A 46,039-nucleotide genomic window follows, 5' to 3' on the forward strand; every position below is an offset into this window, starting at 1 on the left:
CTTCTAGCACTAAAGATTCGTGCCAGCTTGACTGAAAGTAGATATCAGCATAATCAATTTGGCGGGTAGCAATACTCGCCAATGTATCTGCGATATTTTGCTCCGTAAGCCCTGTCGGGTTCAGTAGCGCTTCTTCAATTTGATTAATGCTCATAGATGGCTCTTGTTTGTAATTAAAATTGATTGGTAAATCGAGAGTGTTGCGCGATGGGCATATTTTGCCTAATGGACTCGCAACTGGATGTGTCTATCTCAACCACCATACTTTTAGGATCTTGGTCTAACTGTGCGACCACTCGTCCCCATGGATCAACCACCATTGAGTGTCCCCATGTTTCTCTTTGGCAAGGGTGTTTTCCGCCTTGACCTACCGCGACAATCCACGACTGTGTTTCAACCGCGCGGCATCTTAATAGTACTTCCCAGTGCGCTTGACCCGTTACCGCTGTAAAAGCCGCAGGCACCACAATGATTTGTGCCCCTTGCTTACGTAACTCTGAATACAAGTGTGGAAAGCGCACATCATAACAAATACTCAAACCTAAGCGACCAAAAGGCGTTTCCGCTGTCACAACTTGGTTGCCCGGAGTGAAAATATCCGACTCTCGATAGCACTTATGGGCGTCAGCGACATCCACATCAAACATGTGTAGCTTGTCGTAATGAGCAACGAGGCAACCAAAATCATCAATCACCAAGGTGGTGGTCGTCACTCCGTTAGTTGTGCTTATCGGCATACTGCCAATGACGATCCAAATTCTGTGAAGCTTTGCTAGCTCAGAGATTTTCTTTTGCAGTGGGCCATCATTAAAAGGCTCAGCACACTGGTGATAGTCGGCTTTACTGCCAAAAACTAACGCGTTTTCAGGGCAAACAACCCACTTAGCCCCCAACTCTTTGCACTTTGCAACTTCTTGAGCAAGGTACTCAAAGTTCAATTCAGGGCTGGGGCCAGATGTCATTTGAATCAACCCAACACAATCCATGTGTATCGCTCCTCCATTCATTATGATTCAGAAATCAGCATTTCACCGTATATTCGCTGACTCGGGCATAAGGTCTTTTCGGCTAATTTAAGGCCTATTCGGCTAATTTTCTCAGCTTCTCTGGCAGTTGAAACTCGCCAGAGCTACGAGAAAGTTCGCTCACCGTTGGTGAATCCAATGGTCCTTTCACCGAATAATTTACTTGGGTAAAGACTTCCACAACTGGCGAGATAACCGTGGTCACCGCCAATACGTACAGCGCCGTTTGAGGGGTTACCGCAAAGGCCGTTAATACGGGAATACCCGAGGTAATATCTGGGGTAAAGTTCACCTCAGCATCAACCTGACGCGTGTTGAGGTTAGCGATACCTTTGATTTTCATCTCACCTGCGACCGCATCCATGTTCAGATCATTGGTCAGGAAGATACCATTTTGAATCTCGCCCGTTCCGGTGATGCTGTTGAAGGCCATACCTTTATCAAACACATCTGAGAAATCGAGCTGCATCTTACGGATGATCGAATCTAGGCTAAACAGGCCAAGTAATCGAGCTGCGCCGCTCACATCCGAGATAATGCCTTTACCAAACTTGGTTTTAACGTTGCCATCAAGGGTATCCATTTTGATTCCCCAAGGCGAACCATCCCAATTTAGTTGACCTTCCAACGCGAATGGCGCTTTTTGAATCCCGGAAGTAATACCAAAGCGCTCCATGAGCTCGCTGTTGTTTTCACCTTCAACATCAACGGTTAACGATGAATGACTCTTGTCACCTTGCAGTTCCCACCAGCCACTCACATCCGCTTTGTTACCGCCGCTTCGCACCTGGATTTTGTTCCACTCGATACGATCTTCGTTCCTCGTCATTTCAACATCGACCTTACCCACCTTGTAGCCTTGCAGCCAAAAGTCGTTCAGCGTCAGGGTCAGGTTTGGCATCGCATCGTGGATCTCTCTATCCAATTTGGATATCAATGGCGCAGCTTGTTCTTTACGTTGCAGCAGTTGCTGATCTTGGTTGTTCTTATCACTCCACTCAGGAACAAACAGATGCAGACGATCCAGTGAAACTGTCAAATCATAAGGAGGCAGGTAGTTAATATCCCCTTCTAGCTCTTGGCTAGACACTTCCATTTGCCACGCCTGTTTGTTCTTACTAGCACTAAAATCGACGTCATTCCAAGAGATACCACCCAAGATCAGCTCTTTACTCTCAAAGGTAATACGGCTTGGCGCAGGTATGGTTGGCGTGTTCATTTGACTAAGTACAGCCGTTGAAGGCTTTACCGGTTCCATTACAACCGATAACCAATCATCGGCATTGAATTTGTCTGTACGAATCAGGGCGTGATGGCCCACCACCGGGCTAATTTTGTAGCCACCGCGACCAAGCACTAAGTTGGTCGCCGTTAACTCAGGCACGTCGCCTGTGATATCAATCTCAGCTTGGTACTTGGTGTTTGGCAATTGCAGGCGCGCGGTAATCGTCTCTTGGTTACCCGATGCCTGTAGCCTTGCAGAGCCACTTTCTAGTGATTTTTTCGCCAATGGATATGGGTAATCACTCGCCAAGTATTTTAGGTCTGACTGTAAGTCTAGTTGGTAGGTAAAGCCGATATCATTCAGCTGGATATCAATCTGGCTTTGCCATTGCGCATGACCTGATAAGCGGCTTAACCATTGCTCACCGATGTAAGGTTCTAGAGGCTTGACGTCCCAATCACCTAACACATCAATATCAACTGCATAGCCAGGACCATCATTAAGGCCCTTAAAATCAAGCGAGATACCTTGGTTAAGCAGATCCGCAGCGAGGCCATTTGCCGTCACTACGTCATTATCAAATTCAATTCGACCCGTGGTGTTCTCGAGCACCATTGGCGGCGCTTCAATCTCAACATGGTTGCCACTTAAGTCGGCGTAACCCCATGCTCTTGCTTCTTTTTCAGAATCAAACGGAATATTCAGCTGGAACTCAGAAGAGACATCACCACTCACTTGAAGTGCGGTTAAGGCTGCGCCTACCGAGCCCACCAGTGGCGAAGACGTCATGTAATCGCGTACTGCGTTGCCAGACGCCGTCGCTTTAGCTTCAATTTCAATATGGCCGCCTTCCCCTAAATAAGGAATGCGTCCTGTGATTCGATCTGCCGTCACATCCATCAGTTGAGCTGAGCGAGAATCCAGATGCATCGCATCATTTTCAAACAACAGATCAAGCTGAAGATCAGTAATCAGTGGCCACGCGGTATCAAAGCTGAATTTCGCATCTTCTAAGCCAACCCAAACCTGGAAAATACCATCGTGGTTAGTGTATGGATATTGAGACAAATCACCATGCCACAACAGTTTTACGGTATCCGCTTTACCGGCTTGAATCGCAGTTGAAAGGTAGTCTGTTAGATCTTGCCCAAGAGCCAGTGTAGGTAAGTAGCGCCATGTTTCACCGACATTGTAAGCGTCCGCTTCGCCGTAGAAGGATAAAAACGGGCTCGCATCTTTTGGGAAGTCTAAGCGGAATGCGCCTAGTACTTGTAAATCGGGGGTGGCAGCTGTGATTTTGTCTGACCACAGCTTCCAGCCGTTTTCATCTTGCTGCCAAACAATATCAACCTGACCCTGTTTGATATTCAAAGGAGCTTGGAATACGTCACCATAAGGGAACACATCGTCAATAACATGCAGGCTAGCTTTCGCTTCCGAGGCCGAACCAAACACACTACCAGACACTTGGCTAAAGCCTGGGACTAGTTCCCACTGCTCGATAGCAAGATCAGAAAAACTGGCTGAATAACGTAAACTGTCAATTCCCGAACCCATGGAAACACGGATATCAGAAACAGAGCCGCCCGGCGCCAATACGTTAATCATTTTGGTTGATTGTTCAGAGTCAGGCAGCAGCTTAATCAACGGAGTAATAGTCGCAATATCCAGCTCAGAAATGTTGAGTTGCCATGGACCTTGATTCCACTTGAACGCTACGTCGAGTTCCGGCCAAGGTGTGTCATCCGTTCTAAGGTTTAGTGAGTGACCATTTACTTGCCAACCATCATCAGTCGGCGACAACTTAAAGACACCGGACTCAAGCATGAGGTCATGCTCGCCACCTTCGTTCCACGCCAGTTCTGAGGGTAAAACCTCAACATAAGCGCTCACTGGCTTGCTATTTCGCAGCGTAAGCCAGCTATTCAAGCTCACAGTACCCGTTTCAATGCCGGATTCCGCCTGCATATAATGCGTAAGCCATGGCTTAACAGAAATGCTGTCGGCACTGACATAAAACTCACCAGTCACATCAGTCAGTGACCCACCATCAATAAAGTTAGCACTCACTGACAGAGAGTTTAGATTGGCATCTTTGATACTCACCACACCTTCAGCAAGGTGATGTTTGTCTGAATTTTGCCATTTTAAGGTTTCTATATCGAGCTGACGTTCTTCACCCGAAACAGAGTGATAAAGAATAGAAGAATCTTTTGCAGTTACATCGACGAGTGTTTTTAGCAGTAAATTATCGAGCTCTTGTATCACTCGCTTGGAAGACTCGGGATCTGTAGGTTCGTCTTTGCCATTTTGTCCGGCAAACAGATCAATTGAGCGGATATCAAGATACATTTGATTCATGACTAGATCGGCCACAACCGGGCGCATCTGCACGAGCGATTGAATCAAGTCAAACTCGACTTCAACACGCTCAACAGAGAAGGTCACATCTTCTGCATTGGGGAGGCTAGCTTTAACGCCTTGCAGAGCAATAGAGGGGTGAGTGTTACGCCAAAAACCGCCCACATCTTGAATCGAAAAATCAAAACCGGAGTGTTGGTTTACCCAAAGCTCAATTTCAGATTGATACTTGTTTAAATTGGGCAAGGCTACACGCAGTGTAGTAACGGCAATGGCTAGCGTTACTAAGAGAGTAACCACTAACCATAAACATGCACGTAGAATCAGAGTAACGCTTGAGCTCACAAAATTTCCATTACATCATAACAACATCAAACTGCTCTTGTATGTACAGAGGCTCAGCCTGGATTTTAACTTGCTTACCAATAAAGACTTCAAGCTCCGCAAGCGCATGAGATTCATCGCCCTCTAACGCCTCAGCTACGGCAGCTGCCGCATAGACCACAAATTTATCGGCGTCGTACGCACGATTCACTCGCGTGATCTCTCGAAGAATTTCATAACAAACGGTTTCAACTGTCTTCACACTGCCGCGGCCTTCACAAGCAGGACAGCTCGAACATAGGATATGCTCAATACTTTCACGAGTACGTTTACGAGTCATCTCAACCAACCCAAGCTGCGTGAAGCCATTAATATTGGTTTTCACACGGTCTTTGTCGAGCGCAGCCTCTAAAGAAGTTAGTACTCGCTTACGATGTTCCTCAGACAACATATCAATAAAGTCGATAATGATGATGCCACCTAAGTTACGTAGACGCAGCTGACGAGCAATCGCTTGAGTCGCTTCTACATTGGTGTTGAAAATCGTCTCTTCTAGATTACGACGACCAACAAACGCGCCAGTGTTGATATCAACCGTGGTCATCGCTTCAGTTTGGTCGATAATCAGATATCCACCAGACTTTAATTCGACTTTACGATCCAATGAACGCTGAATTTCGTTCTCGGTATCGTACATATCAAAGATAGGCTTATCACCTTCATACAGCTCAAGCTTGTCTGTCAGCTCAGGCACGTATTCAGAGGTAAACTCTTTTAGGTTTTCATATTCTAGACGAGAATCGACCTGAATCTTGCTCAGCTCAGTACCGACGAAGTCACGTAAGATACGTTGGCTTAAGCAAAGCTCACCATACAAACGAGTACGCGCCTTGTGCTTACCACGACGCTCTAATACTTTTAGCCATAATCGCTTCAAGAATGCGGCATCTTGTGCCAACTCATTTGAATCTGCACCTTCTGCTGCTGTGCGGATGATGAAGCCACCGTGTTCGTCACAGTAACGAGACACGACTTTTTTAAGACGGTTACGTTCAGACTCGCTGTCGATACGTTGAGATACACCAACATGACTTGCGCCCGGCATAAATACCAGATAACGAGACGGTAGAGTGATATCAGTGGTTAAGCGAGCACCTTTAGTACCAAGAGGGTCTTTGACCACTTGCACCACAATGTCTTGCCCTTGACGGACAAGCTCTGAAATATCACGAACCTGAAATTGTTTCTTTTCGTTTTCAGCGACACATTCAGTGTGTGGGACAATATCAGAGGCGTGTAAAAAAGCTGCTTTCTCAAGGCCTATATCCACAAAAGCCGCCTGCATTCCCGGAAGAACACGGCTTACACGTCCTTTATAGATATTTCCTACGATACCGCGTCGAGCATCTCGTTCGACATGGATCTCTTGAAGAGCCCCCCCTTCAATCATGGCCACACGAGTTTCACTCGGGGTCACGTTCAGCAACAATTCAGCACTCATGGTGCACCTCAGGTTAGTAATTATAAGAATTCTTGCAGTAGCTGGTCCGTTTCAAATAAAGGTAAGCCGACAACGGCGTAATAACTACCTTCAATTCGGGTAACAAAGCGTCCGCCCAAACCTTGGATCCCATAGCTACCGGCTTTATCGCATGGCTCCCCTGTTTGCCAGTATTGTTCTATTTCTTTTTCACTGAGGGGTTTAAACCATACGTCGGTAATAATGATTTCTGTTCTTTGTTTTTCTTCTGAAACCACAGAAACCGCCGTCATCACTTGGTGACGTTCATTCGCTAACTGAGTAAGCATACGCTTAGAGTCAGCAAAATCGCAGGGCTTCTCAAGTACTTGCCCTTGACTAACAACGACGGTATCAGAACCAAGAACGACTATATCAGAGCCATTATCTACAGTATCAGAACTAGGAACGACATGCTGCCTTTCAGAAGGGTTATCTTTCAATAAAGACAACGCAGCTAAAGCTTTATCTAAAGATAGTCGCTTAACATATTCTTCGGCGGTTTCTTGAGCGTGTTTACACTCTTCAACATCGGTTACGAGGACAGAAAACTCATAACCGAGTTGAGATAGCAATTCTTTGCGGCGTGGAGAGCCGGATGCCAAAACTAAATGTTTCTTTTCCATCGTCACGCTACCTCACATGCCAATGGCGACGCACGCGTCTCATTAATAAAAACATCCAAGGCCAAAGTATACAGTTTATCAATGCGCTCCATAACGATAACGGATTGAAAACAACATCTTGGATCAAATATTCACCAAAGAAGATCAACACCTCAAACAAGACCGTTAACGCGGCAATTATCATCGCTTGCTGCCATAACGCCATGTTACGAATGACGAGGAAGTTCATCGCAATAATGTACATCACTATTGCCATCATCATGCCTCGAATACCCAGAGTAGAGCCGATCAAAAGGTCCCACAATAAGCCTAAAATCAAAGCACTACCCACGTTAACACGATGCGGTAGAGCCAAAACCCAGTAACACGTAACCAGCAGTAACCAAGATGGTCTAAATAAATCTAAGCTACCAGGCCAAGGGATCGTCTGCAGAATCAGTGCTATTAAAAATGAGCAGAAAATTACTACCTTGCTTCTCAAAACGCTATTGGCCATCTTCGCCCTCTAACAATGCTTGTTCTATGCTCGATTGATCCGCTTGCATCTGTTTGTTTTCATCAGGCCATACAAGCAGCAGGTATCTGAGCTTATCGAACTCAACCACAGGCTCTGCTTTAATCACAGCGAACTCACGTTTCGGGTCGTAATCAACGGCCGTAACATAGGCGACTGGATAACCTTCTGGATATACCCCACCAAGACCTGATGTCACCAACAGATCTTCTTCTTGTATATCGGTACTGGTTGGAATGTGCTCTAGCTGGATCTCATCAATCATGCCATTGCCCGAAGCAATCACACGGATGTCATTACGAATAACCTGAACAGGAATCGCATTGTTTGCATCAGTGAGTAGTAATACACGACTATTATGAGCAGCAACGAAAGTGACTTGGCCGACAATGCCTTTTTCGTTGATCACCGGCTGACCTTCATACACCCCATCAATCTGACCTTTGTCGATCACGACTTGATGGCGATATGGTGAAGTGTCTACCGCCATAACTTCTGTGACGACTTTCTTCTCATCACGGATAAACGGCGAGCCTAACAGCTTACGAAGGCGCTTGTTTTCTTCTTGATATTGCTCAAGCAGAATCAGCTCGCTCTTCAGACGCAAGACTTCTCGTTTAATATTATGGTTAGATTCAATTAACCCTTTGCGAGTGCTAAAACGGTCGTAAACACCATCGAACATAGTGCGAGGCAAGTTGGCTGCATATTGAATAGGCGCAACCATGCTGTTTAATAGATAGCGAACATTTGAGAAAGCATCTAAACGACTATCAGCCAGCATAAGGCTGGCTGATAAAATTACAGCAAAAAACAGGCGCAATTGTAGAGAGGGACCTCTACCAAAAATTGGCTTCATTCTATATTTGGTCCTAGAGCTACATTTGATCCTATAGACAAGGTCCTAGGCTCTTTACATAAAACTAGATAAGAAAAGAGCCTAACACTAGATATTATTCTTCGCTGAACAGATCGCCGCCGTGCATGTCGATCATCTCTAGAGCTTTACCGCCACCTAGAGCAACACACGTTAATGGCTCTTCTGCAACAACAACAGGGATACCTGTTTCTTCTGTTAACAGGCGATCAAGGTCTTTAAGCAGTGCACCACCACCTGTTAGTACCATACCGTTTTCTGAGATATCAGAAGCCAGCTCTGGTGGACACTGTTCAAGTGCAACCATGACTGCAGATACGATGCCAGATAGAGGTTCTTGAAGTGCTTCAAGGATTTCGTTTGAGTTTAGGCTAAAGCTACGAGGCACACCTTCAGCAAGGTTACGACCACGAACTTCGATCTCTTCGACTTCATCGCCAGGGTAAGCTGAACCGATTTCGTGTTTGATCTTCTCTGCTGTCGCTTCACCGATCAAGCTGCCGTAGTTACGACGAACGTAGTTGATGATCGCTTCATCAAAACGGTCACCACCAATGCGAACAGAAGACGAGTAAACCACACCGTTCAGTGAGATAACCGCAACTTCAGTAGTACCACCACCGATATCAACAACCATTGAACCTGTTGGCTCAGAGACACGTAGGCCAGCACCAATCGCAGCAGCCATAGGCTCATCGATTAGGTAAACCTCACGAGCACCAGCACCTAACGCTGATTCACGGATAGCACGACGCTCAACCTGTGTTGAACCACAAGGTACACAAACCAAAACACGAGGACTTGGTTTAAGCACACTGTTGTCATGCACTTGTTTAATGAAGTGCTGAAGCATTTTTTCCGTTACGTAGAAATCAGCAATTACGCCATCTTTCATTGGACGGATCGCTGAAATGTTACCAGGCGTACGACCAAGCATTTGCTTAGCAGCGTGGCCAACAGCAGCGACACTCTTTGCAGAACCCGCACGATCTTGGCGAATAGCTACAACTGAAGGCTCATCAAGAACAATGCCTTGGCCTTTTACATAAATAAGGGTATTGGCTGTACCTAAATCAATCGATAGGTCGTTTGAAAACATGCCACGAAGTTTTTTAAACATATTCTTCGCTCATCCTGCAAGAATTAGAAGACAAAAATTGCACTAAATGTACCAATGCCTTGCTGTTACGGCAAGGCATTGAAGTACAAACATGGACTGAAACCCGCAATTTCTTACAGATTCCTAACTTAAGGGGCAAAAATTATATTATTACTGACCTGTTAAGCCACTTTCACCTCGGTAGATCACACGATCGTTACCACGGTAGATACCAAATGTGACGACGGTGGAGGGATCTTCATCACCCAGTTGGCGCCAGTTGTAACGTAGCCATGGTTGATCTTGATCACTGCCACTACATGAGATGTTATTTCCGCCATCGCTATCAGGCTCAGAGTCATCCATTCTTAACCACAGACGAACTTGCTCACGTGGCGCGTCTGTTCCTGCTGGCGTATTTTGATTTGCTGTGACCTCTTCTTCTCCATCATCCACATTTCCACTACCGTTAAGTGAAACTAAAGTGGTTGCCGCCTCTTCACTGTGCCAAATAACTTGTTTGCAAGTATTAGCCCCATTGAAGGTACTGCGGTCATCATCCTCGTTAACAATAAACTCGCTGCCATCCCAGAACTCAGCGCGCAATGGAATAGTTAGAGTAGTATCAGAATTACCACCAATATCATCGAGCGCCATTCGACCATATCGGGCAGGAGGTTGAACTGGGAATGCAGCTGAATCGGTAACAGGGTCTGAATCCGTAAATGACACAGGATCAACTCCTGTCACTGTTAAACCAAAATTAGTGGCTATTGAGCTAGCATCACTGGTATTGAAAGGACCATCTCTGCGGCTAACGTCATCTGAATCCGTAACTCTTTGCAGCTCAGCTGCATTGTCATTCAGTAACCAATGTTTACGATCAACAGACCAAGACCCAGCGTCCGTATCTAGCAAGAAATCATTATCTATACTGGTGTCATCCAGAATACCAAAACTAGCTTGCAGGTCTGAACTGAAGAACCTGTAGTTATTGAGCGCATTATCCGTATCGCTCTCACCTGATGCCATTGGATACACTTGGTGAACTGTAGAATCATAAGGTTGACTTAGGTACGCAATATTATTTTGATTTGTAACATTCCACTCAGGGTCACCTTGCATGAAGTATTTGGGGTAAAAACGGCCGATAGTTTTAGACCCAGTGACACCTGAATCACCATTTGGAGGGGCAATGGTGCTATAAAAGTTACCCGTTTCAATTGCAACCAATTCAAAACTTCCTACCTCTGAGTAGGTTAACCCATCAAGTTGGTACCCACCATTTGACTGATCACTAATTGAAATACTCGGAGATATCGTGTCGGGCATCAAATAGCCAAGTACACCCTCACTTGGTGTGTCTAAATAATGGGAAACACTGATCGAAGCTTGAGACACAAAATAATTCGAAGGAACACCTACATTATTTGAACATACGGAATTTACATTAGCTCCGGTAATCATGGGTTTCACGTCCACATCAAAGCTCTCCCCCGCTGCAACAAAGCCACTACTACTGGATTCTGTACTCGTTCCACTTGAATCGCTATCAGTACATACAGCAAACTCATAAGGTTTAGATTTGACAACAAAGCTACCAACCAACCCCGAACTTGCGGAATCAGGCTGTTCATAAATAGGACACCCTTCAATTTCAGAACAATCAAAGCTAGGATCATTGATAACTACATTAACTTGCCCAACATTGCTCCAATTTACTTCAGTTGTAGCACCACCATTATCAAAATTTAGATCTGTAACTGAGAAGTCATCAAGTGATCCATCTTCAGGGGTAGGCATTTCAAGAAAGTAATCTTTAGAAGCATCAAATGATAAGTTTTTAGTATAGCCATTTACTGGGCTAACAACGCCTTGATCACAAGCTTGAGCCGTCACCTCTACCACTAACTCTTGAGAGTCTTGAGCTGCATTCATATGTATTTGGCTTGGGCTTGTATCAAACTTATAGGGCACATAAAAAACTTGTGTCGATGTTGCGGGCTCTGAATCGTAGACTCCCCCAACACTGAAACTACCAACCGTATCAGAGTCTAAATACAAGGTTCGAATGCCACCATCAAACGTATAATCCGGAGTTTCACACGCATTGTTAGCTTCACCCGTACACCATCGCGTTCCCGTTGGGGTTACCGTCGCTTCAAACTGCTCATTAGAGTCGACCAATTCGCCATTCTCTTCTAGGCGAAACTCAACCGGAATTCGCTCACAGGTTAGGCTATATAATTGTTGAGGTTCTACAACCAATAATCCTTGCTGTACTGGGGGTTCACAAGAATAATCAGGTTTGATTATCGTTACACCATTATCAAGCACGGCGACTCTCGCTGTCACGGCACCATGAATAGCTGTCTGATTTAAATCTACAGTATCTGCGAGAATAAATCCTTTGAAAGTAGAGTTCCCAACGTCAAATATGACCTCACCTTTAGGAGCGTATATAATGGGATAAGCGAAGTCAGATTGTATATCAACTGCCAAGTTAAACTTCATACGTGTTATCACATTTATTTGAGAGTTGCCCTCAAAGGCATATACCAAATCTCCTGCATCATGCTCATAATTATCAAAGGTCACCGTGGAATTATCAGGAAAAACCAGTTCTACACCCGCCCCTCCACTAACTTTAACATCTGAGATATAACTGTCTTCATCTAAGACGACTCGAACTAGATTATAATCATTCCCCTGCTTGTTGATAACGAGCTTAGACAAGTTACTCTCAATGAAAACATCTATTGTTTCACCGTTAATTTGGTAAGAACATATATCTGAGTCCGCTCCGCAGCTCTGCAAAATATCCGAAGCCTTGCCCGTAATGGTTAAACTTTCTGATGGATTTTTTTCTGCAATAGAGGTTACGTAACTGCCTTTAATCTTTCTTAATTCAAGTTGGCTATCATTATTACCAACATCACATTGATGTTCATCACACACTGGAAAATTATAAATATGATAAAACTCACTCGCATCATCAAAACCCAATAATAAAAAGTCATCTTTAGTTGTCCATTTATCATTAAAGAGCTCATAGCCTTCAGAGACCTTTTTTAAAGATTGATTAATATAGTTATTAGACCAGCCGCTAAATTTTGTTTGCTGGCTGGTAACCGTCAATGAGCTATTCACACCAGTCCAACTCTGAATGGGCTCGGGAAACAAGTTACACACGTTGGCAACAGGAACCACCTCAGGTAACTCAAACGCAAAGTAACCCACTTCTTCCGGAATATGCGTGCGGTCTCTAAAGTCCTCATCTACAACAAAGCTAACTTGGTTCGTGTTAATGTTACATCGACGTAGCCAGCCTCCGTGTCCACCAGCCCTCTCTTGTTTATTAGCTATGATCCCGTCAATATTCGTTAGAGAGGTGGTAGCATACTTATCCTCACAGCCATCCAACATTGGGTCATTACCGCTTTGACTTGGCGTATCATACCCTCTTGCAAATTGAACCTTAAAACCATCAACATCAAGGTTAGTATTGGTGGCTAACGTCGCTAAAAACGCGATCTTCTCATCGTCATAATCATCGTTACTGCGGTGAGAAGCACTTAGCTCCAAAAACAAATCAATGTATGACGTTTCATCGGTTCGCCTAACCTTGCCAGAGGTCATCCATTTATCATTGTTATTTCGAGTTTGAATTTGATGCAATACCACCGGATTAGAAGAAAAGCCAGCTCCGCCAAAATCGCTATAAAGGACTCTATCATTACTATTTGAGCCTGATTTAGCACTGGCTGCATCGGTGTTCAAATAACCCGCTATGACTTCATGGCCATTAAAATCGGCCACACCGGGCTCAATCGCAAGGTAACTGACTTCTGTTATCGGTTGGCTATCTAAATCTGAACCACCGCCATTCTTTGGCGCCTTAATCTGCTTGATGGTCGCTTCGGTTTTGCTTACCTCGGTAACCATTAACGTTGCAGGAGCATCCGCGTCAGGGGCACTTGAATCAATGGTTGGCATCACAAACACCAGTGGCGTGTTGGTATAAGACTGAGTCAGTGGGATCTTACATTCTCCACCAGAGCACTGAACGATACCAAATTCATACTGAGCATCGTTTGAATAAACCGGCGGTGGCTCGATATCCGAGCTGTCACATTCTAGTTCAGTACTGTCCCCACTATTAATATCGACGCTTTGCGGGTGAATACCTTTAAAGTCTGCGGGGTAATTGCCTAAAAAAGTAAAACCCTGCCCATCGTCAACGTAGTAGTCTGCGGTTCCGGCATCATTTCCCGCTCCCGGCTGATAAATCAGTTGAACACTATAGTCTCCCCCACCAACCATGTAACGAGGATCGCGAATAAAGGGCGTATCTCCCACCGTAGGCTCATTAATATCATTGGTCCAGATGGTGTATTCCGGGCGGTTATTTCCGGGCTCTTGCTCTGCAAACACAGATTCAACAAGCTGGGCGGAATTGATATTAAATGATATTTTAAATTCACCGCTCGGATCTACGTTACAAGTCGACGCTGTCGCGATCAAAGGGAATAGGCAGAAACAGGCAACTAAAATATATCTACATGCTTTCATCGTATTGACTCCTTCACCCACACTTCTTGATTACGTTGCACTTGGTTAAGACCTGAACCACAAATGGCTGTTGATTCAATTTTGAAAAAGCCAACACCATCTAAAGTACCAATTTGACGGCAGGTTAATTGGTCAACAGTACAGATGGTCGACATACCACTACTCACTTGATTTGAGTTCAAGTTACTACACACGGTGCTCACACTGGTTGAGACCGCAGGCGAAACCGTTAATGGATAAACTTGAGTAAGTGCCCACTCATTTGCAGAATGCGCTAAAAGCCAAGCCTGAGTTCCCAGTTGTTTACGTGTCAATGTATCGTGATTTGACCACTGAACTTGCACTAAAGAAGTCGCGAGGAAGCCCATCACCACAATAACAAATACTGCGACGACCAAAACACTGCCTTTTTGAGATGATTTACTATGGCGCATTAAGTACCTGCACATCTTGTTGGTAAACACTTACTTCGTTGTTTTGCTCAAGTACAAGATCGATGTGAATCACGCCACCTTTTTGTAAACTTGGCTCTTCGTAACGAAAATTACTGTCGGCATAATTGATGCTATCCGCAACGGTCACTCCATTGCGCTGAATTAGACCTTGATTCTGAATAGTATCGTTTACTAAACAGTAACTCACAGAGGCACTTTCATCGTAGATATAGTGGCGCTGAGCGATTGAGTGGCTACTAATACTTATAGAAGGAGCCGTAAATACATTACCGGTTGAAACCAAGCCCGAAACTGGAATTCGCTTAGTTGAACCAGCCACCAACTCAGAGTACGCGGTTGGGTTGATAATAAGGAAATCATCTGCATCGAGTATTGGGGAGTCTTGGCCGATAATAAAATTCAGTTCATCTGTCGCTTCATCAAGGTGATAAAAGCCTGAGTACTTAATAGCGTAAAAGGTAAGACATTTTTGAGCAAAAACCGAAGCCGGAGTAATACTCGAATCAAAACTATTAGGGACCGCATGACTGATTTCTCGCGACATTTTCTCAACAACAAACTGCCCTTTTACTTGCACCTTTTGTCTATCGATAGTGTCGACATAACCTTTCATGCCGTATTCAACAAAGCCTGCGATCGCTAAACCAATCACACCTACGACGACAATCGTTACAATCATCTCAATTAAGGTAAAACCACGTTGCTTCATCAGTAGTTCCCCTTATAAGCAACGACGTTATAACGATTATTACCACCGAAGATCTGTATCTCAACACGCTTCATCGGGCCAATTGTGTTGTCATCAATTCCGTCCATGTTGCCATCGTAAAACACAGATACTTCCACCCGAAAATTGGCATAGCTATCATCTATCTGTTCATCAAGTATATTGGCTAATTCATTCGTAGTACTCGACAGGCAGGCGGATTCAGTCGCAGCCGTATACCAGCAACCAATATAGTCGTCCACGTCATTAAACGTTGCTGGCTTACCTTCTTGTTCACCATCATCAATATCAACCCCAAGCTTGTCGGGATCAGTGCAACCACTATATTCAAAATCACCACAACGCATTACCCCTCCGTCAAAGTCACTATTATGGTCAAAGCCACGTGCCAATATTTGATTCATTAAGCTCTGCCCTAAAGCTACTGAGCGGTTTTGATATTGAGGGTCAGCGGAGCCCGCCACTTGAGGAGCTAAAAAACTAGTAATCGTGACCATAGCAACGCCCAGTACGATAATCACCACAATACTTTCAATAAGAGTGAAGCCACGGGAGCGCATCATAAACATGCTCCCTCACGCACGTAACCTTGAGAATTAATACAAACTTGGGCGCTATTATTTGAAGAAGTAGAGTTAATAGTAATATTCACTCCAGCACTTACTGAAGGGTTCCCCAATAAATCAAAGTCGATAACAGTATTCGCTGGAGAAAACGTTATGTCTGATATACGTACATAATCACTACGCGCATCGGCTTGTGACTTTTGAGCGCTGTTCGATAGATTTAAACTGCAAGCGGTGACAGAACCTAGACAGTTACTATTTATAGCAAGGCGAAAACTGTCATTAGCCGCTGAAACGTTCGATTGCATTCGATTGACTTGGATTTGGCGAATTACGGAAATGGTTTGCTCTTGCGCAGTAAAAGTAGAAAAGCTAGATGTACCGACGAAGCGACTTGCGGCAAAGGTGGAAACAATACCGAGGATAATGATAACGATGATCAGCTCTACCAGAGTAAAGCCTTTGGGTGGGGGGCTGTTATCCATAATAAGTCTCTAACTGCCTAGCGAATACTGATTATACAAGATAACGAAACTAACGATCTTATGTATATGAATAGTTTTGATATTTATGTGCATTGGATAGAAAAAAGGCCAGCAGGAGCTGGCCTAACAAAATTACAAGTGTCTGGAAACTTTACTGACAAGTGCCATTTGCGCCAGAAACAACACGAGCTGTTGCTTGAGCGCTAGATGTAGCAGCCGTGTAACGTACACAGAAGTCAGAATAACCAGCAAAACCATAAGCAACTGTTTCACCTTCGCCGGCTGCACCAGGATCAACGATATCAAAACCATCCATATCTGTCGCATTGCCGATACCAGCAGAAGACGCTTCTGGGTAACCTAGTACTGTATTTATTGTTACATTGTTTTCTGTAATTGAAGCTGCAGCACTAGTCTCTAAGCCAGCAATAGCAGCTTTACCAAATACAATTCCTGAAGCACCGTTCATAGCACCAGCTAAACCTTGAAGTGCAGACTCTTTCGCATCATCTTGCAGATTTAAGAAACGTGGTGCCGCAGTTACAGCAAGAATACCCAGAATAACAATTACAACCACTAGTTCGATTAGGGTGAAACCGCCTTGTCTTTTCATAGTTAAGCTCTCTCTATGTTTAATTTTACGCAGACTTACTGCAAAGTTACGGTCACACGACCAGTTTTAATTTCGTAAACAAATTGGTGCTCGGTATTACCTTCTAACTGAATGTAAGTACACGTTGCATCACCTGAATTCGCTTGCGCTGAATATTTGTAATTTGAGTCGCTAGCAACATCTGAAACCGCACCGACTTTAGGGGGATTTTGCAGTAAGTTTTCCATCAACTCAGAACAGGTTTCATCTGAAATATCTTGTGGTGCAGTGCTCGAATCGTTGTTCAGAGTCCATGGGTAGCCATCTCTAAAATCGGTATCGACATTGTTACTGTTCTTTGATCTTGTTAACCAAAAATCAACACCATCATAATTTACAGTATTGTATGTTTCAACACCAATCTTCTCAGATGGTCTTGCTTCGGCTTCCCACTGTGCTCTTGCTGATAATACTGCGGTTGCAAAACCACCAGCGACACCTTCAATACTTGATTTCTTGGCTGCATCCGTCACATCTAAGAAACGAGGTAAAGCAGCAACCGCCAATAAACCAACGACAACAATCACTATAACCAACTCGACTAGGGAGAAACCCTTTTGATTTTTAAGCATTTTCTACCTACTCATCTAATTGCTAACGCGCATTATACATTCGCGCTCGTATAAAACCATAAAAAAACTGTCAATATTTTCACAAAGCCAAAATATTGGCTTTTACACTAAACCTTTCTCTTTCAAGTAATATATCTACCTGATATTTATCAGTATAATGATAACTACAGTGAAAGTGTCTGTTGTCACTTTTATCTTCAACTCTTGGAGAGCTTAGCCCTAAAATGCTCCCTTGAGGATATAATTGATCCAGCCAATAATTACAGTCTCGCTCCGTACCTTGGATAGGCATTACCCACCCAGTTCTGCTGTAGATCTTTGGGAGTTCCGAGCCTTCTTCTTGCCCAGCACCCGATAACAAATACTGCTGTTTGAACAAATTGGCTTGTTCAAGAATCCGCTTGCTCGCGACGATAAATGCTGTGTTAGTCGCTTCCTCTTCTACCGTTTTGAATGCAGAAAGCACACCGACAATAAGAAAAAGAATAACCACAGTCCAAATAACAAAACGTGAGCGTTGTAGGTTATTTAGCATTCCCTAACCTTTGATTGCATCCAACATTCCCCACATCGGCAAGAAAATACCCAGAGCTAAAATCAACACCATGCCTGCAACGATGGTTAACAAAATGGGTTCAATTCTGGCGGTTAAGGTTTTCAGATCGTAATCGACTTCGCGGTCATAAAAATCAGCCACTTCAAGTAATAGCTCATCAATACGACCCGTCTCTTCACCGACGGAGATCATTTGTATCACGAGCGGTGTGAAAATTTCGCTGTTAATCGCGGTCGACGAAACCGTACTACCGGCTTCAATGGCCGATTTCATGGCTTGAACTCGCAACTCTAGAAAACGGTTATCTAAAGCTTCCGCCGAAAGCGCTAGCGACTGGTTCAGTGGAACACCCGCTTTAAGCATCAAAGCAAAAGTACGCGAGAAGCGTGACAACAGTGCTCGATTCACTACCCCGCCAATGACCGGCATTTTTAAGCGTAATCGATCCCACTTTTCCAAGCCTTTGTCTGTCTTCACCCAAGCTTTAAAAGCGAAGATAAGACCAAAGATCACTCCAAGCATTAAGCCCCAGTAATTCACAAAGAACTCAGACATACCAATCAAGATACGAGTAGGCAGCGGCAAGTCGACACCAAAGCGCGCAAACATGCTTGAGAACTGTGGAATAACCTTGATGTTAAGAATGAACATTGCAATCAAGATAAAACTGATCACGAATGTTGGGTAACGCATCGCAGTCTTAATTCGTTTGCTAGTCTCAACTTCTTGTTCGTAATATCCAGCTAATTGCAGTAAAGCCTGATCTAGACGGCCTGTGTTTTCACCAACGCCAATCATCGAGACAAACAACGGACTGAATACCTTTGGGTGCATCTGCATTGACGCCGCTAAGCCGCGACCATTGGTTAGCTCAGCAACCACCTCTTCCAAGGCGGCTTTCAGCTGCTTATTTTCGCAGTTTTGAGTGAGGCCTTTCATCGATCTTAATAGTGGTACACCCGCTTTGGTTAGGCTGTATAACTGTCGACAAAACAGAACCAACACCTCTAACGGTACACTCGGAAAGAACAGACTCGATACATCCATATCTAAGACTGAACCACCACTTTTGCCCAGTTTGATAGAGGTTGGAATGATCCCTTTACTCATCAAGCTTTCAGCAGCAAGATCTTCGTTATTCGCGTCTAATTGCCCACTTACTTGACTACCATCAGAGCTGCGACCTACATAACGATACGTTGGCATATCATTCTACCCCTACAGATAAATTGGGTCAGTGGCACCGGACGCATCACCTTCGCCAAGATGCATTATCTCATCAAGGCTCACGACACCTTGCAGAGCCAATTCCATCGCAGAAGCCAATAACGGTTTATAGTTTTCAGACTGTCTCGCCTTTTGAGCAAAACCTACCGCATCATTAGCTCTCAGTGCATCCATCATGTTTTGCTCTAGCTCCAACATTTCAAATACACCAATTCGCCCGCGGTAACCCGTTAAGTTACAGTTCTGGCAACCACGGCCTTTCATAAACGGCACACCTACTTGGTTAGGGAAACGGACGCTCAGCCATTGCTTGCGAGGTTCATCTAACTCATCCTCAACCTTACAATCTGTACACACTTTACGAACTAATCGCTGTGCGACTACTGCTCGAACAGCGCTCGCGACCAAGTAACCCGGAGCACCCATATCCATCATACGCAACGCGCTGTCTACCGCATCATTGGTATGTAACGTACTTAATACTAAGTGGCCGGTCAGTGCAGCTCTCAAGCCTATCTCAACGGTTTCGTGGTCACGCATCTCACCGATAAGAATAATATCGGGATCCTGACGTAGAAAGGTTCTCAAGATAGTAGAGAAATCGAGATTGATCTTAGGGTTTACCTGAACTTGATTCACACGAGGTAGGCGGTATTCCACCGGGTCTTCCGCAGTAATGATCTTTTTACCCGGTTCGTTTAATTCACTTAACGCGCCGTATAAGGTTGTTGTTTTACCTGAGCCGGTTGGGCCGGTAACCAAAATCATGCCATGTGGACGGCGCAATTGTTGACGCAGACGAACCAACAGATCACTCGGTATGCCCGACTCTTCTAGTTTACGTAGGCCCGCTGATTGGTTAAGAAGACGCATAACCACTGATTCACCGTGCTGTACCGGCATGGTCGACATACGAATATCAACCGACTGACCTTTAGCTCGGATATTAAATCGGCCGTCTTGAGGAAGACGTTTCTCTGAAATATCGAGGTTTGCCATCAGCTTCAAGCGCAGTACAAGTGCTGAAGCAATATTCACTTCATTCAGCAATGTTTCATGCAGCACACCATCAATACGCTGACGAAGACGCAATACGTTTGAATCTGGCTCGATATGGATATCCGAAGCACCAACCTGAATAGCATCTTCAAATAGTGAGTTGATCAGCTTAACGACGGTAACTTCATCACTGTCTTCTTCAGCGATATCGAAATCAAAAGCATCATTAACTTGGTGTTCAGCGTGAAGTTGCTCAGCAAACGAGGCAATCTCTTTGGTTCTTCGATAATAGCGATCGAAGCCATCAACCAATTGCCTTTCTTGAGCAACAACGAATTCAAGCGCGTAATCGCCGAGCTGACCAAGCAAAGACTCTTGGGCAAACAGATCCGCAGGGTCACTCATTGCAACACGCAAAGTGTCACCTTGGCGCCCAATCACTAAGGCACGAAGGCGACGAGCATGTACTTCGGGTAAAAGCTGTACTGCTTCAACATCGACAACGGCTCGGCTTAAATCAATAAGAGGAATCGCTAACTGCTGCGACAAAAAGCTCAGCATTTGCTGTTCTGACAAGAAGCCAAGCTCAATTAGCGCATCACCCAGCTTACGCCCAGTACTTTTCTGAGCGGCCAGTGCTTGTTCAACTTGAGCCTCAGTGATAATGCCTTCTTCGACAAGCAAATCACCAAGTCTTTTTCTTAATCTAATTTGCATCGCCGCTCTCCTCTAAAGCATTGAGTATTTTTAACCGGTCACGCACAAAGCTTTGTGATTGAGATGAGATACCGACTCTGGTTAACGCACCTTGGTATGACGCTTTAGCAGCTGTGAAATCGAGTTGACGTTCTTGCTGAATCGCTAAGCCTAACCACCAGCGAGCATTATCTGAATCGACCTCAACCAACTTTTGGTAACTTTCCAATGCCACTTCTTCTTGCTGACTCTTTTGACTCAAGGCCGCACGCATCGCCAAATAATTTTGGGTAGGGTTCGGTGGTAAATGTATTAACGGACTTAAAGCCGCTTCTGATTGATTCGCTTTTACCAGCAGTTTTGATAACCCTAAACGCAGTTTTTCACTGTTGATGTTGAGCTTGATACCAGACTGATAAAGCTCATAGGCTTTGCGAGTATCGCCTTTACCAAAATAGAGAATCGCAAGTTTCTGACGGACATCTTCATTTCTTGGGGTATAACGCAGCGCCTCGGTATAACCTTTCAACGCACCAGTAAGATCGTTCGCATCAAGCGCTTTCTGAGCTCGACCTTGTGCATTCACAGATAGCTGTTCCGGAGTTAACTCAACCTGCTCGATCAACATTCCGCTATTTTCTGAACCACCAGAGGTTATAGGCTCATTAGAGATAGACGCAGGATCTTTTTTGGCCACACTAGCAACGTAAACTGGTTGGAGGATGTCAGTCCTAATCGTTTTAGGCGTGCTTAGAGGTTTAGCCGGTGTTTGTTGTTTTGTCGCTTTTGGGGCAGACATAACAACTGATTCGGAAACACTAGGCTTAGATTGAGCGCTTTTTGCCATCGCAGTGTTTTCTGTTGAAAGGATCGCAGAGTCTAGTGTCACCAATTTCTTAGTTGGCGATGAGATAGGTTGAGCGGCTTCCTGGATGCCATTTGAATCATCAACGACAGAGACTTGAACCTGTAAATCTCGAGTTGAGATTGACTGCTCAACAATAGACTGATCAATCACAGGGCCTTGCGATATCGCCCAACCGCCCATCGCTAAGCTCAACGTAAAACCTGCAACAACCCAAACTAGGGGGGAACGCGTTTTTACTTTAGGTACGACTGCCGCTTCAATCGAAGTCGCTGACTTTTTCTTTGCCAATTCAGACAAGGCGTTGTTAATGACGCTCATAATTAATTCCAACCCCACAGTATTGGCGTTTTAAATTTAGGCTTACACACATCGTACGTTTCATGCATAGCTGAAAAAAGATGTTGGTTGTCGATACTTTTCTTATCTTCACTGAACGAAAGCAATAGAGCCTTATGGCAAAGTTGGTTTATCAATCTAGGGATACCTAACGACGAACGACAGATCGCCTTTTTTTGATTCAAGCTGAATAACTCAGGGCTGCCACCAGATTTAGCGATTCGATTATCAATATAAGCCACCGTTTCATCGAGATTCAGCGGTCTCAGTGTCGAACTAAATGTGATTCTTTGGCGAAACTGCCTTAGGTGGTAAGCCTCTAATCGAGCATCCAATTCTGGCTGACCTAATAGAACAATCTGCAGCAGTTTTTTATCTTCCGTTTCAAGGTTACCAAACAACCTTAATGTTTCGAGCGCTTCATCCGATAGAGCCTGAGCTTCATCAAGAATAGCCACCACTCTTAAACCAGAATTGTGCAATTCAATGAGCTTATGCTGAATGTTATCAACCAAGGTTGCTTCATTATCGACAGCTAAACCAAGCTCTGTTGCAACCGCCTGGCGCAAGTCTGCCCCTGATAACACAGGGTTTGGTAAGTAGATCAGAGCTGTACAGTCATGTAGGTGATTGACCAACATCCGGCAAACCATGGTTTTTCCAGTGCCTACCTCTCCGGTCACCTTAATCACGCCCTCGCCCATTTCCAACGCCGAGATTACCGTCTGAATCGCTTCGAAATGAGGCGCTAAACCATAGAAGAAATCGGTATTCGGCGTTAAGGTAAATGGCAGTTGTTCAAAACCAAAGTGAGCTTGATACATACGACGACCTAGCTTAGTGAGACACTGCCACTCTATATTGAGAAAGTAAGCAATTACTCTTCATCAGGGAACCACTGCTGAAGAAGATCACGTGAACGCTCCAACTCATTTTGCCAAGTATTCACACCCACGATCGTTGGCTTAAGCAAGATCACGAGTTCAGTTTTTTGCGTTAACTGATTGGTGTTACGGAACAAATGACCTAAGGCTGGAATATCACCGAGGAATGGAACTTTAGAGGTCACATCACTGGTATTTGATTTCATTAACCCACCAATAACCACAACATCTCCATCTTTGGCGCGAATCACTGAATCAGACTCACGAATAGAGCTTTTCGCCAAAGGAAGTTGCACCAAGCCCGTCGTGGAACCTAGGTTGAGCTCTTTCACTTCTTCCTCTACCTCAATAACGGCTGGGTGTACATGTAAGAACACGCTACCTTTATCGTCTATCTGAGGGGTAACATCTAAAGAGATACCAGAGAAGAACGGAGTTAATTCAACTTCAGGTGCGACATTCGCGTCATCACCACTACCGACCGAACTTGATAAATCTGTTACGTAGTATTCGTCGGTACCCACTTTGATAACCGCTTTCTGGTTATTTGCCGCCGTGACTCGCGGGCTCGATAGAACATTAAGGTCACCTTGAGTGTCCATAAAGCTCAAAACTGCTTCAAAGCTGCCATCTGAAATCGTTACGTTAGTTTGTCCGCCTAACAAAGAGCTGATTGCATCTAACGGCGGTAAAGTACTTGCCGGACGATCAATTACAACGCCACCGCTGCCAATCGACTTAGACAAATTCGACCAGCTAATTCCCTGTTGGTAGCCGTCACTCAAGGTCACTTCCATGATTTTGGCTTCCAAGATAACTTGGCGCTGCAAACGCTTCTGAGAAATACCTAAGAACTCTCGAACCTCACGAATTTCGTCAGGGTAAGCACGAACCGTAATCACACTGGCTTGCGGGGTTACCACTACGCTTTGCCCATCACCAGAACCAATGAGGTGAGCAACTGCCGCTTCAAGCTGTGGCCAGAAATCACTTTCAGAGGTCGTTTCAATCTCTGTTCCGCCATTCGATGTCGAATTCGATGAGTTAGAAGAGTTGGATGAATTTGACGAGTTTGAGTTCGAGCTTGAAGAGCTCGATGAATTCGAATCTGAGTTAGAGATCGTGCCGGTGGTGATCGTCGTTAGTGAGCGACCAGAACGCTTAACTTGTAAGTAATCGACAGGGATCGTTACGGTGCGAAGACCGGCAGGATAAACTTGAATCACTTTGCCACGCTTTTCAATATCGTAGCCATACATATCTTGAGCAACAGCCAGTACCTCATCTAACGTCACGTCCGTTAGATTAAGCGTAAGGTTTCCAGACACACTTGGGTGAATAGCCGCACTATATTCCGTACCTTTCACTAAGCTGGCAAAAAAAGTTCTCGCTTCAACGCCTTTTGCCTGAATACGAAAACGCTTAACCGTTTCCATCCCCGGAGACATCGAGTCAGAATTAAGCTGAGGCATAAGGTCATCTTGAACCGACGAAGGCAGCTCATGAAGCGCTCTGCTATTGGCTTCATTAATTGATTCGTTTAAAGACTCTTTAATCTCAACAGGATCTCTATGCCCCATCGAACAGCCGACTAAAGATGACACTAGGATTGCTACTACAAGTTTACGCATGTCTTCACTCTAACCTTAATTATTCTTAACATCTAAAGAGAACATCTCTAATTTCCACTGCTTAGAGCTTCTCTGCAGAGTGACGTATTCTGGATCTATGTTCTTAACTCGGTACCCTCTGATCGTTTCCCCTTGTCCGAGAATCTGACCATTCATAATCGCATAGCAAGGCGTATCTCCCTTACACACGATGCTTTCTAAAGAAGGCAAGCGATAACGAGTTGGTGCTTTCTTAGCAGGCGCCGTTTTCTGTTGAGGTGAAAGCCAGCCTAATGGCGCCGTGGGATCTTGCTCAGCCCACACAAAAGAGCTACTAAATAGCAAGGACAACAAAAGAGTTCTAACCACCGATAAACTCCTGTCTAGTACCTAATGTGTAAACCTCGAACACCAGTCGAGCTTTAGGATATTCTTCTACTGAGTATTCAAATGTGCGCCAGTAGTAACTCACAGGTAGAGACTCAAGTGCTTGAAGGTAAGCTGAGATATCAAAGTAACTGCCGGTTAGCTCCATTCTTACAGGGTGAAGAAAGTAGCCTGAATATTCGCTGGTCTCTTTATTGTTCGAAATCGCTTCTGGTTTTAATGACTCTAGCGATTCAAGCTTTAGTCCATTACCGGCGTTAAGAACGCTCTCCAGTAACTGCGACATTTGAGAAGGTGTGATTAATCCATCAACAATCTGAGAAAGCTGAAGAGAGAGATCTTGGCTCTCCACCAGCAGCTTTTTGTACTCTCGATTAATTTCTTTGTCTGGGTCTTTGTTTAACTGAGCTTGCAGAACAAGTAACTCACCTTGCTGCCTTTGATTCGATTGAGTCAGGCTGCTCGCCTTGGCATTTTTAGCTTGTAGATCGAGATACGCAGGCTCAACCAATAAGGTGAACAACAACATCGATAGGCCAACAAAACCACACACAAAAAGTAGCCATTTTTCTCTTTGACTTAATGCAAGAAACTTATCGCTCAGCTGGTTCCACTGCTGCATTATTTACTCTCCCGACGAGTACTTAGCTCAAACGTCACCACATCCTGATCATTACGGCCAATTTTTAGTTTTTCAAAAGTGCGTCCGACTAAATTAAGCTCACTTTTAAACTGACCAATCCAGTTCGGAACGACATTTGCGTTACGAGCCAAGCCACTAAGATCTAAAGTATCGTGGGTCATGTAGATGTGCGAAAGAGAAATGTCATTTCGGCCTAATTTAGCTAAGGAATTCATGACGCCAGAATACCCGACTTGTTGGGATTCGTCGTATTGTCCAACAGCCTTCAAAGCCTCTTTTTTAGCCTCAGTCTCACGTTTGAGACGCGCAACCGCCGCGACTTTCTCTGGAGACGGTTTATGCTGAGTTAACTTACTATTCAATTGGTTAACTTGCTTGTTAAGTTGATTCGAGTCTTGTTGCAGGGCTGTTAGCTCTTTATCTAGATTAGAAACTTGATACTGCATTGCGAAGTAACCACCAAGCATCAAAACACAAACTACTCCCCAGCTCGCAACAACATTGGTCAGCGTAAAATATTCTTTTTTAGGCTTAAGGTGTTCAGGGTAAAGATTGACCTTAAACGTCTCTTTTTCAGCTGCAAGTTTAAGCAACAAACTCTCTGAATTATCACGCTCACCTTCAACCAACAGTGAAACTGTCGAGCTCAATGTACTGTTTAAGGCACTTTGTAACTCTGCTTCATCTTCTTCGTCACAACAGATTTTAAGCTGGTGAAGCTGGGTGCCTTTAATTTGAGAAGAAAGGTAATCAATCGAGCGTTGAAGCTCTAAAGCGAGGCCATCTAACTGCAGAGCACTTGACGCAACACCCGTTAAAGGTGGCACAACACTACGGATGGTTCTTTGAAAACAAACGGTATTTTCGACAAACGCACCCAATTTAAAGTGTGAATTGACGCTACGTTGTAAAAGAATGAAATTAGACAGTTCGCCTGCACTGTAACCCCAGATTTCATCTTCAGGAGCAACACCTATTAATTCAACCTGAGCCGAATTAGTGATATTCAAAAGCTTGTCCAACAGCTTTTTAGGCAGGACATATACTTGCAGCTTGTTCGACGTTGGTAACGCGACCGCACTCGCAGTAATTTCCGTGACTCTTTCTGAAACAAGATCTTTGAGTAAAAAAGGCAGTGCTACCGACCATTCACTCTCTGGAATGTCCGGTTTATCAATTTGGTAGGTTTGGTAGTAGTTAGCACAGACAATCAGTTGGACGCTATTACTGGTAAACGCCTCACTGCTAAGCGATTTTTTTAGCGCACTCTCCCAGTCCCCATTAACCACGGGAATGCTGGCTACTTGAGGATCTTGTTCTGTCGATGAAATATAAATGGCGTCATTACCCAGCAAGACAACTTGCGAGCTACCTTTATTATTCGTTGGCTTTATTTTGTCTAAAATCGCTTTAAAATTCATTCTTAACTACTACTCTTGCGCCATCGATTTCTTCGTCCAACTTTGACAACAGATTCCGCTTTCGCGGCTTTTTCTGCTTGATTAGGCAAAGGGATAATTTGTTGTTCTTCGTCGAAATATCTCCCTTGATAGCCGTTAATGCCTAACTCTATCAAGGTATTCTTTTCTTGTTTTGTCTCGACTCCAACGGCAATAACTTGAGTTGGAGAATCACCACACGCCCCAATTAAGCTGCGAACAAACAGTTGGTTCTCATGCCTTTGGTCGATTTTCTTTATTAGGCTTCGATGAAGCTTAATATAATTAACCTTCAAATCCTTTATATAGTGAGTGCTAACAATGGTTCGCCCAGCTTGGCCAACCACAACTTTACACCCTAAACCTCGCAACATCTTTGCCACCGGTCTCATATAATCAAGATGAGCAATCAAGTGCCCTTCTGGAAACTCAAACGCAAGCTGAGAGCGGTGTTGAGCAGAGAGCTGTAACAACTCACTCCTAAACCACTTAAAGTGCTGTTTATTAGCAAACGGGGTAACATTCAGATTCACTGAATAGTTGATAGGTTGAGTTGATTCTTTCAACGATTTCAACACAACCTTTAGAACCGATTGGTCCATTTGAGCTTGATAACCCACTTGCTCTACCGCAGGCATAAATCGAGACGATTTCAATAAACCTTTGTCAGGATCCTGAATTCTAGTAAATATTTCTCTATGCAATTCATTAACTTGACCAGATTCCGGCATAAGATAACACCGCTGAGCAAAGATTACTAAATTTTCAGGAAGCAGCGCTTTATCAAGTAATGTTCTCCAACGAACACTGCCTCTATCAAGCTCATTCTTATTCTCTTTCGGGTAACGGCTCCAGTTATTAATACGCTCTAACTGAGCACTCTTTAGTGCCGTTTCCGTTTCATCCATGATCTGGCTATGACGCTCACCTTCGGTATACATGGTCACACCAATATGACACCAGTTATCCGACTCTAAAGGCTCTGGCGGAGTTAGCTTATCTAACTGCCTTAAACACTGAGCAGCCAAGGTCGCAATATCTTTTGCGCCCTGATGAGGGATAAATACAGCAAAGTCCGCTTCGTAATAGCGAGAAAAAATGACATCGGGATAGCGTTGAACGATATTCGACAGTACTTCACCGACTTCAATAATAAAGCCGTCTGTGGTTTGCTTATCGTTAGCATCACTAACTTGCTCCCATTCGTCGATACGTATCAGTAACACACCGCCTCGAGCACCACTTTCATGCAGTGCCGATTCCAGCTTATTATCGAATAAAACTCGGTTTGCCGTTCCCGTGAGTTTATCTAGGAAAGTATGGGTACGAATAAAGGTATCAAAGCGACTTCGTTCTTGACGAGCATCTTGTAGCTCTTCAATCAATACATCTAAGGCTTCGCTTGCGGTATAAGGCCACTCTCGCTCATCTCCCTTTGCATGAGCTTCAACCTGACCGGCCAAGATCATTCTTCCTCGCTCTTCCAAGATTTCAGAACCCATGAGTTGTTCTTTCAACCAACGAACACCGCGAGCAAGACAGAACAGAACCAATGCGACAGCCAAAGTAATTGACCACATCGCTTCCATTGAGTAGTTGTAGCCAATATAAGGAGGAAGTGCTTTAAATTCGATTCGGTAGCCTTCATTACGCTCTAAAATGAAGCTTTTCTCATAAAGACGATTGGGATCAATTTGTGGGGAGGTATCTTTGAAACGATAAACGATGCCGGTCTTGTTCGAAAGTTTCATCTCAACAATATTGCTCGCCTGCAACATCTTAGGCATCCAACGCTGCATTGAATACGCGGCGTCAGGGTCTTCCATCTCTTTATCTACAACGTCGACAATGCCAACCAAATAATGGTCTAAATATTCCTGTCCAATACGCTTAAAGGAAAGTGTGCCACCAATAAAAAGAATGAACATCGCGCTGATCACTATCACGGTGACAAATGCGACCAATCGAGTGCTCAATTTTAGTGTCGGGGTATATCTCATGAATAACGAAATCCTTTTCAACTCACATTATACCGTATTGCTACTTATACTATAAATTGACGTTGTAAATAAAGCGTTAAGAATTGTAGGTAACAAAAAGCCGCGATGAACGCGGCTTTTTCCAATTTAATACTGTCTTTATAATATATTAAAAACAGGGATTAAAATGGGATGTCATCATCAAAATCCATTGGCGGCTCATTATATTGAGGTTGAGCCTGCTGAGGAGCTTGTTGAGGTGCTTTTGGCTGCTGTTGAGCGGGAGCACTGTATTGTTGTTGCTGTGGCTGCTGTGGCTGACCCCAACCACCTTGCTGTTGGTTGTTACCCATGCCACCTTGAGCAGGAGCACCACCTTGAGCACGGCCGCCAAGCATTTGCATTACACCATTGAAGCCTTGAACAACCACTTCAGTTGTGTAGCGATCTTGACCGCTTTGATCTTGCCATTTACGAGTTTGAAGTTGACCTTCAATGTAAACTTGAGAACCTTTACGTAGGTACTCACCAGCAACTTCCGCAAGCTTGCCAAACAGAGCAACACGGTGCCATTCTGTTTTTTCACGCTGCTCGCCAGTTGCTTTATCACGCCATGACTCTGACGTTGCAATGGTAATGTTCGCTACTGCGCCGCCATTTGGCATGTAACGAATTTCAGGGTCATTACCTAGGTTACCCACTAATATAACTTTGTTAACTCCACGGCTAGCCATGATTTGCTCCGTCTAAATTCATAGTCTCAGAAAATTTTAGCGCACAAGAATAGCATGCTTTTCTACAGTGATAAATCGCATTCCTATTCTCTCCTCACTACAAAGAATAAAAACGTAACAAATCATGATATTCAGAGCGATGTTGCTTTTTTCTCCACTTACAAACCACTCATTTACTTTGATAATTGATATTCAACGCAAGTCACTATCAAGGCGCTAGAGAAGCTAAAGCCTGCATGACAACGTGGAATCTAATCCCACTCAAACAGGACGTTTCAATGAGAAAATCAAGATACGCTCGCACTTTACACTTTCTGTGCATCGACCCAAACGATACCTATCTACATGTAAAAGAGATAGAAAAGCATTTATCTATTGTTCTCTACAAAATGACACCCGACGAATTAATGCTAGTTGATAGAAAGCAGAGTAACCGGATCTTGCTCGTCGATTACAGAGAGGTACCACAACTACTGATTATTTGTCCTAACCTGACTGTTATGTGGAAAAATCACGAAATCATTTTATTCAATGTCCCCCAGCAACTTCCAACCTCAGAGCTTCTTACCTATGGGGTACTAAAAGGACTCTTTTACAACACTGAACAAAAGGACAAGATTGCTCGTGGTCTTCAAGAAGTCATTGATGGCGATAACTGGCTGCCAAGGAAGGTAACCAATCAACTGTTGTTTTATTATCGCAATATGGTCAATACCAACACCACACCAACCAATGTTGATTTAACCATTCGTGAGATCCAGGTGATTCGCTGTCTTCAATCCGGGTCTTCAAACACACAAATCGCCGATGACTTGTTTATTAGTGAGTTCACGGTTAAATCTCACCTCTATCAAATATTCCGTAAGCTTGCGGTAAAAAATAGAGTTCAAGCGATAGCATGGGCAAACCAGAACCTGCTTGCATAATCGACCCACCTCTTAGTCTGACGATAATTTTGAGGGAAGCTCTAGTAAACCATGGCTATTGTTGCTGAATTTTCGACATAACTTATGCTAGAGTTGCCCTCAGAAATATCAACCACTCAGGTTGAATCAATAATTATTATAGATAAAGGGTCTTATCATGATCAAAAAGTGCCTTTTCCCGGCAGCTGGCTACGGTACACGTTTTTTACCTGCAACCAAGTCAATGCCTAAAGAAATGATGCCTGTAGTAAACAAACCTCTGATTGAATACGGTGTAGAGGAAGCTATCGAAGCTGGTATGGATGGAATGTGCATCGTTACTGGACGTGGTAAGCACTCGATCATGGATCACTTTGATAAAAACTACGAGCTTGAGCACCAGATTAGCGGCACCAATAAAGAAGACCTATTGGTTAATATCCGTGAAACGATTGAAGCGGCAAACTTCACCTACATTCGTCAACGTGAGATGAAAGGCCTTGGCCATGCTATTTTAACGGGTCGCGAACTTGTAGGCGATGAACCGTTCGCAGTAGTACTTGCTGATGACCTTTGTGTGAACGAGCAACAAGGCGTGCTAGCTCAGATGGTTGCGCTATACAAACAGTTCCGCTGTTCTATTGTTGCTGTACAAGAAGTTCCAGAAGAAGAGACTCACAAGTACGGTGTTATCTCTGGCGAAATGATCAAAGATGACCTTTTCCGAGTTGATGACATGGTAGAGAAGCCAGAGCAAGGTACAGCACCAAGCAACCTAGCGATCATTGGTCGTTATATTCTGACTCCAGATATCTTTGAATTAATCGAGCAGACAGAACCAGGTAAAGGCGGCGAAATCCAGATTACCGATGCATTGTTAAAACAAGCCAAAGCAGGCTGTGTATTAGCATACAAATTTAAAGGCCAACGCTTTGACTGCGGTAGTGTAGAAGGCTATATCGAAGCAACAAATTACTGCTTTGAAAATCTATACAAAAAAGACCAGCAACAAATCGAACTAGGTAAGCACTCAACAACAAAAGAAGCTTAATCGCTAGTTTTGGCATACTAACTAATGATACGTAGCGATGAGTTAGTCGCGTAATAAATGATTTAAAGGGTGACTCGAAAGCGTCACCCTTTTTTTGTTTACTGTTTTTTTATCCAGTAAAACTTTGCACAAATCTCACTCTATGTAATACTTTAGCCACTTAAAATTACATGGTCTATTGAGATGGATAAAATAGAAATTAGAGGCGCTCGTACGCATAACCTCAAAGACGTCAACCTAACCATTCCACGTGACAAACTGACTGTCATCACCGGATTATCGGGTTCAGGAAAGTCGTCACTTGCGTTTGACACACTCTACGCAGAAGGTCAGCGTCGTTATGTTGAATCTCTGTCTGCTTACGCTCGTCAATTTCTATCTCTTATGGAAAAGCCTGATGTCGACCATATTGAAGGTCTGTCTCCAGCTATCTCAATAGAACAAAAATCGACTTCACATAACCCTCGCTCAACCGTCGGTACCATTACCGAAGTCTATGATTACCTCAGATTATTGTATGCGCGAGTAGGCGAACCTCGCTGTCCAGACCACAACATCCCTCTAGCAGCACAAACCATCAGTCAAATGGTCGATAAGGTCTTAGAACTGCCTGAAGGCTCAAAGATGATGTTGATGGCACCGATTGTCAAAGAGCGCAAAGGTGAGCATGTTAAAACACTGGAAAACTTAGCTGCGCAAGGCTTTATCCGAGCCCGAATTGATGGTGAAACCTGTGATCTATCCGATCCACCAGCACTTGAACTTCATAAGAAGCACACCATTGAAGTTGTGGTAGACAGATTCAAGGTTCGTCCTGATCTTCAACAGCGTTTAGCCGAGTCATTCGAGACCACATTAGAGCTCTCTGGCGGTATCGCTGTCGTCGGCTGGATGGACGAAACGGATCAAGAAGAGATCGTATTCTCTGCTAACTTCGCTTGTCCTAAATGTGGTTACAGCATGCAAGAGCTTGAGCCTCGCCTGTTCTCATTTAATAACCCGGCAGGAGCATGTGGTACGTGTGATGGTCTTGGTGTTCAACAGTATTTTGATCCAAGCCGAGTGATTTTAGATGAGAACCTAAGCATTGCTGAAGGTGCGATAAAAGGTTGGGATCAAAAGAACTACTACTATTTCCAAATGCTAACGTCGCTGTCAGAACATTATGGTTTTGATCTGTATGCGCCATTTAATTCTCTACCGAAAAAGACTCAAGAGATCATTCTAAAAGGATCAGGTCGTACTGAAGTGGAATTCAAGTACATCAATGACCGAGGTGATATTCGAGTTAAGCGTCATCCATTCGAGGGCATTTTAAATACCTTAGAGCGCCGTTACCGTGATACTGAATCTAGCGCGGTGCGTGAAGACCTTGCCAAATACATCTCAACCAAGTCGTGTTCTAGCTGTGATGGCACTCGCCTGAGACTAGAAGCTCGCAATGTTTTCATTGGTGATACAACACTTCCGGAAATCGTTGAACTTAGCATTGCTGACGCACTACAATTTTTCCAGGAATTGAAGCTAGACGGTCAACGTGGGCAGATCGCAGATAAAGTGATGAAAGAGATCAATGATCGTCTGCATTTCTTAGTCAACGTTGGTTTGAACTACCTTAACCTATCACGCAGTGCTGAAACGCTGTCTGGTGGTGAGGCGCAACGTATTCGTTTGGCGAGCCAAATCGGTGCCGGTTTAGTTGGCGTTATGTATGTACTTGATGAGCCATCAATTGGTCTCCACCAGCGCGATAATGAACGTCTATTGCAAACCTTAATTCACCTGAGAGACTTAGGTAATACGGTACTTGTTGTGGAACATGACGAAGATGCAATTCGTTGTGCTGACCATGTTATCGATATCGGTCCAGGAGCAGGGGTGCACGGTGGTCACGTGGTGGCAGAAGGTACCATGCAAGACATCATCGAAAACCCGAACTCTTTGACAGGCCAATACCTGAGCGGTGCTAAAGAAATTGCAGTGCCTGAAAAGAGAACGCCTATCGACAAGAAAAAGGTCGTCGAGATCGTTGGCGCAACGGGGAACAACCTAAAGAATGTGACCGCGACAATTCCTGTTGGCTTGTTCAGTTGTATTACGGGCGTATCAGGTTCGGGTAAATCAACGCTTATCAACGATACCTTCTTTAAAGTCGCCCACACTCAATTAAACGGTGCCACGACTGCAGTTCCAGCAAAGCACAAAAAGATTAAAGGGTTAGAACATTTTGATAAGGTAATCGACATAGATCAAAGCCCTATCGGTCGTACACCAAGATCAAACCCTGCGACCTACACAGGGATTTTCACCCCTATTCGTGAACTATTCGCGGGCACTCAGGAATCACGTTCTCGTGGTTACAAGCCAGGTCGATTCAGCTTTAACGTTCGTGGTGGTCGTTGTGAGGCTTGTCAGGGAGACGGCGTAATCAAGGTAGAGATGCACTTCTTACCCGATGTGTATGTGCCTTGTGATGTGTGTAAAGGTAAGCGCTATAACCGTGAGACTCTAGAGGTCCGCTACAAAGGTAAAACCATTGACGAAGTTCTAGAGATGACTGTGGAAGATGCTCGTGAATACTTCAACCCGGTACCTGTTATCGCTCGTAAACTGCAAACTTTAATGGACGTTGGCCTCTCTTACATTCGCTTAGGGCAAGCAGCTACAACCTTATCTGGTGGTGAAGCTCAGCGTGTTAAATTAGCGCGTGAACTGTCTAAACGAGACACGGGAAAAACCTTATACATTCTCGATGAGCCAACAACAGGCCTTCATTTCCACGATATCCAGCAGCTACTGACGGTATTACATAGACTGCGTGATCACGGTAATACAGTTGTCGTGATTGAGCACAACCTAGATGTCGTTAAAACAGCAGACTGGATCCTAGATCTTGGCCCAGAAGGTGGGCAAGGTGGTGGTGAGATTGTTGCAGAGGGTACACCTGAAGATGTGGCGTTAGTCGAAGGTTCACACACTGCTCGCTTCCTTAAGCCTATGTTAAATTTGAAGTAGGTGTAAAATAGCGCCCTGCGGGCAGACAGAAAAATGTTAAAGTAACAGAGCTTGTTTCAGAAGGAACAAGCTCTGTTTTTATAAGGTTAGGGATTTATGGCAACAATACACACTAGCGGTACTCAGCTAGAAAATCAGGTCACTCAGCTACCACTCAACAAAGCATTTCTGGCTTCTTTAGCTGTTGTATTCTTGTTAGCTATGCATTTTTTTATGCCGAATCCTGGTGGTTCGGGCCTTGCTCTATCCTTTAACCCTACCACTTGGCTAGCGCTAAGCTTCACGCTAGCGATTGGCTTTTACCAACTCGCGACCAATCGAGTACTCAAGTATTCCAAATTAACAATTGGCTTGTTGATTAGCTGCATCATACTCACGCTACCCATTTTATACAGCAATGCTGCACCTCAAGGAGCGTCAGGACGCTTGCTTGGATTGTGGGCGGGCTTTGCCTTATTTGTGGTGCTGCAGCAATTTAAGTTCAGCAATAAACACAAGCAACGTATGTTGTGGTTCATTGTACTTGCTGTTGTTATACAAGCACTATTTGGCTATGTGCAATATTTCTTATTAGAACCTGGCAACCTATTTGGCTACAACACTTCTGCAAACCGACCATATGGGATATTTCAACAACCGAATGTAATGGCAAGCTTTCTTGCTACTGGTTTTGTGCTGTCCGCTTACCTTTTAGCAAGGCAGCCGGCTAAATATAACCATAAGATCAGCGAATCATTCCTACTGTATTTAACTCCAACCTTAACCGTGCCCTTGCTGATCATCATTGCATCACGTACCGGATGGTTGGCCGCTGTCATTGGGTTTATCTGCATTCTGCCCTATCTATACAAGTTCTCGACCAAGAAACGCTTCTACGGATGGTGCGCATCAGTGCTCGTCGGTGTCGTCGTCGCTTTTTCGGTGATCAGCCTAAGTGCGACTGATAGCCTCGCTAGCAAGAAAGCGAACCTAGAAAGCCCGCGCGCTTATACGTTCCCGCAAGCTTTAGATATGATGATCGAAAAGCCATTTACAGGTTATGGTTACGGGAAATTTGAGTCTGAATACACGCTATATACAGCTCGCCAACATCAACTCAACTCGAACTATCATCCAGGTCTTCCTTCAATGGATCACCCGCACAATGAGTTCCTGTTTTGGGGAGTTGAAGGGGGGATTGTACCAATCATCGGAATCTTGATTGCTGCAATATTGGTGATGTCACGCATAACAAGTTCAGCAAAGGGAACACGTCTAGCCCTGCTCGCGTTATTTATCCCAATCCTTTTGCACTCTCAACTTGAGTATCCTTTTTACCACTCGGCGATTCACTGGATAACATTCATTATATTGATTTACTGGGTAGATCAGCGCTCTTCCCGACATTATCAACAGTCGTTTAGTATCGTCAGTAAAACCCTCTTTAGAGTGTCGAGCTTAGTGATTCCGATCTTGGTGAGCTTCTATATGTTGAGCGCGCTGCATACCAATTATGTGCTGACTCAATTTGAACAATCTAAGCCGAAGAACCCAGATATTCTTAAGCAAGTTACGAATCCCGTAGTATGGAAAGATCGCTATGATTGGGATGTGTACAGCACGTATCTCAACATTGGGCTCTACAAAGCTGATCCGAGTCTTATTCAGCCTTATGTTGATTGGTCTTTGGAAATAATAAAGAGTAAACCAAGACCCGCGTTTTACAGTAACCTAATCCTCGCGTATCAGGGTTTAGGCGATCACAGCAAAGCAGAACAAATTCGGAGCGAAGCAAGCTTCTTATTTCCAAATAGAGATTTTTCAAAAGTTCAGTATAAGAAAATTTCAGCCGCTGAGAACAACGTATCTTCTGCCAAGTGATATTGATGCAGCTAAAGCGGTAGACTTTGGAGGCTTAAGTTAGGCACAAAAAAAGCGCACGATCTCTCGTGCGCTTTTTTTTCGAATTTTACGGTTAATTATTCTAATACATCTTTTAGTGCTTTTAAGCACAATGCGACGTTCTCTTTACGAGCGCCATAACCCATTAAACCAATACGCCAAGCCTTCCCTGCCAAAGAACCAAGGCCTGCACCGATTTCAAGATTATACTCTTCTAACAACTGCGTTCTTATTTTGGCTTCATCAATCCCTTCAGGGAAGTAAAGCGCATTCAATTGAGGTAGGCGACTCTCTTCGTCAACCACAAACTTTAACCCCAAAGCTTCTACGCCAGCCTTAAGCTCTTGATGCATCGCATAATGACGCGACCAAGCATTATCCAGACCTTCATTTTTCAACAATACCAGTGACTCATGCAGAGCATACAGGCTATTCACCGGCGCCGTGTGGTGGTAACTACGCTTACCTTCGCCACTCCAATAACCTAATACTAAACTTTGATCTAGGAACCAGCTTTGCACTGGCGCTTGGCGGGCTTTCATTTTATCAACAGCACGCTGAGAAAAAGTAACCGGAGATAGTCCAGGTACGCAAGATAGACACTTTTGGCTACCCGAATAAACTGCATCAAGCTGCCACTCATCAACTAGTAATGGCACACCACCTAGAGACGTTACTGCATCAACAATCGTTAACGCACCAAACTGACGAGCGATAGCTGAAATAGCTTGAGCATCAGATAACGCTCCGGTTGATGTCTCTGCATGTACAAATGCGACAGCAACAGCATCGGGGTTTTCTGCCAATGCTTGTTCTACCTTTTCAACTGAAACGGGCTTGCCCCATTCGTCATCAACAAGGATGGCTTCGCCACCACAACGCACCACGTTTTCTCGCATACGCTCACCGAAGACACCGTTACGACAAACAATCACCTTTTCACCAGGCTCAATCAAGTTAACAAAACAGGTCTCCATACCCGCACTGCCCGGTGCAGAAACGGCAATCGTAAATTCGTTTTCAGTCTGAAAAGCGTATTTAAGAAGCTGTTTAAGCTCGTCCATCATCGCAATAAACAGCGGATCTAAGTGACCTATGGTTGGACGGCTCAAAGCCTGTAACACTTGAGGTGAGATATCTGAAGGACCAGGTCCCATTAACGTTCGGTGTGGTGGATAAAAGCTATCGATAGCAGTAGTGAGTGGTAAATTAGACATGTACATCCCTTACGTTAATGTTGTGAACAATCCACCCTAAAGCAAATTGATTACCTCAGCAATTAGCCATAAGTATTGAGGTCAAACCACTGTCACATAATTGTTAAAATTATTTTTCAATTATCTCAAGTTACGGATTGACATTGTTACCACAAAAACGTTCAATGAAACGGCTATCTAGCAGAAGAGGAGCACTGCCCAGGCAGATGTTTTGTGGAACCGCATTTCCAATACAAAACATTTATGGGGAGCAGTGCCGAGATAATAAAAGGATGCAGGACCTTTATTATCGGTTGAGCGGGCTGAATCCCGTCAACTGTCGCCATTTCTATATGGTGAAGAGCTTCTGAGGTTACTATTCTAATAATTCCTCTCTTTTTGCTCTAAAACTCTCTTCGAAAAACATCGGACGTTGGATTACCCAACCGTAATTTTATTTTAGGAAGTCGTGGGAGATATATCGTGAGTGCATCTAATGTAGTTGGTTCTTTTAATGTCGCTAAGTTTGGTGGAACAAGTGTTGCCAACTTTGAAGCAATGAGCCGTTGTGCTGCCATTATTGAAAACAACTCAAACACGAAACTGGTCGTGAGTAGTGCATGCTCTGGTGTCACTAACTTGCTGGTTGAACTAGCAAATGGTGTTCAAGACAAAGCTCGTCGTCAGGAACTAATGGCGCAATTAGCGGACATTCACAACGCAATTCTTGACCAACTCGCAGATCCAATCAGCATCGAAAAAGAAGTCCACAGCATTCTTGATGACATTGCGAGCGCTGCAGAGGCCGCATCATTCCAAACAAGTACTAAACTGACGGATCACCTTGTCGCATGTGGCGAGTTGATGTCGACACACATCTTGGCTCAGATCATCTCTGAACGAGGCACTCCTGCTGTTCGCTTTGATATCAGAGATGTGATGCGTACTAATGATGATTTTGGTAAAGCCGAACCTCAACTAGAAGATATTGCCGCTCTAGCGCAAGAGAAACTGATTCCACTTTGCCAACAACAAGTTGTCGTTACCCAAGGTTTTATCGGCGCTGATAGCGAAGGTAACACCACGACTTTAGGCCGCGGTGGCAGTGATTACTCAGCAGCACTGATTGCCGAATCTGTACAGGCGATTGGTCTAGAAATCTGGACGGATGTTCCGGGTATCTACACCACTGACCCTCGTATTGCACCTAAAGCTTCTCCTATCCCAGAGATCAGCTTTAGTGAAGCATCGGAAATGGCAAACTTTGGTGCGAAGATCTTGCACCCATCGACTCTAGTACCTGCACTACGCCACCAAATCCCGGTATTTGTCGGCTCTTCTAAAGCGCCAGAGTTAGGTGGTACTTGGATTCGTCAAGAAGTTGAGAGCTCTCCTCTATTTAGAGCGCTTGCCCTACGCTGCAACCAAACCATGGTTACGCTACGTAGCGCTAATATGTTCCATGCCTATGGCTTTTTGGCAAAGGTATTCGAGATCCTTGCTAAACATAAGATCTCGGTCGATCTTATCACCACTTCAGAGATCAGTGTTTCACTGACACTCGATCAAACGGATACCTCTGGTGGTGCCCCTGAGTTACCTGAAGCCGCTCGCATTGAGCTTGAGGAGCTGTGTTCTGTAGATATTGAACACGACCTATGCCTTGTTGCTCTTATTGGTAACAACATGAGTGAAAGCAAAGGCTATGCAAAGCAGGTCTTCGGCACTCTTGAAGACTTCAACCTACGCATGATTTGTTACGGTGCAAGCCCACACAACCTGTGCTTCTTACTAAATGAATCTGTTTCTAAGTTGGCGATTCAAAAACTTCACCAAGAATTATTTGAATAGAAAGTCCGTTTATCATCGACAGATAAATCACAAATACAAAAAGGGTTGCTATTCAGCAACCCTTTCTCTTTTTACTTTACGAATCAAAGCTCATCATAGATTCAAACTAGTTAATGTTAGGACCTAACCACTTCTCGGCTTCTAACATATCCCAACCTTTGCGGTCAGCATAGCTATCCACTTGATCCTGTTGAATCTGTGCAATAGCAAAGTATCGGGCATCAGGATGTGAGAAGTACATACCAGACACTGAGGCACCAGGCCACATCGCGTAGCTTGTCGTTAATGACATGTCGATTGCCTTTTCAACATCCATCAACTCCCACAACGTGCCTTTCTCTGTATGCTCAGGGCAAGCAGGGTAACCTGGAGCTGGACGAATACCTTGGTATTTCTCTCGAATCAAATCGTCGTTAGACAAATTCTCATCTGGCGAGTAACCCCAAATATCCTTTCTCACTTCTTTATGCAGATATTCCGCGAACGCCTCAGCCAATCGGTCAGCAACCGCCTGAATCATAATCGCGTTGTAGTCATCGCCTTTCGCTTTGTATTCATCAGCCAGCTCTCGCTCACCAATACCACCCGTAACCGCAAAGCCACCAATCCAATCCGCTTTACCGCTTTCTTTTGGCGCAATGTAATCAGACAAACAGTAGTTAAAGCCTTTTGGTTTCTCTGTTTGTTGACGAAGATTGTGTAGAACTTTTAGAACTTCGGTACGAGATTCATCGGTATACACCTCAATATCATCACCAACACTGTTCGCTGGGAACATGGCACACATACCACGCGCTTCAAGCAGCTTCTCTTTCTCTACGCGATCCAGTAAATCATTAGCATCTTTGAATAAACGTTTTGCCTCTTCACCCACTTCCTCATGATCAAGGATTGCAGGGTATTTACCAACCAATGACCATGTCATAAAGAATGGAGTCCAATCGATGTACTGACGCAAAGTTGCCACATCAAAATCATTGAAGATATGAACTCCCGGCTTAGCGGGTGCCGGTGGCGTATACGCATCCCAATCGATAGCAACTTTATTGGCACGAGCTCTTTCAAGCGTGACAGGCTTGGTACGAGGCTTCTTACGATTGTGCTGATCTCGAACGCGATCGTAATCGATATCCAGCTTCTCAACGAAAGCGGGTTTCAATTCATCAGAAAGTAGTGAAGTACAAACACCCACTGCACGCGAGGCATTATTTACGTATACAACAGGTTCTGAATAATTCTGCTCAATCTTAACTGCTGTGTGAGCTTTAGATGTGGTTGCGCCGCCAATCAGAAGAGGCAGCTTGAAACCCTGTCTCTCCATTTCTTTAGCAACATGTACCATTTCATCAAGAGACGGTGTAATCAGCCCAGACAGGCCAATAATGTCGACATTCTCTTCTTTCGCTACCTTGAGAATCTTCTCGCAAGAAACCATCACACCTAAGTCGATAATTTCGTAGTTATTACACTGTAAAACCACACCAACGATATTTTTACCGATATCGTGAACGTCACCTTTAACGGTCGCTAACAAAATCTTACCGTTAGTTGCGCCCACTTCTTTGGATGCATTAATGAATGGTTCTAAATGGGCAACCGCCTGTTTCATCACACGCGCAGACTTTACAACCTGTGGTAAGAACATCTTACCTTCACCAAACAGGTCACCAACAACGTTCATTCCGTCCATTAGAGGACCTTCAATCACTTCAATAGGACGAGAGGCATTAACACGAGCTTCTTCGGTATCTTCAACAATAAAGTCGGTGATACCTTTTACCAAAGAGTGCTCCAAACGCTTCTCTACAGGCCAAGTTCGCCACTCTAATGCAGATTTATCTTCAACCTTACCAACAGCACGCTCTAGGTATTCGGTCGCCATATCCAGCAATCTTTCAGTCGAATCATCACGACGGTTTAGTACGACATCTTCAACAGCATCACGCAGATCTTCTGGAACATTATCGTAAATTTCCAACTGACCAGCGTTTACAATGCCCATATCCATACCGTTTTTAAAACAGTGATATAGGAATACCGCGTGAATAGCCTCACGGACGTAGTTATTACCACGGAATGAGAATGAAACATTCGACACACCGCCAGAGATCATCGCATGCGGGAGATCGCGTTTGATGTCTCCTACTGCTTCAATGAAATCAACCGCATAGTTATTATGCTCATCGATACCAGTAGCCACTGCGAAAATATTCGGGTCAAAAATAATATCTTCTGGTGGGAAACCGACTTCATCAACAAGAATGTTGTAGGCATTGGTACAGATTTCGACTTTACGCTCTCGAGTATCAGCCTGCCCGACTTCATCAAACGCCATCACGATGACAGCAGCACCATAACGACGAACTAATTTGGCTTGCTCAACAAACTTCTCTTTGCCTTCTTTTAGAGAGATTGAGTTAACGATGCCTTTGCCTTGAATACACTTTAGGCCAGCTTCGATAACTTCCCACTTAGAAGAATCGACCATAACAGGTACTTTCGAGATTTCAGGTTCTGAAGCACATAGATTCAGGAATTTAACCATACACGCCTCGGCGTCTAGCATCCCTTCATCCATGTTGATATCGATAATCTGAGCGCCATTTTCGACTTGCTCGCGAGCAACACTCAATGCTTCGTCGTAAAGCTCTTCTTTAATCAAACGCTTGAAACGCGCAGAACCAGTGACATTGGTCCGCTCACCTACATTCACGAACAAAGATTCTTTAGCTATCGTCAGTGGCTCTAGTCCCGAAAGACGACAAGAAACTGGTAAGTCTGGCAATTGACGCGGCGTTACACCTTCAACGGCCTCAGCCATTTCACGGATATGCTCTGGAGTAGTACCACAACACCCACCAATTAGGTTCAAGAAGCCACTTTCAGCCCACTCTTTAACATGTTCAGCCATATCCTCAGGAGAAAGGTCATACTCGCCAAATGCATTAGGCAAACCCGCATTAGGGTGAGCAGAAACATTGCACTCTGAGATACGAGACATCTCACCGACATACTCACGCAGTTCATCAGGGCCCAATGCACAGTTCAATCCAAATGAGATTGGTTTTACATGACGAAGGGCGTTGTAGAATGCTTCTGTCGTCTGTCCTGAAAGGGTACGACCTGATGCGTCAGTGATGGTACCGGAAATCATCACTGGAAGAGCAATACCCACCTCTTCAAAAACAGATTCAACGGCAAAGGCACACGCTTTCGCGTTTAACGTATCAAAGATAGTTTCAATAAGAATTAAATCTGAACCGCCCTTAATGAGCGCGCGAGTCGATTCAGAATAGGCTTCAACCAGTTCGTCAAAGCTAACATTACGGTAACCTGGATCGTTTACATCAGGCGAGATAGAACAAGTTCGGTTGGTTGGACCTAATACACCCGCGACGAAGCGAGGTTTATCTGGGGTCTTTGCAGTCCATTCATCAGCTGCTTCACGAGCAAGCTTGGCAGCAGCAAAGTTAATCTCTTCACTAAGGCTTTCCATATCATAGTCGGCCATAGCGATGGTTGTAGCGTTAAAGGTATTGGTTTCGAGGATGTCAGCCCCAGCTTCCAAATACTCCATATGGATATCTTTGATAAGCTTAGGCTGTGTAAGAACTAAAAGGTCATTGTTGCCCTTCAAGTCACTGTGCCAATCAGCAAAGCGTTCACCACGATAGTCTTGCTCTTCCAATTTATAATCCTGAATCATGGTGCCCATGCCACCATCAATCAGTAAAATTCGTTGCTTCAACAGAGCGTCAATCTTTTGCCTTACATTACTTCCCACGGTACAACCTCATTCCTTTAATTATCCCTCCATCCTATCACACATTAAAAAGGAGTCTAGACGTCTAAAAAAGGAAATTGATTACTGAGTCATGACAAAAAAATGTTTGCTATTTGAGCATGAGACAACGAAAATTCATATTCATACTTTGTTACATGTTGGAATCCCAATGTCGGTCTATTACACCTTATGCTTCTTGTCCGCTGCAGCCATGCTTATTGCTTTCGTGAATACAAAAATTGGTAAAATGCAGACAACCATCGCCATCACAGCTGGTTCAATGATGCTATCTCTATTGATTATCATTGCGGGACAAAATAATTGGTTCCAATTGGCAGACATTGCCTCAGAGACCGTTGCCAGTATCAATTTTGAAGATTTCCTTCTAAAAGGGATATTAGGGTTCTTACTATTTGCAGGCGGGTTGGGAATTAAATTACCAAACCTAAAAGACCAAAAGTGGGAAATAACAGTACTCGCATTAGGGGCAACGCTATTTTCAACATTCTTTATTGGTTTTGTGCTCTATGGGTTCTGTCAGTTCATCGGTATTCAATTTGATCTAATTTACTGCTTACTCTTTGGCTCTCTAATCTCCCCGACCGATCCAATTGCCGTGTTAGCCATCGTAAAGAAACTCGATGCGCCAAGACGAATCTCTACTCAAATCGAGGGAGAGTCTCTATTTAACGATGGTTTTGGTTTAGTTATCTTCGTAACCCTATTTACTATCGCATTTGGTACAGAAGCGCCAACAGTCAGCAGTGTAACTATGCTTTTTGTCCAAGAAGCGATTGGCGGAATTGTCTACGGTTTTGCTTTAGGCCTCGTATTCCACTACTTAATTAGCAATACAGATGACCACTCGATGGAGTTACTATTAACCATCGGTATCCCAACTGCTGGTTATGCCTTTGCTGAAGTTCTACATGTATCGGGACCATTGGCAATGGTGGTATCAGGTATCATGATTGGTAACTGGACACGCTTTATCGGATTCTCAAAAGAGAGTGAAGACCACTTAGACCATTTCTGGGAGCTAATAGACGAGTTTTTAAATGGTGTATTGTTTTTACTAATCGGTATGTCAATGTTGCTATTCAAATTCCACCAAGAAGACTGGATCTTAATGGCGTTCGCCGTTCCTCTAGTACTAAGCGCTCGCTACCTAAGTGTCTTCTTGTCTTATATCGGGTTTAAGCGCTTTAGAACTTATAACCCATGGTCTATAAAAATTCTAACTTGGGGTGGTTTACGTGGCGGCTTAGCTCTCGCTATGGCACTTTCTATACCTTCTGGCATTTGGGTAATTGAAGAGAAGCTCATCGATGTAAAAGAAGTTATCCTCGTTATGACCTATGCGGTAGTTGTATTCTCGATTTTAGTACAAGGCTCGACAATTACTCCTATGATTGAAAAAGCAAAGCAAGCAGAGAAAGAGCTAGATTAACATCTCATAATATTAAACTAGGCTGCCTAATTTAGGTGGCCTTTTTTGTATCCTCTAGAAATTGGACACGTCAAATATTCCACACTCAAAAGCATCTATGTAGACTAAATTCTAGATCGAGCTGAGACCAAAGGAAGGCAAAAGAAATTTAATAACTATGTAGAAGACTCGTGAAACAACGATCTTAGCTCTATTCTAGTTCTTACTAGGGACAAGTCATGCAAAGAACTCGTTCACCTTTAGCACTATTGGGCATCCCCACCAAATCGGTCTTCAGTTGTATAAGTATAAATTGCATAGGGTTTACCATTTAATCTTGAAACAAAAGTAATGAGACTAAGAGCCTAGCAGCAATAACTTTAGCCATTATCGGAAGCTGCGGTATTAAATGAGTGTTGAGCAGAAAGACTCTAGTTTTCAACTAAGTCTAAAAACGGAAGGTTACAACAAATAGCTTTCCAGAGGTACGAGTGGATAGGAATAACTAAAGTAACAAAAAGAAAAAGGCTATAGCATTTCTACCGGACACGCTAGCTATGGCAAGGGGCGACTGAACTGGCACTCCGGAGATTCGACCGGGCTAGCGAGCCTTGGGAGACGCCTAGTTCTCCCAACATTGCTTCATAGAAGCAACAGACGTAAAAAAGCCCCAGCATTTCTGCTGAGGCTTCTTATATGGCAGAGGTGGACTGAGCCGGCACCCCGGAGATTCGAACTCCCAACACGCGCTGTTTTAGCAAGTCGGGGAATCCGCTGCTCTGCTAATGGTGTATTATATTTGATTCAGAAACTAAAAAGGCTCTAGCATTTCTGCTAGAGCCTTAAATATGGCAGGGGTGGAGAGATTCGAACTCCCAACACGCGGATTTGGAATCCGCTGCTCTGCCAATTGGAGCTACACCCCTAAAACTTTCATTACTTCAGATTCGAAAAAAACCTCGCACTAGGC

Annotated in this window: 34 protein-coding genes, 1 tRNA gene and 1 riboswitch (1 of these 36 running past the window's edge); of the genes, 6 read left to right on the forward strand and 29 right to left on the reverse strand. The window is 44.2% G+C overall.

Going from position 1 to position 46,039, the window contains the following annotated elements:
- The 26 genes from tldD to AB4133_RS15785 all read right to left on the reverse strand — a co-directional run.
- Positions 1-154, reverse strand: the 5' portion of a protein-coding gene (gene tldD, locus AB4133_RS15660) for a metalloprotease TldD (protein WP_017061366.1). The gene continues 1,292 nt to the left of window position 1, outside the view; 154 of the gene's 1,446 nt are visible here — the first part of the coding sequence; the start codon lies at positions 152-154; its stop codon lies beyond the left edge, outside the window.
- Positions 155-173: 19 nt separating this feature from the next.
- A complete protein-coding gene (locus AB4133_RS15665; protein WP_017061365.1) occupies positions 174-986 on the reverse strand; it encodes a carbon-nitrogen hydrolase family protein in 813 nt (270 codons plus the stop codon).
- Positions 987-1,080: 94 nt separating this feature from the next.
- Positions 1,081-4,956, reverse strand: a complete 3,876-nt coding sequence (locus AB4133_RS15670) for a YhdP family protein (protein WP_372225000.1) — start codon at positions 4,954-4,956, stop codon at positions 1,081-1,083.
- Positions 4,957-4,966: 10 nt separating this feature from the next.
- Complete coding sequence (rng, locus tag AB4133_RS15675; protein WP_017061363.1) at positions 4,967-6,436, reverse strand: ribonuclease G; 1,470 nt, start codon at positions 6,434-6,436, stop codon at positions 4,967-4,969.
- A 20-nt stretch (positions 6,437-6,456) separates the two neighbouring features.
- Positions 6,457-7,080, reverse strand: a complete 624-nt coding sequence (locus AB4133_RS15680; protein WP_372082783.1) for a nucleoside triphosphate pyrophosphatase — start codon at positions 7,078-7,080, stop codon at positions 6,457-6,459.
- A 7-nt stretch (positions 7,081-7,087) separates the two neighbouring features.
- Entirely contained in the window at positions 7,088-7,576 is a 489-nt protein-coding gene (gene mreD / locus AB4133_RS15685; protein WP_017061361.1) for a rod shape-determining protein MreD, read from the reverse strand.
- The gene (gene mreC / locus AB4133_RS15690) at positions 7,566-8,453 is read right to left on the reverse strand and encodes a rod shape-determining protein MreC (protein WP_004735927.1); all 888 of its coding nucleotides are present in this window, start codon (positions 8,451-8,453) and stop codon (positions 7,566-7,568) included. Before mreC ends, mreD begins: the two co-directional genes overlap by 11 nt.
- 94 nt (positions 8,454-8,547) lie before the next feature.
- On the reverse strand, positions 8,548-9,591 hold the full coding sequence (locus tag AB4133_RS15695; RefSeq protein ID WP_017062957.1) for a rod shape-determining protein: 1,044 nt from the start codon (positions 9,589-9,591) through the stop codon (positions 8,548-8,550).
- A gap of 150 nt (positions 9,592-9,741) precedes the next feature.
- Entirely contained in the window at positions 9,742-14,142 is a 4,401-nt protein-coding gene (locus AB4133_RS15700) for a DUF6701 domain-containing protein (RefSeq protein WP_372225002.1), read from the reverse strand.
- On the reverse strand, positions 14,139-14,576 hold the full coding sequence (locus tag AB4133_RS15705) for an MSHA biogenesis protein MshP (protein WP_372225004.1): 438 nt from the start codon (positions 14,574-14,576) through the stop codon (positions 14,139-14,141). The genes AB4133_RS15700 and AB4133_RS15705 overlap by 4 nt, the downstream gene beginning before the upstream one ends.
- Positions 14,566-15,306 (reverse strand): prepilin-type N-terminal cleavage/methylation domain-containing protein, encoded by a 741-nt coding sequence (locus AB4133_RS15710; RefSeq protein ID WP_171732387.1) that lies wholly within the window; start codon positions 15,304-15,306, stop codon positions 14,566-14,568. The genes AB4133_RS15705 and AB4133_RS15710 overlap by 11 nt, the downstream gene beginning before the upstream one ends.
- Positions 15,306-15,887 (reverse strand): prepilin-type N-terminal cleavage/methylation domain-containing protein, encoded by a 582-nt coding sequence (locus AB4133_RS15715; RefSeq protein WP_017071541.1) that lies wholly within the window; start codon positions 15,885-15,887, stop codon positions 15,306-15,308. The genes AB4133_RS15710 and AB4133_RS15715 overlap by 1 nt, the downstream gene beginning before the upstream one ends.
- Positions 15,884-16,375 carry a prepilin-type N-terminal cleavage/methylation domain-containing protein gene (locus AB4133_RS15720; protein ID WP_372123332.1) on the reverse strand — a complete coding sequence of 164 codons (492 nt, stop codon included), beginning with the start codon at positions 16,373-16,375 and terminating at the stop codon, positions 15,884-15,886. The genes AB4133_RS15715 and AB4133_RS15720 overlap by 4 nt, the downstream gene beginning before the upstream one ends.
- A 151-nt stretch (positions 16,376-16,526) precedes the next feature.
- Positions 16,527-16,988 (reverse strand): type II secretion system protein, encoded by a 462-nt coding sequence (locus AB4133_RS15725; protein ID WP_372225007.1) that lies wholly within the window; start codon positions 16,986-16,988, stop codon positions 16,527-16,529.
- A 35-nt stretch (positions 16,989-17,023) separates the two neighbouring features.
- A complete protein-coding gene (locus AB4133_RS15730) occupies positions 17,024-17,599 on the reverse strand; it encodes a prepilin-type N-terminal cleavage/methylation domain-containing protein (protein WP_372137834.1) in 576 nt (191 codons plus the stop codon).
- Positions 17,600-17,678: 79 nt separating this feature from the next.
- The gene (locus AB4133_RS15735) at positions 17,679-18,134 is read right to left on the reverse strand and encodes an MSHA biogenesis protein MshF (protein ID WP_372137836.1); all 456 of its coding nucleotides are present in this window, start codon (positions 18,132-18,134) and stop codon (positions 17,679-17,681) included.
- Between the two features lie 3 nt (positions 18,135-18,137).
- Entirely contained in the window at positions 18,138-19,361 is a 1,224-nt protein-coding gene (locus tag AB4133_RS15740) for a type II secretion system F family protein (RefSeq protein WP_372225009.1), read from the reverse strand.
- A gap of 12 nt (positions 19,362-19,373) precedes the next feature.
- On the reverse strand, positions 19,374-21,098 hold the full coding sequence (locus AB4133_RS15745; protein ID WP_017061350.1) for a GspE/PulE family protein: 1,725 nt from the start codon (positions 21,096-21,098) through the stop codon (positions 19,374-19,376).
- Positions 21,088-22,263, reverse strand: coding sequence for a tetratricopeptide repeat protein (locus AB4133_RS15750; RefSeq protein ID WP_372174605.1), 1,176 nt, complete (start codon positions 22,261-22,263; stop codon positions 21,088-21,090). Before AB4133_RS15750 ends, AB4133_RS15745 begins: the two co-directional genes overlap by 11 nt.
- A gap of 2 nt (positions 22,264-22,265) precedes the next feature.
- Positions 22,266-23,105, reverse strand: coding sequence for an ExeA family protein (locus tag AB4133_RS15755; protein WP_017061348.1), 840 nt, complete (start codon positions 23,103-23,105; stop codon positions 22,266-22,268).
- 53 nt (positions 23,106-23,158) lie between these two features.
- Positions 23,159-24,796, reverse strand: coding sequence for a pilus (MSHA type) biogenesis protein MshL (mshL, locus tag AB4133_RS15760; protein WP_102321221.1), 1,638 nt, complete (start codon positions 24,794-24,796; stop codon positions 23,159-23,161).
- Between the two features lie 15 nt (positions 24,797-24,811).
- Complete coding sequence (locus AB4133_RS15765; protein ID WP_017061346.1) at positions 24,812-25,144, reverse strand: hypothetical protein; 333 nt, start codon at positions 25,142-25,144, stop codon at positions 24,812-24,814.
- Complete coding sequence (gene pilO, locus AB4133_RS15770; RefSeq protein ID WP_017061345.1) at positions 25,137-25,784, reverse strand: type 4a pilus biogenesis protein PilO; 648 nt, start codon at positions 25,782-25,784, stop codon at positions 25,137-25,139. The genes AB4133_RS15765 and pilO overlap by 8 nt, the downstream gene beginning before the upstream one ends.
- Positions 25,784-27,226, reverse strand: a complete 1,443-nt coding sequence (locus tag AB4133_RS15775) for an MSHA biogenesis protein MshI (RefSeq protein WP_017065934.1) — start codon at positions 27,224-27,226, stop codon at positions 25,784-25,786. Before AB4133_RS15775 ends, pilO begins: the two co-directional genes overlap by 1 nt.
- A 2-nt stretch (positions 27,227-27,228) precedes the next feature.
- A complete protein-coding gene (csrD, locus tag AB4133_RS15780; RefSeq protein ID WP_017062969.1) occupies positions 27,229-29,244 on the reverse strand; it encodes an RNase E specificity factor CsrD in 2,016 nt (671 codons plus the stop codon).
- Between the two features lie 161 nt (positions 29,245-29,405).
- Positions 29,406-29,957 carry a single-stranded DNA-binding protein gene (locus tag AB4133_RS15785; protein WP_017062970.1) on the reverse strand — a complete coding sequence of 184 codons (552 nt, stop codon included), beginning with the start codon at positions 29,955-29,957 and terminating at the stop codon, positions 29,406-29,408.
- Between the two features lie 278 nt (positions 29,958-30,235).
- Between AB4133_RS15785 and AB4133_RS15790 the strand changes: the two genes are divergently transcribed.
- The 4 genes from AB4133_RS15790 (at position 30,236) to AB4133_RS15805 (ending at position 36,788) form a co-directional block, all read left to right on the forward strand.
- Complete coding sequence (locus AB4133_RS15790) at positions 30,236-30,883, forward strand: LuxR C-terminal-related transcriptional regulator (RefSeq protein ID WP_029235590.1); 648 nt, start codon at positions 30,236-30,238, stop codon at positions 30,881-30,883.
- A 157-nt stretch (positions 30,884-31,040) separates the two neighbouring features.
- Positions 31,041-31,913, forward strand: a complete 873-nt coding sequence (galU, locus tag AB4133_RS15795) for a UTP--glucose-1-phosphate uridylyltransferase GalU (RefSeq protein ID WP_372155535.1) — start codon at positions 31,041-31,043, stop codon at positions 31,911-31,913.
- Between the two features lie 183 nt (positions 31,914-32,096).
- Positions 32,097-34,928, forward strand: a complete 2,832-nt coding sequence (gene uvrA, locus AB4133_RS15800; RefSeq protein WP_017061339.1) for an excinuclease ABC subunit UvrA — start codon at positions 32,097-32,099, stop codon at positions 34,926-34,928.
- A 96-nt stretch (positions 34,929-35,024) separates the two neighbouring features.
- The gene (locus tag AB4133_RS15805; protein ID WP_372225012.1) at positions 35,025-36,788 is read left to right on the forward strand and encodes a PglL family O-oligosaccharyltransferase; all 1,764 of its coding nucleotides are present in this window, start codon (positions 35,025-35,027) and stop codon (positions 36,786-36,788) included.
- 98 nt (positions 36,789-36,886) lie between these two features.
- On the opposite strand, the gene AB4133_RS15810 is transcribed toward AB4133_RS15805, so the two are convergent.
- Positions 36,887-38,026: an alanine--glyoxylate aminotransferase family protein gene (locus tag AB4133_RS15810; protein WP_372225014.1), complete on the reverse strand. Its 1,140-nt coding sequence runs from the start codon at positions 38,024-38,026 to the stop codon at positions 36,887-36,889.
- A 176-nt stretch (positions 38,027-38,202) separates the two neighbouring features.
- Positions 38,203-38,380, forward strand: a riboswitch (Lysine riboswitch).
- A gap of 108 nt (positions 38,381-38,488) precedes the next feature.
- Here AB4133_RS15810 and lysC point away from each other — a divergent pair.
- Positions 38,489-39,856 carry a lysine-sensitive aspartokinase 3 gene (gene lysC / locus AB4133_RS15815; RefSeq protein ID WP_372225016.1) on the forward strand — a complete coding sequence of 456 codons (1,368 nt, stop codon included), beginning with the start codon at positions 38,489-38,491 and terminating at the stop codon, positions 39,854-39,856.
- A 106-nt stretch (positions 39,857-39,962) separates the two neighbouring features.
- On the opposite strand, the gene metH is transcribed toward lysC, so the two are convergent.
- Positions 39,963-43,640: a methionine synthase gene (gene metH, locus AB4133_RS15820; RefSeq protein WP_371722098.1), complete on the reverse strand. Its 3,678-nt coding sequence runs from the start codon at positions 43,638-43,640 to the stop codon at positions 39,963-39,965.
- Positions 43,641-43,809: 169 nt separating this feature from the next.
- Here metH and AB4133_RS15825 point away from each other — a divergent pair, with 169 nt between their 5' ends.
- Positions 43,810-45,090, forward strand: a complete 1,281-nt coding sequence (locus AB4133_RS15825; RefSeq protein ID WP_010434305.1) for a sodium:proton antiporter — start codon at positions 43,810-43,812, stop codon at positions 45,088-45,090.
- 828 nt (positions 45,091-45,918) lie between these two features.
- On the opposite strand, the gene AB4133_RS15830 is transcribed toward AB4133_RS15825, so the two are convergent.
- Positions 45,919-45,995: transfer RNA gene (locus AB4133_RS15830), tRNA-Trp, on the reverse strand.
- Positions 45,996-46,039: the final 44 nt, after the last annotated feature.

Source organism: Vibrio sp. 10N.286.52.F8, assembly GCF_041468745.1.
In the GTDB taxonomy this organism is placed as follows: domain Bacteria; phylum Pseudomonadota; class Gammaproteobacteria; order Enterobacterales; family Vibrionaceae; genus Vibrio; species Vibrio crassostreae_C.

What these genes read in the sequence shown, in the direction of transcription:
- AB4133_RS15665 (WP_017061365.1), bottom strand. Translation starts at nt 986, where the DNA reads ATGGATTGTGTTGGGTTGATTCAAATGACATCTGGCCCCAGCCCTGAA.
- rng (WP_017061363.1), bottom strand. Translation starts at nt 6,436, where the DNA reads ATGAGTGCTGAATTGTTGCTGAACGTGACCCCGAGTGAAACTCGTGTG.
- AB4133_RS15680 (WP_372082783.1), bottom strand. Translation starts at nt 7,080, where the DNA reads ATGGAAAAGAAACATTTAGTTTTGGCATCCGGCTCTCCACGCCGCAAA.
- mreD (WP_017061361.1), bottom strand. Translation starts at nt 7,576, where the DNA reads ATGGCCAATAGCGTTTTGAGAAGCAAGGTAGTAATTTTCTGCTCATTT.
- mreC (WP_004735927.1), bottom strand. Translation starts at nt 8,453, where the DNA reads ATGAAGCCAATTTTTGGTAGAGGTCCCTCTCTACAATTGCGCCTGTTT.
- AB4133_RS15695 (WP_017062957.1), bottom strand. Translation starts at nt 9,591, where the DNA reads ATGTTTAAAAAACTTCGTGGCATGTTTTCAAACGACCTATCGATTGAT.
- AB4133_RS15700 (WP_372225002.1), bottom strand. Translation starts at nt 14,142, where the DNA reads ATGAAAGCATGTAGATATATTTTAGTTGCCTGTTTCTGCCTATTCCCT.
- AB4133_RS15705 (WP_372225004.1), bottom strand. Translation starts at nt 14,576, where the DNA reads ATGCGCCATAGTAAATCATCTCAAAAAGGCAGTGTTTTGGTCGTCGCA.
- AB4133_RS15710 (WP_171732387.1), bottom strand. Translation starts at nt 15,306, where the DNA reads ATGAAGCAACGTGGTTTTACCTTAATTGAGATGATTGTAACGATTGTC.
- AB4133_RS15715 (WP_017071541.1), bottom strand. Translation starts at nt 15,887, where the DNA reads ATGATGCGCTCCCGTGGCTTCACTCTTATTGAAAGTATTGTGGTGATT.
- AB4133_RS15720 (WP_372123332.1), bottom strand. Translation starts at nt 16,375, where the DNA reads ATGGATAACAGCCCCCCACCCAAAGGCTTTACTCTGGTAGAGCTGATC.
- AB4133_RS15725 (WP_372225007.1), bottom strand. Translation starts at nt 16,988, where the DNA reads ATGAAAAGACAAGGCGGTTTCACCCTAATCGAACTAGTGGTTGTAATT.
- AB4133_RS15730 (WP_372137834.1), bottom strand. Translation starts at nt 17,599, where the DNA reads ATGCTTAAAAATCAAAAGGGTTTCTCCCTAGTCGAGTTGGTTATAGTG.
- AB4133_RS15735 (WP_372137836.1), bottom strand. Translation starts at nt 18,134, where the DNA reads ATGCTAAATAACCTACAACGCTCACGTTTTGTTATTTGGACTGTGGTT.
- AB4133_RS15740 (WP_372225009.1), bottom strand. Translation starts at nt 19,361, where the DNA reads ATGCCAACGTATCGTTATGTAGGTCGCAGCTCTGATGGTAGTCAAGTA.
- AB4133_RS15745 (WP_017061350.1), bottom strand. Translation starts at nt 21,098, where the DNA reads ATGCAAATTAGATTAAGAAAAAGACTTGGTGATTTGCTTGTCGAAGAA.
- AB4133_RS15750 (WP_372174605.1), bottom strand. Translation starts at nt 22,263, where the DNA reads ATGAGCGTCATTAACAACGCCTTGTCTGAATTGGCAAAGAAAAAGTCA.
- AB4133_RS15755 (WP_017061348.1), bottom strand. Translation starts at nt 23,105, where the DNA reads ATGTATCAAGCTCACTTTGGTTTTGAACAACTGCCATTTACCTTAACG.
- mshL (WP_102321221.1), bottom strand. Translation starts at nt 24,796, where the DNA reads ATGCGTAAACTTGTAGTAGCAATCCTAGTGTCATCTTTAGTCGGCTGT.
- pilO (WP_017061345.1), bottom strand. Translation starts at nt 25,784, where the DNA reads ATGCAGCAGTGGAACCAGCTGAGCGATAAGTTTCTTGCATTAAGTCAA.
- AB4133_RS15775 (WP_017065934.1), bottom strand. Translation starts at nt 27,226, where the DNA reads ATGAATTTTAAAGCGATTTTAGACAAAATAAAGCCAACGAATAATAAA.
- csrD (WP_017062969.1), bottom strand. Translation starts at nt 29,244, where the DNA reads ATGAGATATACCCCGACACTAAAATTGAGCACTCGATTGGTCGCATTT.
- AB4133_RS15785 (WP_017062970.1), bottom strand. Translation starts at nt 29,957, where the DNA reads ATGGCTAGCCGTGGAGTTAACAAAGTTATATTAGTGGGTAACCTAGGT.
- AB4133_RS15790 (WP_029235590.1), top strand. Translation starts at nt 30,236, where the DNA reads ATGAGAAAATCAAGATACGCTCGCACTTTACACTTTCTGTGCATCGAC.
- galU (WP_372155535.1), top strand. Translation starts at nt 31,041, where the DNA reads ATGATCAAAAAGTGCCTTTTCCCGGCAGCTGGCTACGGTACACGTTTT.
- uvrA (WP_017061339.1), top strand. Translation starts at nt 32,097, where the DNA reads ATGGATAAAATAGAAATTAGAGGCGCTCGTACGCATAACCTCAAAGAC.
- AB4133_RS15805 (WP_372225012.1), top strand. Translation starts at nt 35,025, where the DNA reads ATGGCAACAATACACACTAGCGGTACTCAGCTAGAAAATCAGGTCACT.
- AB4133_RS15810 (WP_372225014.1), bottom strand. Translation starts at nt 38,026, where the DNA reads ATGTCTAATTTACCACTCACTACTGCTATCGATAGCTTTTATCCACCA.
- AB4133_RS15825 (WP_010434305.1), top strand. Translation starts at nt 43,810, where the DNA reads ATGTCGGTCTATTACACCTTATGCTTCTTGTCCGCTGCAGCCATGCTT.